The following is a 57,671-nucleotide window of genomic DNA, read 5'->3' as shown; positions in this document are numbered from 1 at the left end:
TGATTATCAGCTAAGATGACTTGGATTAAGTCCTTGGGATAAGTGGAGTCGTGAATTGATTTGATACAGGCAAAGAGTGTATCTTCGGAATTATGGACAGGGATTAGTACAGAAATCATTGGCATCTTCGCTGGCATGGTCATTTTAGGTGGATGAATATTTTGAATCATGATTTTGATACTAGAAATAATCGATGGAATTATTTCGACCAAAATAGGAATCAAAGCCCAAGTTAACCAGAAGCCCATCTTGAAAATTGTTAAATTAAGCCAATAATTCATGATTTAGAACCTCGCTTAAAATGAGACTTGAAATTCTGGTACAAACTGTGGGAAATCTGTGAATAGGTGAAAACATTATAATAGAGAACAATTACTAAAATATAAAAAACAATTCGTCCGATGATTGAATGAGCCAAATAGAATGTTTCAGCACCACCAAAATGAACAATAGTAATGATAAGTGCTAATCTTAAAACATTACTCAAATAAACCCAAATGATGCCGGTAATGCCGAAAAAAGCTTTCTCGTAACGATTGAAAATAGGAAAGAACACTACAATACTAATAAAGGCCATAGTTTCAATAATTCCGGAGCATTCGTAATCGATAGTTAAAGTTAATGGGCTAGTGGGATTGTTGATGCTAATTAATCCATAGTGGTTCATAACAGTACTCATATGTGTCAGATTGCCGAACCATCGGACACCATTGATAACAGAATGAGTGAAAAACCAAACCCAGTAAGGATTACTGAATCCAATGAGAATAAAAAAGAGCCCTGCGGTTCCTACGATGAAAAAGAAAGCGGGAACGTGAGCTCGTTTTAAGACTGAAAGTAAATATAACCAAACTACTATTCCAACAATTAAATAAATACTCATGATTGTCTCCGTTTCTTGAGAATAGGGAGACCGACTACACTGCCTAAAGCAATTACAAAACCGGTACTTGCTAAGAGAACTGGTCCAGTACTACCACCAGATGCTTGAACCGAACCATTCCATAAGTTGGGGTTTTCTATTTTAATATTTTGACCAGCAGTATTTGAAATGTTGTGTAGATCTTTAAACGGAATTTTAGCTTCGAATCGATAACTAGTACCTTTAGTAGGACGAAGAGTACCTTGAACGTAACGATGTTGAGTGATATTTCGACGATTTACGTAGACCAAATCATTCAAAGTTTTATTAGAACCATCTGCACCATAAATACCCAAGGAGACAGCTTTACTTTCATCGACATTCAAATGAACGGTCCTATTGTCATTAAAAGATACATAGAATACTTTTCCACCCACGGTTAAAATATATCCAGATGGCTGAAAGTCAGTGTATCCGTCAACTAATTTAGGTTCCATAGAAATATAGAGATAAATGTTATTGTTGTCAGTTAAAAAGGAAACGTTCTTAATATTATCGTCGTCACCTGAAGCTTTCATGGGATGCTTATCTTTATCAGCCCAGTCATCAAATTTACCATCGATACTAATACCAAGATCTCCGGCTTGATTGTTATCATTAGCCAGAGCTTGAGCATTTGTTATATGAAATGTTAAAAAAGCACAAGCGGTAATAAGAAAAATTAATAATTTAGATTTCATTTTGTTTCCCCCCACAAAGAAGCACTTATGCTATCTATTAATTTAATTATAATTCTATATTATTGTCATGACAAAGTTATTTCCAAACAAATAGAGATTTTACTTGGTGAATCGATGTTTCAAAGTTACATGTTGCCAGAATTAAAAAAGCAGGTAAGAATTGTATTAAATATCGGCTACGTCCGCCTTCGAATATGAGCAAAAAAATAAATCCGCCTACTAATGATAGCCTCATCACTTGAGTGATTTTACGATCATCCTTCCAAGCAAAGAAAATTAAACCTAGCCAAATGCACCACCATATTTGTGTGAGAAAACGGAAGTCACCAACGTTATTTCCATACAGGTAGAAGAAATTCTGTATTTTACCACGGATTCCTTTTTTCTCAGGAGAATGCTTCATAGGAACAAAATCCCCATCTCTCAACCAGGCAAAAGTTCCATCAGAAGTATTATTACCATGTTTTTTCAATAGGAAAGCTAGGTAACCACCAAATCCCATCTTGTGTAGACGTTTATGAATGGAGTTAACTGAATAATTGATACGATCCTTCTTGTGTATTAAGGTGACCATCTTGAAAGAGTCTTTAGCATTATAACCACCGTCGTTAGACAATCCCATGTTGATAAAGTGGATCATCGGTTTAGCACGAAAGGTATAGACGCGGACATAGTTTTGAGTTTTGATAATTTTATTGAATTGATAGTAGCTGCCACCGGTACTACCAATAAAAGTTATACACAATAAAAATAACCATAGCCACTGATGTTGCTTCTTTTTCAACAAGTGGATAAGTTCAATGATGATAATAGCAATCATCGGAATGATGGTAGAAGGTTTGATGAAATATCCAGCACTTAGGCTTATTCCCAAAGGAATAACTAAAATGAATTTAATAAATTTATTCCAATTAGTGTAGGTAATACCACAGTAACAGAAAATATAGATAGCCACGAATTGGATGGCCCATGTATCGGTATAGGGGACCAAAATGGCTGGGAAAGTTGCTAACCAAATTGCATGAATATACATGCCGATGGGGACCTTTGTTTTATCGATAATGGCAATACTGAATAGATTAAAAATGGCCGCTAGATCAACTAAGAACATTGTTATAAATTCAAATAGTTCCCATGATGTACTGTGGAAAATATTTTTAAATAAGGTTTGAAAGAGGAAAATCCCTAAATTGTTGGGATTGACACTAAAATATCCAACGATTTCGACATCATTAGGTCGAGTCATACCTTGATGTACACCACTGACATCAAAGCCAATGGCAGAATGGGTTAAGTAAATAAAGATGATTTGGATTAGTACAGCCAAAAGTAAACAGCAACCACTAGTAATCCAACGGTTATCAATGAAAATCCATTTACAAAATTTACGAAATTTAGAACTTAGGTAAAGTAGTAATCCAATAAGAGCAAATATAAATAGAATAACAGTTGTAAAAGCTGTTGTACCTATTTTGGTAACATTATTATCTCCAAGTATTAGATTGGGGGATGTTAGTGAAAATAAAAATGTTAGTGTAAATAATAAGTAGAAAATGGATTTGATGGCTCGAGTATTGAAATTATAAAGTTTTTTCAAGATATCCCCCACGACAATATAATATGTATTAAGTATAACCCCTGAATAATTAATAAAAATAGCCTCAAACTTCCGGATCATAAGCAATCGAAAGTTTGAGGCTATTATTTTAAATTCATTGGTAATTATAAACTATCAGTCAAATTCCATTTGATTTGTCCCTGATAAGTCCCTGAAGTTAAGGCACCTGTTGGCTTAAGAAAGATTCCCTTGCTGCTGTCATCCCAATCATTCGTAACGTCAAAGGTGGTGTCAGCACCCTGATTGTTGGCGTTGTAGGCAATAACAGGAGATTCTTCCTTTAGGCCATAAGTCTGACCATCTTCAGCGTAAATAATGTCGGCATTCATAGGGGTAGGGGACGTTTCATTAGTTTGAATCATATCACCAGAACTAGCAGTCAATTTCCAGGCCGATTTGAAGCTTCTGACCGTAACGTCCCATTTGCCATTTCGTTTAATCAACGCATCATTGAAAAGGGGCTTCACGTCTTCAAAATAAAAGTCTGGGTTAGCCTGTAACTCTAATAATGTTCTTACCAAAGTTAAATTAAAGGTTAAATTGTTAGTCGTTCTAGCATAGGGATCGGAGTAGAAAAACTTAACAACTTGTGGAGAATCAGTTTGATTCGCATTCAACCCTAAGAGGTTTGGATCCATAGGAATCGTTCCACTGGTACTAGGGTTAGGCTTGTTTTCCTTCGCATAACTATAACCTGAGCCGTTAATAGAAATACCGGAAATTAAATCAAATCCCGTTACCATGTAAGAATCATCGGAATAGGCAAAATCAATTGGTAGCTTTTGTCCATTAATAGAGGTAATAGTGTAATTAGGGTTACTATTTGGTGAAATGCTGGCGGTGATCCTAGGCACATTAACAATATAGGTAACAGTGTTAGAATCACGACTGCCATCATTTACTTTGACGGTGATCTCATTTCTTCCCACCTTTAAACGACTAGACTGTTTAGCAATATAGTCATCTAAAGAGCCACCCAATTTGTTTTTAGCAATTGGATCCAGCGCAACCTTTACCTTATTGCCGGCTATAGAGCCTTTTGAATTTCCCGTAGCTTCGTATCCAATCCTGACAGCATCTTGGATATTCTCATCTTCATTTTTAACTTGGAAAGTACCATAGGAAATAGTTGCGTCACTTCCATCGGAATACTGGGAAGTTCCATTTAATGTAACGGTTAAATTGTCGTTAACAGTTATATTGGTAGTGTCTGCAGTTAAGATTAATTTTTTGTCTGTAACGGTTAGATTGTAAGTAAGGGTATTGGACTGGCGCACACCATCAGAGGCATGAACAGTTATTTTATGAGTACCGATAGTCAAACTGCCTTTGGCAATAGTATGTGAGAAAGTTGTACTGTTTTGTTGAGTATTGTCAGTTAAGACTTGAGAAAGAGGCGTGCCACCGTCAATAGACCATGAGAGTGTAATATCAGATGGTATGAATTGACTATCATCATCATATTTCAAATCACCTTTCAAAACAGTATCGGAATCTTGATCTACAGTTTGATTTAGACTACTAGTAGAAGAGATATTTAGATTTTTATAGTCGGCAACTTTAACAGTATAGGTCAAAGTATTAGAGACTCTATGATTGGAATCGGTAAAGTATAATTTGATAGTATGTGTACCTGGATTTAGGTATTCGCCTGTTAAATCCTTGATGTCAAAACTACTCTGTGTGGTTCCCGGTGTAACAGCAATATCATTTTTAATAAGTTTAGAATCAGAATTATCAATCGTTATAACGGCATTCAAATTACTATCAGTAAAGGTTGACCCTTTAATATACTTCAGAGTTCCTTGAAGTTTAACATAATCGCTGTAGTTGATCGACTGAGAAGCAGCACTAGTACTGGTTGCGGTTAAGTTGTCATTACTTAGAATAAATTTTGGACTCATGACATCCCCAGAATAGTAGTCACTCCTGTAAGATGTGTGTTCAGGATTAATCGTAGTCTTCTTAGGAGTAGCACTTTCAGGCGATTTAGCCGTTCCGTTTAAGGAAACAATTATATTGGTATTATTAGTATCATCAAGGGAAGTCAGATCCAAATTGATAGCATTAATAGTAGTGCCGTTATTATTTGATGCCGTGGTCAATGAAGAAACAGGAATATTTTGTGTGGTAATTGTACCATCGGATTTTTTGTAACTGATCGTACCAATGTTTCCATTATCATCGGCAGCAAAATTAACATTTTGTGGCAATCCAAACTGACTCTTTAAAGTTCCAGTCCCAATAATTCCAGATGTGTAAGTCAAAGAATATTTGAGATTCAATTTGTCGCCATCATTGACCGTTGAATCGGCAGTGGGATTTTTGTCTAAATCTTTAATCTCTCGGTTATCTTGCGTTATATCGGTCAAAGCCACGTTAGTGGCTATGTCAGCAACTGAAGGCATCGATTCCATAACGATAGCAATTGGTTGCAGAGATGATTTAGGAGAGCCGTTGGAAGCCGTGAATCCCCAACGTACTTTGTGGTCAGTAGCCTTGAAAATATTAGTGTTGAACGAAATTAATTTTCCATCCCAAGAAGTGAAGGATTTAAGCGTACCATCGATATACTTTCGATTAACGTAATATTGGATGGTGGCAGTACTGCTTCCTTCAGGTGGTGGAGTGTAGGTAACGATAAAATGACGCCATGAGTATTTAACTGTCAGTGCGTCAGCGTCGGTGTATCCAGATAAATAACTATTTGAAACTATGGAGTTATGTACTAATTCGTAGTAGTATCTGGAACCTACTGAATTTGTCTTATAAGTACCGGCCTCACCAGGATAATTCCAACCGATGTGTTGTCCTTTTATATCAAAAGTATCTCCAGATTTTTTAGAGTCAAAGGAATTATCATTACCGCTATAACGTGTTGGAATATCTTGATTGGGAAGAGTATCTAGTTCTATAGCAAAACTATTCTGAATGGCATTTTTTTCTAGTCCTAAAGGATTAGTTAAAATGCTCGGTGATGCAGATCCTCCCCAGACGCCCAGAGTTTCGCCCGCTTTGGGGGAATTGTTGTATAAAGAAATGGCATTGGCGCCTTTAGAATCGTTTTGGAGAACAAAGGCCATACCGTCAGGAGCACTGGTCTCGGAGTCACCCATATAGAACCAAGCTGAAAGCGTCTGTTTCTTGGTAAGATCGAAGTAGTTGAAACTCTTATCGCTGTTTGAGCCATTAACTTTACCCCAAGTGGATCCCAGCTGGTCTTTGGTACCAGTATCTTTGATAAGTTCAACGATGGCGTTCTTATTTTGGTACGTGGGGTCGCCAGCCGGAATAATGTGGGCACTGCTAGTCATATTAGTATTACCTGAATATGATGTGGGAGTGTCCATCAAGTCGGAAATCTTTGTCATACCAGGAGGTGTATTTTGATAAACCTCTTTGGTTGTGGGCGTTGCTGCCTGAGTAATGTTATTTTGTGTATATATACCAAGTATGAATACTAATATAATAGATATCGTAAGGGAAAAAAGATGATTGTGTGTTTTCATGATATATACCCCGTATAAATAATGGTATTAATATTTGTATAAACAGGATACTATATTTATTAATGAAAACGGATTCAATAAACAAAAATATTTATTGTTAAAAGCGATAATTTATTTTGTAACATAAAACCTAATATTTCAGAACCAGCTCAATATTGTGTACAATGATATACGAGAGGGGGTAATAATATGGCAATGAAACCCCAGAAAATCGTGAAAATACTGCGACAACATGGTTTTGTCAAAAAGTCACAGAATGGATCACATTTAAAAATGTATAATCCCGATACTAATGTGACGCTACCAGTACCAATTCATCATGATAAAGAGCTCGAACATGGAATTGAGAGTAAAATTTTGAAGCAGGCTGGCATTAAGGTTACCGATATTTAAATAAGGTTATGTAATGAACTTTTCATTGAAAGAGTCATTACATAGCCTTATTTTTGTATCGAAATTTAAATTAGTATTGCCATACTTAGTTGTCAACGACGTGAAAGTAAGTCTATTATTGATAGTGTATTTTTTTGTAAGAGAGGTTTATTTATGAAAAGCAAACATAGTATTTTGACGCTGTTTGCGACCAGTTTTATGTCGTTCATGCAACTGCTTGATGCCAGTATCGTTAATGTGGCGATACCTAGTTTAACCAAGGATCTGCATGTACCAATGAATCGGGCCGAGTGGATCGTGTCGGTCTATCTGATTATGATCTGTATGTTATTGCTATTCTGGGGGAGAATGGCAGATCAGATTGGATACATTAAAATTTTTCAAACAGGGACTATTTTCTTTACGATTGGTTCATTTATCTGTGCTGTGAGTCCATCGTTATATATTTTGTTATTTGGTCGAATTGTTCAAGGCCTTGGAGCCAGTATGAGTATGGCCACTAACATTGGTATCATTGCGATGATTTTCCCAATGAGTCAGCGTGGTCGAGCTTACGGTATTAACAGTATTATTGCTCAGTTAGGGAATATTTCTGGACCGGGATTAGGTGGTCTGGTATTGAGCGTGTTGTCCTGGCACTGGATATTTATTATTAATATTCCTATTGGGATTATTGTTTATATTTATGGACGTTTTATGTTTCCTAAGGAAGAACGTCGAGTTGAGAAGGTATCTTATGATTGGATTGGTCTAATCACTTATGCCGTTGCAATAGCTACATTCTTTGTCAGTATCTTCATGGGACAAGACATTGGTTTTGGCAATCGAGCCGTTATATTAACTTTCTTAATCAGCTTGATATTCTGGATTGGTTTTGTTTACGTGGAAAAGCATCTAGAGTCGCCCTTGATCAATTTCAAGATTTTTAAGATATCACGGTTAACATTGAGTTTGGTCAGTGCCCTGATTGTCTTTTCAATTGGTTACTATGCCAACGTTATAATGCCGTTTTATCTAACTGATTTCAGATCATTAAGCACTGCATTGACTGGATTGATTATGATGGCAATTCCATTTGCTAATGTAATTGCAGCACCGATTGCGGGCTATTTCACTGATAAGTATAACGCCGCTAGTGTATCGATTTTTAATTTATTTATCTATGCCATTCCACTGATATTCTTGATGAGAGTGTCAGGAACTGATAATTTGGTATTATTTACTTTTATGCTATTATTCCTCGGTGTTGGTAATGGTGGATTCCAGAATAATCCAATGATTATGGGTTACGCTCCTCGAGAGTATCAGGGAATCGCCGGTAGTTTAGCTGCTTTATTTAGAAATCTAGGTATGGGTATTGGTGTCAGTATGGCAACGACTAGTCTCTATTACGGTATGAGTCTAAAAGCTGGAAAGCAGATTGCTGATTATCCAACTGCTCATCCGAACTGGTTCTTGAGTGGTATGCACTTTGCCTATTTGACGGCACTGATTCTCCTAATTGTCGCTATCGTATTAGTCTATATGATTAATCGAATTGATAAGGATAAAGCCAAGTCGTAAAGATTCGAATAAATTAATGGTTAACTTTGTCGCTCTAACTTCATTTTTAGTATAATGTAGTGAAAAATAGAATGAAGAAAGGCGGTCGGGCAATGGAACCAATTTATAATTTTAGGGAAACTGAGATGAATGGTGGAATTATTAATTTCAGAGATTACCAAGGTAAGGTTCTGTTAATCGTTAATACCGCAAGCAAATGTGGTTTAGCTCCACAACTGGAAAGTATTGAAAAACTTTATAACAAGTACCGAATTCAAGGTTTCGAAGTTTTAGGTTTACCATCCAACCAATTTCGTCAGGAGTTGGGCAGTGAAGAAGAAATCAGTGAATACTGTCAGGTTCACTATGGAGTCACTTTTCCCATGACTCGTAAGATAGTAGTCAATGGTCTTGATGAGGATCCACTTTTTACTTATTTGAAGGATCAATCTGGTAAGGGTAAAATCAAATGGAATTTTACTAAGTTTTTGATTGATAAGGAGGGCAATCTGTTGAAACGTTTTGCTCCCATCACTAAACCAGAAAAAATGGAAAAATTAATTATTGAAGCGCTAAAAAAATAGACCACAGGACTAACGTCCCGCGGTCTATTTTTTTTCTTTAGTGAAATCTAGCATGTATTTTGCGGCTTCATCCAGAGATTTTAGATGATGCTTTTGACGAATTTCTTCTAATTTTTGTTGTGACTTAGGACTTAATTTGGAAACAGAGAACTTATTTTCTTCTTTACTCATATCCATTACCTTTCTAATAAACTACTTTAGTTAATGATTCTAAGCTAAAAATCACTTTCAATGCAAATAAGTTGTTTTTTTCCTGGATTAAATAAATTGTGCGAGAAACCTTGGAGTGGTAGGCTTGCAAATGATATATGCTTATGTTGCAATTTCATTTATCAATCGTTAATTAAGAGGAATGGGTGGTGAAAATATGTTTTTAGCAATAAAAGAGATTCTTCACAATAAAACTAGATATTTTTTAGTTGTCTTTACGGTTTTTCTGATTAGTTATATGGTCTTCTTTCTAACTAGTTTAGCTGTCGGTCTAGCTAGGGGAAATAGAACGGCTGTTGATCAGTGGAATGCTGAATCGGTAGTTGTTTCCAGCTATTCTAACAAGAGTTTAACAGTATCGAATATTCCTGAAAATTCGTATAAGGATTATCAGAATAAAGATGTTGTACCGATGGGCCAAATGACAGTCGTTACTAAGCTAAAGGGGTCAGATAAAAAAGTTAATACTAATATTTTTGGTGTCAACTGGAATAGCTTTATCAGCCCAAAACTAACAGTTGGTCGGATGCCAAAGAATGATAAGGAAGTCATTGCCGACTCGAAGTTAGGTAACGACAATATCAAATTGAATTCCAAAGTGAAGATCAATGGTAGTAAGGATTTCTATAAAGTTGTCGGACTAACGCAGGATAATAGTTTTTTCACTGTACCGATAATTTTCACTGATCTCAATACTTTTAGAACTTTGAAATACGGTTCAGATCAGGTTAAAAATATCAGTGCTTTAGTGGTTCGTGATAAAACGAAAATTAAAAAATCAGGACTATCGCAAATTACGATTCCTGATTTGATTAATCATATTCCGGGCTACACGGCTCAGATTATGGTCTTTGCCTTCATGATTGGCGCAATGATTATCATCACATTTTTAATCATTGGTATTTTTATGTATATTATTACGATTCAGAAAATCAGTCTTTACGGGGTTATGCGGGCACAAGGGATTCGCACGGCCAGAATTGTAACGGCGTTATTCTATCAAATCCTAATTCTAACAGCTTTAGGAGCTGGACTGGCATTAGTAGCGATTGCCTTAACTCAACTGGGATTACCGAAGACGGTACCGTTTTATAGCAATTGGCCAGCCTATGGATTGTTGACCGTGGCGATTATGATTATGGCAGTTTTAGGTGGCACGTTGTCAATGCACAAAGTTTTGAAAATCGATCCGTTATCCGCAATCGAAGGAGGTTAAAATTATGCATTTGATTGAAGTAAAAGATGTGGTGAAACAATATGGTTCTGGCCGTACACTGGTCGAAGCATTGCACAAAACCAATTTTACCCTCGATAAAGGTGAGTTTAACGCAATCATTGGTCCATCTGGCTCAGGTAAAACGACGCTACTGACCATTTTAGGACTTTTGCAGACACCAACGTCCGGTGAAATCTTTGTCGGTGGAAAAGATGTTACTAAGTTGAGTGCCAAGAAAAAAACTGATTTACGTTTTAATAAATTTGGTTTCATCTTGCAAGCATCTAATCTGATTCCCTTTCTAACGGTTAAAGAACAGTTCAAATTGGTTGATAAGTTTACGCCAAGTAACAAGGAGAAAATGAATCAAACTGATTTATTAAAGATGTTAGATCTGACTGATGTAGCGATGAATTATCCTAGCAATCTGTCTGGTGGTGAACGCCAACGAGCTGCAATTGCTAGAGCTTTGTACAATAATCCCGATGTGATTCTAGCTGATGAACCAACGGCTAGTTTGGACTCAGAACGGGCTAAACAGGTTGTGGGGTTACTTGCTAAAATTGCTCATGAATATCATCGTGGTGTGATTATGATTACCCATGATACTCGGTTGTTGGATTCGACGGATCGAGTATTTGTGATGCGGGATGGGACTTTGACTGAAGAGAAGAAATAACCATGGTTCTATGCTTTATAGTGGAAACGAGTTCCACAGGCCAGATTCCTGTGCTTTGCCTGACTTCACGAACTGCCTGCTTCGCAGTCAATTCGCAAAGTCCTGCAAATGCTCAGAATCTATACGGGCCTGTTCCACTCTCTATCTGAAACGAGCTACGCAGACCAATTTCTTCCGGTTTGCTACAGAACTGAAATTATCCGCAAGTTCGGCGGCTAATTCCAGTTCTTAGGCAAATCCTCGGAAATTCCCAGGCCTGCTTCGCTCTCTATTCATTGCACAATGATCGTTCAATTAACTCATGATCAACATGGGTATCGCCCCAGGTGCAGATGGCATCTAAAATTGGAATTAATGATTTACCATTCTCACTTAAATGATACTCAACATGTGGTTCAGCGGTTTTGAAATCGTGTCTGATGATTAATTCATCAGCCTCCAATTCACGTAATTGGTTGGTCAATGTTTTATGTGAAACATTTTGAATGTGGCGTTGTAATTCACCAAAGCGGCTGTGGCCGGTCTCGGCTAGTTCATAAAGAATAATGATTTTCCATTTTCCTTGAATCATCTGCATGGTTGCGTCGAATTCGTTTAAATATTTTGCCATAAGTTTTCCTCTTAGTTTTCCACAGCTAGTAACCTGAAAGTGCGTACTTGTTGTTAACAATACCTGCCATTATACTTTAAAGCGTTGAAAAAATCTTTTGAAGTATTAGGATACAAAATATATGAAAAAACTAGTTGTAATTACAGGTGCAAGTTCAGGTTTTGGTGCTGAAATTGCTAAAATTTTTAATGCGGATGGTTTCCCATTATTGCTACTGGGACGTAGAACTGAGAAGCTCGAACAGGTGGCTGCTGGTATGGAAAATGTCATGACTGAATCAGTTGATGTAACTGATTATGATCAATTCGAAAAAGCTATTCGTAAGGCAGAAGCCAAATATGGTAAGACAGATTTGTTAGTTAATAACGCTGGCGTTATGTTGTTAGGTAACGTTCAAGTCCAAAACCCTAAAGAATGGCAAACAATGTTGGATACTAACGTTATGGGTGTCTTAAACGGTACACAAATTGTCCTAAACGATATGCGTGAACGTGAACATGGTACAATTTTGAATATGTCTTCAATTGCTGGTAAGAAAACTTTTGTTAATCACGCAGCCTATGTAGCTTCTAAGTTTGGAGTACACGGTTTGTCAGAAACTATTCGTGAAGAAAATTCAGCCAAAAATGTTCGTATCATGATGGTGGCACCAGGTGCGGCGGAAACTGAACTATTAACACATGTGACAAGTCAGTCAGCTTTGAAAGACTATGCCGCTTGGGAAGAAACTATGGGTGGAGTGGTACTTGATCCTAAGCACGTTGCTGAAACGGTTAAATTCATGTATGACATGCCTCAAGAAGTTAACATTCGTGAAGTTGATATTGCAACTACACGTCAAGATTCTTAATATTGATTAGTCTCGATTACAAGTCGGGACTTTTTTCATTGCGCGGATGTTGACGATAACGATAGGAGTCTCATCAAAAGTTACTCGTCCTTTTTGAGGTTCGATCTTTTTAAGATAGCCTTTGAGATGTTCGTAATAACCAGATTGATCATTAAAGTAATTAACATCTACCTTTAACGGATGAGTTTTTAAATAGTTAAGTTGTTGCATAATACGTGTTTCTTGTTCAGCACTGGAGTATTTTTTACGAGCATAGTTTTCAGATTTTTCTTTGATCAAAGTACTGAAACCATCTAAAGCTCCAAAGGGAGCAAACTGGGCAGCTCGATCAATTTGTTCCATTGGTAGGTGGCGTTTGGAAGGGCGATAAGGCAGATCCATGATATCTTGATAAGTGGAAGTATCATTAAAAATTTGTTGTTCAATTAACTTTTTCTCATCCATTATGCGTGGTGGCCTCCAATTTGGTTGTTTCGCTCAATAGTTGTAGAACCCTCGACTAAGTCAGAAGCCTTTAGAACGATGTTACGACTCCCAAATTTTTTCTGGAGATCGAGAATAGTTTCCTGAATCTTGCGGTCACGATTACGCTCAATTTGCGAATGTTGGTCTTGGATGATTTCATTTTGAGTATTTGAAAATAAATCAGTCTGCTTAAAAACCTGACGTCTTTGGGCAAGTTGTTCATCGGTTAAATTGTTGGCTGTGAGGGTGACACGACGAATCAACATTTTGCTATTGATATTGTCTTCATATAACTTTTTAAAAATTTGACGGAGCTCGTTTGATGAAGAAGTGAAGGCATCCAGTTTAATGTGATTGTGAGCGGGCTTGGGCGTTTTGCGACCGTAATAGTCATCGACCAGTTCACCATTGAAACTGTTGTCGATCTGCAAACTCTTGATATCGTAATCAACGATAAGACCCACACAGTTAGTTACTACTTTCTTTTGAACCAAATCCAGTGCTAGATTATCACTCATACCGCGAACAATCTTTAATCCATCATCATAGGAAGTAGGTTTCATCAAAACTTGACTCGAGTAGAGACCATGATTGTCGGAACGATAATTCTTGATGTCGGCGAGTGTAGCAGTTTCGTGTCCCCAAGCATGATCGATTAACAATTCTGCGTTCTTTCCGAATTCACGATAGAGTATTTCTTCGTTCATTTCATCAGACAAACTGCCCAAAGAACAGCGGGCAATATCACCCATAGTATTCAAGCCTAATTTTTCTAAGCGTTTTGAGTAGCCACGACCTATGCGCCAAAAGTCAGTCAATGGTTGGTGAGCCCAAAGCAATTGTCGATATTGATGTTCATTCATTTGCGCAATACGGACACCGTCTTGATCTCCAGGGATGTGCTTAGCTACAATATCCATCGCTACTTTTGCTAGATAGAGGTTAGTACCAATACCAGCTGTGGCCGTGATACCAGTTTCCGATTGAATCTCTTGAATGATCGTTTTGGCTAATACATGTGGAGTGACGTGATGAGTCTCTAAATAATCGGTAACGTCCATTAGGACCTCGTCGATTGAATAAACGTGAATATTTTTAGCCTCGATGAATCGTAAATAAATTCCGTAAATTTCAGCACTCTTGTGCATGTAAAAGTTCATTCGTGGTTTGACCACTTTATAGCCAATTTTTAGGGTGGGTGATTTCAATAAATGTTGGCGGTCAATTGAAGAATATCTGGTCAAACGATGGTGGGGAGCACTATTCATTTTTTCCCGATTGAGTTTGTAGACCATCCGTTCGACTTGGAATAATCTTGGCCGCCCGGGAACGCCAAACTTTTTAAGGGCAGGAGACACGGCAAGACAGATCGTTTTATCTGTTCTGGAATTGTCCGCAACGACTAAATTATCATTTAAAGGGTTCAAATTATGGGCAATGCACTCAACTGATGCGTAGAATGATTTCAAGTCGATTGCCATATAAGTTCTTTCTTTAGCCATTTTCGTATCCCTTTCCCAAACGTATGTTCTTTTGAAATTATACCATTACAATTTGTACGTTTAAATGATTAAGTTTATAATTGAAAGATAGATAATTATTTTCAGTAAACATCATGTTTATACGCTGTAAAGATAAGACATTGCACGTCGTGTGGGTCTTATTTTTTATGGAATTTATATAGGGGAAGAAGTAAGGATATGAGTAGGAACAGAAAGATTTTGGTTACTTTCGCATTAGTTTTGTCGAATATGATGGCGGGACTTGATGCGACAATTATTAATACGGCTTTACCGGCAATCATCAGTGATTTGCATGGTATTCAGTATATGGGCTGGATCGTTGCTATTTTCCTTTTAGGAATGGCCGTTTCGACACCGTTATGGAGCAAATTTGGTGAGAAACGTGGTAATAAAGTTGCCTACATTACTGCTACGATTGTCTTCATGATTGGTGCGTTATTTCAGGGGTTAGCGCCGAATATCATCTGGTTTATCACTGCTAGAAGCGTCATGGGAATAGGTGCCGGAGGAATGAATACAATTCCGTTCATTATCTATTCACAAATATTCAAGAATATTAAACGCCGTTCCCAAGTTATCGGTATTGCTTCAGCTGGATTTAGTGGAACTTCAATTATTGGTCCGTTGATTGGTGGCTGGATCGTTGATACCTTCAGTTGGCATTGGGTATTCTACATTAATTTGCCACTAGCACTAATTTCTATCCTTATTATTGCGTTCTTCTTCAAGATCAAAGAAAACTTGAATCACTCTAAAGTCGATTATCACGGTGCCATCTTGATGGTATTAGGTCTATCTTCAATCTTAGTGGGAATCCAGTTATTAGGTGTTTCCTCAATATTTGTAACTTTAGGCTTCATTATCGTTGGACTTTTACTGATCTGGTGGATGTCACGAGTCGAGAATCGTGTCGATGATCCAATTGTTCCTAATCGCTTGTTCAAAAATGAGAAACTAGTGATTGATTTAATCCTGTTTGCCTTATTGTGGGGTTCGTTCGTGGCCTTCAATATCTACATACCAATGTGGGCGCAAGGAATTATGGGGTTGAGTGCCTTGATTGGTGGTATGACACAAATACCAGGTGCCATCGCCAACTTCATCGGTTCTGAATTAGAACCTTTGATTCAAAGAAAAATTAGTCGTTACTCGATCATTGGTATCGGGGCAATTGCTTTTCTGATCTCGTTTGCGGGATTGTATTTTGCAAAACAAACCGCTAGTTACACATTCCTATTGATCATGGGGGTCTTTGAAGGATTTGGTGTCGGTATCTGTTTCAATGCCTTATTGATTGCCGTTCAATTTGATGTTGAAGAACGGGATGTTCCAATCTCAACTTCATTTGCTTATTTAGTTAGAATTTTGAGTCAGACTTTCATGTCCTCAATTTATGGAGTTATTTTGAATATTGCTTTGATACGTGGAGTTAGCCAAAGTCATGGTAATATCACGATGTCAATGATGAACAAGTTGAGTAATGCCGCTGATGCGAAGTATTTGCCACAACATTTGATTCCAGAGATGAGACGAATCTTTTTCCAAGGAATTCACAGCATCATGCTAACGGCGATGATCTTGATCATATTAGTTATTGTTATTTTACTGTATCTATTTAGACGTGAACATTTAGCACACAAGGCTTCGTAAGTTGAAGCCTTTTTTTGTTATAATCAAAGTAATCGTTTTCAAAAAGAGGGTCAAAATGAATAATATTGAGCGTATGCAACAAGGAAAAGTTTACAATCCGGATGAGCCAGAACTAATGCAACAACAAATTGCTGCTCAAGAAAAAAATGACGCCTACAATGCTTTAAAGAGAAGCAATTTTAAAGGCCGTACACGTCTATTGAAAGAGATGTTTGCGCAAATGGGAGATAATTCGATGATTGAGATTCCTTTTTACGCTAACTGGGGCGGTCAGCACGTTCATTTCGGAAGCGGCGTTTATGCCAACTTTAATCTCACTCTGGTTGATGATGGAGAAATCTTTGTCGGCGATAGTACCATGTTTGGCCCCAACGTAACAATTGCAACGGCCGGACATCCAATTTACTCGCCGTTACGAGCAAAGACTCATTATCAATTCAATAAGTCAGTTCACATTGGAAAGAATGTTTGGTTAGGTGCTAATGTGACGGTATTGCCAGGAGTTACAATCGGTGATAATACTGTTGTTGGTGCCGGCAGCGTCGTTACAAAAGATTTACCATCTGATGTTGTAGCCGTGGGAACACCTTGTAAAATTTTAAGACCAATAAACCAGCATGATCACGATTATTTTTATAAAAATGAAAAATTAGATGTTTGGAAATAACAAAGCGTCCTGAATTGCGGAATTTACTTAGATTAATTAAAATGGATTATGATTTGAATTTTGTCGGTACAAAGTGGGAGGTAAATTTTGACAGCACGTACTTTATCGAAAGAGAAAATCGTTAGTATCGCAGTCGAAATTATAAATAATCAAGAGACACTAACTTTTACCAGACTAGGTAAGTTGTTGGGCACACGTCCACAGGCTATTTATAACTATTTTCCAAATGTAATGGCTCTAAAAGTCGCCGTAGCGAATAATTTTTATAAGCAACTAGCCCAGCGTTTAGAGGCTGATCTCTTAGCGCTTTCTGGCAAACAAGCGGTAAAGACCTTTGCTAACGTCAGCGTTCAATATTCCCTAGGTCATTTTCTGGTTGTTAAACAAATTTTGAGTATTCCCAAAGATAAATTAAATTCTGATGACTCGAATAATGGCTATATGATGATTCATAAAATATTGAATGAATTATTAGAATCTTTAGTTGATGATAAAAAATCTCAGTTAATAATTTTGCGAATGTTGAGTAATTTGATTATAGGTGAAATTGTTAATGACAGAAATAATCGTTTTGACAGAAACCTAATGTCTACACGTGATAGCTTTGATAAAATGTTAGATATAACGCTACTTTCACTGTAAAAAAGCAGTAAATAGTGCATGTAGTCTTACATGTACAATGTATTTTTAGTGCTGTGCATTTTTTGATATTTTAATGATGTTAGAAAAAATATCGTTGTAGGAGGGAGTGCATATGCGCAGCAAGTTGAATTATGATATGTTGCATCCAACGTATAAGGCGTTATACGACATTGTTGGAGAAGATAATTTACTGAAGATATATGAGTTATTTCGAGGAACACAGTTACAATTGCCTATGAAAATGTACGATCGGGTTGCTTTGAAAGAGGCCATTCGTGATGGAAAATTAGACAATATGACTAATCAAGAAATCTCATTGGAATTCGGTTATTCGCCACGTTGGATCAAGAGTATCAGGGAAAAGAATATTAACAAGAAATAAAAAAATTCCACTAATTCATTTTCAGAATTAGCGGAATTTTTTATTGGTCATAAATAGTTCTAAGACTTTCTATATCAGATGAAGACAGTGTGGTTACACCTTGGTCGATTGGGTACATGACAGAATTGGTATCTGAACTATGTGCCAAACCTAGAGCGTGTCCTAACTCATGTACAGCAACGGATTCTGAAATAGAAAGGTTTGAATATTCAAGATTTAATCCAGCTTGAGCACTGTTGATAGCATAGTGGTTGATCACTAGTGATGAAGGACCACCATTTCCTAGTTCAACAGTGTTGGAACCAGCGTTTTCTATTTTTTTGTTATAAACAAAGAAAGTGATGCTGTTTTTATTAGTTTCAGCTTCACCTGGAACTAAACGCACAATACCAGTTTTGTTATAGGTATTGATAGCGTAGATAAAAACATTTTGAACTGATTCAGGGACGTTTTTCTTAAAGTGAAAGTAGTACGTATTGGAAATCGTAACATCTTTCAAAGGTCCCTCGATGGGCGTTGCATCTTTGCCCACTTGCTTATCATTGGTGGCTTCTTTAGTGCCACTTAACTTACGATTAACGGAAGCTTCTAGTGAATAAAGGTAAGGTTGTATCTTAGTGTTAGTTTCTCGAACTTGTTCCCGAACTTGTGGTATAAATTTGGGGCTCTTAGTGGCAACTAATACTATTGATGCTAAGATAAGCAGCCATATCCATGATTTTCGTTTCATAATAAGTAATACTCCTTTGAGAACCATTGAATATCCTCATTATGATAAATGTTTGGCTTTTAAAAGTCCAATGATTTAATTACAAGCCTTTTTTCTGTGGCTTTTTGCTAAATACTAATTGGTATAACGAAAGTATGCCCGTCAACCGCAAAAAATCTGTGGGCCACTGGAACGTGGTGGACACGACTTGAAGCTAATAATTCCGCACTTTGTGCGCAATCATGGATCTCCAAGCTCGGTCTTATACTAACCTTGCTACGCAAGCTAAGTATAATGGCACCACTGAGGGCCCACAGACTTTTTGCGGTTGACTATATCCTTGGCTCTAATATTATCGAATAAAATTGCAGTGTTTAGAGATCCTTTGATCCTATCTAATCAAATGGAAATATTAAATTAAAAGAACGACTTCTGTTAGGCATTCAAGATATACGGTAATATACTTAAATGCCTTAATAGAGGCCGTTCTTATTTTTGAAGACTTTTTCGTTTAGGGCTGACCCAAGTTCCAGAGCCAAAGCCGAGAATAGTTTTCATTGCTGGAATGAATGTCATAACGACGGTAATTGGATTTACCATCCAATAAAAAAGGATGTATAGGGGCGAAAAGAATACGTATTTCATTTTGGCACCATGGTGATCTAGCAATAAGGCTGTTAATAGTTGAAGTAAGCCTGCAATTAATTCGAAGGTCACGAAGATAAAGGAGATGGCTAGTGCGTGGAAGATACGTTCATAATTGCCGTGGATTGCAAACCAGATCATTAAAAGAATGAAGGCTATTGAGGTAATGACGAAGAAAAAGGACCAGATGATTGATAAGGTTGAATCGATGAACATCGACATTTGGTATCGTCTCTTAATGGGATGGAAAATAAATTTCTTGAGATTAGTTAACCAGACTTCTGTACCACCTTGAGCCCAACGTTTTCGTTGTTTATAGAGATCACGAATTGTTTCGGGGACATTCATATGAAAAATAATGTTGGGAGCAAATCTTGGTACTGCACCGATTGTTTGGTGATCCCAAGCGATACTGATATCTTCTGTGGCTCGGTTTTGTCGGAATCCACCTACATCAATAAGAAAATCTTTTTTGTACAAAGTATTAGCACCACTATAAGCGTACATTGAATCATTAATGGAACTCTGGCTTCGCTTAATAACTCCGACAATACTGGAGAATTCTACAGTTTGAGATTTACCTAAAAGGGAAGTTCGATTCTGCACATCCATATTGGCAGTGACGGCTGAAGTGTTCATATCCTGTGCATGAATAAAGAAGTTCATATATTTCATCAATGCGTCAGGTTCGGGGATGGTGTCAGCGTCATTACTTAAAATATATTCGCCTTTGGCAAAATGCATACCGATATTGAAAGCATGGGCCTTACCTTTATTTTTAATAATGTTGATAGTTCGTAGTTGTGGATACTTCTCTTGAAGATCTTTAATAATCTCGGCGGTCTTGTCAGTTGATCCGTCATTCATAACTAGAACCTCATAGTTACTGTAATTTAAGTTTTCAAATAAATAAGTGATAGTTTCTTCTATCATTACTTCTTCATTGTGGGCAGGAATCATGATAGTTATCATGGGTTGTCTATTTGGAGGAATATTTTTCCAAGTGTTGTCTTCCTTATCAGTTTTGATGAAACGGTATGAAATAGCACCAAAGAACCACAAAAAGGACCCTGTAATAGGGTAGAGACAAAGAATTAGAAGACAAGTATTGAGAATAGTGCCTAAAGTTGTGGATTCAAATAGATGATCGATAAAAATATTGGACATATTGTTTCCCCTAATCTAAATCGTTAATGTCGTGCGCATCGTAGAGTTTTTGTATTTCGTCAGTATCAAGATTTTGTTCTGGTTGGACATTGTAGGTTCGGACATTTTCACGAAATTCTTTGTTGCCAAAACGTTTATCGATAAAAGTATCAATAGTGTTTTCACGCTTCTTTTGGTTGATGGGATTGAAAGTTGGCCACTGTTGAACAAGACGTTGACGCTTGCGATTTTGGATGATCGTCATACTAATTGAAAATATTCCTGACATAACAAAGGCGAAAAGTAAGATAACGCCGATAAAATGAATTTCCAGAATACCTTCGGAATATGACCAAATATGAGGAATTTTAGGATCAAAACTGGCCCAAAAGGCGGTAACGGTTATTACAATTGGAATAATAACTGCTAACCAACCGATTAGACCTATTAGTGTTTGAAAAATTTTTAATAGCCAGTGGCCTTTTTCAAAATATTCGTCGGTATATAATTGTTGTTTATTCTCTTGTTTCTTTGACATCGGTATTCTCTCGAATTTTCTTAGGATTTTCAGGATGACCAAAAAGGTACCCTTGTCGAGTGTTGATATTCAGGAAGGAGGCTAGATCCTCATCGGCCTTGTTTTCAATTCCCATTAAGATCAATTCAATATTATTTTCTTTGGAGATCTTATTCCAAGATTGCAAATTCAAATCTAGCCATGTATTAGGATCTTCTTTACGAAAGGCACGCATGGAACATTTGATCGTATCGACAAAAGGTAACATCCATTCGATCTGATGCAAGCTTTTCATCTCTGAACCGACGTTATCGATACTGAATTCCATACCATATTCTTTGGCGCTTTTAATTCGGCTCTCGAAGAGATAATGATTGATATGTTTAGGACCATAAGCGGAAGTGTATTCGACTGAAAGTTGCATAGGTTCTATTTTAGAAATAGCCCAGCGAACAAAGTACTGGAAGTCGGAACTGATAATTTGGTTATATTCTAAATTGATTGAAAGACGAATTTTTTCGGTAGGTAATGATTTGAAGGTGTCTTCTAAGAGAAAAATCACTCGTTGTAATGGTAATGAATCTAGTTGTTTTGGAAGAGTCCAAGTATCGTCAGGATTGTGCTGACGTAAAAGACATTCATAGCCGATGGTCTTGCCGGTATGATCGACTTGTTTTTGAATGAAGTATTTTAAATTGAAGTCTTTATTCTCTAAATAGTTGTTACTGGTTTTTCTAGATTTCCAATAATAAATTATGATAGTGATTATAAAAATTATTAATGTTATCACAATTAGTCTTAACAAAAATCTTTCTAAAAAAGCTAGATCCATTCTAAATCTCCTGATTCCTATTTTAAGGATATAAAATGCAAACTAGGGTATTATACACCGTGGTAGGGATGTTTTATATTAAAAATGACACCGTCAATGTAACTATTTATTCCAAAATAATAATCAATTATGAATATATTGTTAATATCTAAAAATAATAAATTTGTTTTTTGATATACAAGTTGGCTTTTGAAAGAATTAAGCACTTTCGATGTACGAGTATACCAATTGTGGATGGCGTTTTGGTAATTCACTGTTATCAGTATAAAATCTATATTACCAATGAATATATAATATAAGCATATGTTCAACATTTACCTTAAAATTTATTCGCATAAATATTGACTATGAAATAAGCCCTCTATATAATGTAAGCGTACTCAAATAATGGAATTATTTCAGAAGGACTGAGCATTATGAATAATCAAATATTGATTTCATTGGTAGCTCCTGTTGATGGGAAGTTGATGCAACTTTCTCAGGTTAAAGACCCGGTCTTTTCTCAAGGACTGATGGGACAAGGATTTGCTATTGAACCGACAGACGGAAACATTGTTTCACCAGTTTCGGGAACGGTGACGTTAGTTTCAGAGACTAAGCATGCTTTCGGTATCAAGACAAAAGATGGTGCAGATATTTTGATTCATCTGGGGATTGATACTGTGGAACTTAAAGGTCAACCATTTACGGTGTCCATTAAGCAAGGCGACCAAGTTACAGCCGGTCAAGAAGTTGTCAAGATGGATTTGAAGATGGTTACTGATGCAGGCAAGCAGAAGACTGTTATTCTCGCCATCACGAATAGTAACGATATATTAAAGCAGTTTATGACGAGCAATTTTGATCAAGATGTAAAGGCCGGAACAACTGTGGCGGCTGCATCTGTTAATCAGGCTCAAGAAAAACAACCTGCCAAAGTAGGCTCGGGTAAGTATGATCAATTAGCCGCCGATATTGTTAAAAACGTTGGTGGTACTGAGAATATCAACAGTTTGATTCACTGTATTACTAGATTACGTTTTTATTTGAAAGATGATAACAAAGCCAATGATCAAGCAATTGAAAATTTGGATGGAGTTATCAGTGTTGCCAAGGCTGGTGGCCAATACCAAGTCGTTATTGGACAAGCCGTTACAGACGTTTATGACGCCGTTATAGCTCAAATTGGTACCCAATATGCAAATAACTCAGCTACAGCCGAGGCGGTGGCTCAAACCACTAAAGAAGCCAATAAAGCTAATGAACCTAAGGATTTTTGGTCAAAAATTAAAAGTGGCCTCAGCAACTTCATTGGTGTTTTGACTGCTTCAATGATTCCTATCATTGGGATTTTAGCCGGTTCAGGTATTTTAAAAGGTATCTTGGCTGCTTTGACAGGATTCAAAGTATTATCCACGACCAGTGGTACTTATGCCATTCTTAATGCGGTCGGAGATGCAACTTTCTATTTCTTACCAGTTATTTTAGGATTTACCGCCGCTAGAAAATTGGGTTCAGATCCAATCGTTTTAGCAATTGTCGGAGGAATTATTATCTATCCTAATCTTGTGGCTTTGGCTGGAAAAGCCAGTACTGCAAGTACCACTTTTTTAGGAATCCCCACAACGTTAGTTTCATACACTTCATCAGTTTTCCCAATTATCGTAGCTGCCTGGTTAGGTAAGTATGTTGAGAAATTCTTGAAGAAAGTCATTCCGCTCTATCTCAGAAGTGTTTTTGTACCTATTATTGAAGCATTGGTTCTTAGTTTAGTTATTATTATTGGTGTTGGGCCAATCATTACCGTTCTAAGTAAAGGTTTATCAAATGGTTTAGTTGCTATTTACAGCTTTAGTCCTACACTTTCTGGATTAGTACTTGGTGGTGTTTATCAGACAATGGTTATTTTCGGCCTACACTGGGGACTTATTCCTATTATTATTAATGATATTGCAACAAATGGTCACAGTTATATCAATGCTATCGTATCAATTACAATGGTTGCTCAAGGTGGAGCAGTTTTGGCTGTCTTCTTGAAGACAAAAGATAAGAAGCTGAAGGAAGTTTCATTAGCAGCCGCTGTTTCAGCATTCTGTGGTGTTACCGAACCTGCACTGTATGGTGTCAATTTGAAGTACAAACGAATCTTTGTTGTTGCAAGTATTGCTAGTGCTTTAGGCGGTGCCTTGACCGGATTCTTAAGAGTTAACAATTATGCATTGTCCGGAGCTTTAATTGGATTCCCAGCCTTTATCACACCAGGTGTTGGTATTGGCAGCAATTTCTATGGATATTTGATTTCACATTATGGTACGCTTTTAATCTCAGTTGTTTTAGTTTATCTATTTGGTTTTACCGACAAAATGTTGGCCAAAAAAGCCGATCCCATGAACATGAATATAAAAACAGCTTAATAAGTTAAGGAGATATGCAGATATGGAGACGAAACAATACAATCTCACTATCTCTGATCACGATTTTAAGGTTAAAGGATATTGGCTCGATCAGGTCGATGACTTTGGACAAGAAGTTGATTTTCCGATAGTGATTATTTGTCCCGGTGGTGGATTTACCTTCCATTCACAAAGAGAAGAAGAACCGATTGCCTTGAGGTTCAATTCGTATGGAATGCATGCGGTGGTCCTAGAGTATCAATTGATTGGTGATGAACCAGTTTATCCCATTGCTTTACAAGAAATGGCGAAAACAATTGATTGGATCACAACGCAGGCAACAGCACATCATATTGATACGAAACGAATAATTCTAGCCGGATTTTCGGCCGGAGGACACGTTGTAGCGACTTATAACGGCGTTGCAACAAGTCCAGAATTAAGCCAGAAATATCATTTAGATCAGTATCAAGGAACTCATGCGGCCGTTATACTCGGATATCCGGTTATAGATATGACCGTAAAAGGCAGTTTCCCAGATGACGATCAAGCGCTTCATCAAATTACTGAAGATAAGAGCTTGTGGAAAGCACAGGAACTGGTAAATTCGCAATCCAAGCCGGCGTTTGTTTGGCAGACGCAGACTGATCAATTAGTTAAAGTCGTCAATACGATTAAGTATGTCGATCAATTGAACGATGTGAACGTGCCAGTTGAATACCATCTATTTGGGTCGGGAATTCATGGACTAGCCTTTGGGACATATGTGACTCAAAAGCCAGGGAAGAAGAAATATTTGAATTCATGGACTGCCAAGTGGATCGAGTTAGCTTTTAACTGGATGCAAATGATGAAATTTCTTGGATAAATAAATATCACAATTAGATGCCAGACGTATCTAGTTGTGATATTTTTTTTCGAAGTTAACTTGACAATTTTTAAGAAAGGGCTTACATTAATAACCGTTAAGAAAATAAATTAGACATGTAACTGGTAAAGCAGGCAGGATCTAAAAGAATCAGAGTAAATTCTGAATTTTTTAGGTGCTGTCTTTTTTTTGCGACTAATATCAATCGACTGTATTTCTGGTTCTAATGTTATTGGTCAAAATTATGCTGAATTTGAACGGAAACATGTCTGAGAGGAGTGAACGTAATGGCTATTCAAGATAGTGCAAGTCAAATTGTTAAATATGTTGGTGGAAAAGATAACATCAATACTTTGATCCACTGTTCTACTAGATTGAGATTTACTTTGAACGATTTCGATAAAGCAGATTTAGATAAGATTAAAGGTGTCGACGGTGTACTCGGTGCCGTTATCGCTGGTGGTCAATGCCAAGTTATCATCGGTAATGATGTTGTAGAAATGTTTGACGCTGTTCAAAATGTTTTGGGAAAAGGTTTTAAAGGCAATGCAACGGCTAAGTCAAAACAATCAATTGGGCACATTGTATTAGACTTTATCATCGGTGTCTTTCAACCATTGGTTCCAGCAATTGCTGGTGGTGGTATTTTAAAGGCACTTCTTATGTTAGTTGCCATGTTTGGCTGGATGAGTGACAAGAGTCAGACTTATCAAGTTCTAAATTTAATTGGTGGAGCACCACTTTATCTATTGCCTCTATTGGTAGCTGTTACGGCAGCTCAAAAATTAAATGTTAATCCGTTAGTCGCCATATCAGTTGTTGGTGTTTTGATATTACCTGATATAGCAACTATGTTAGCAAAGGGTACAGAGATTTTTGGATTACATGTTTTAAATGTTACTTATAGTTCACAAGTATTTCCCGCTATTTTAAGTGTTCTTTTATATGCGGCCATGGAAAAATTCTTTACTAAGTATTCTCCAAAGCCAATCAGAATTTTCTTTGTACCGATGATGTCAATGCTGATCACAGCACCACTTACATTGCTTTTCTTAGGACCTTTAGGTTACGTAGTTGGTCAATATTTTGTAAATATTATTTTATTCTTAAATACTCATTTAGGTTGGGTTGCCACAGCCTTGTTAGCTGGTGTTCTTCCATTCATGGTTGCCACTGGAATGCACAAACCAATGATTCCATACGTTGTTGCAACTTTTAGTTCTATGGGTAAAGAAGCACTTTATCTTCCAGCTTCACTAGCACATAATATTTCTGAGAGTGGTACTTGTTTTGCTGTCGCACTAAGAACTAAAGATTCTACTTTGAGATCTACAGCGATTTCTGCAGGTATTTCAGCTTTCTTCGGTATTACTGAACCCGCTTTGTACGGTGTAACTTTGCAACATAAGAGAGCATTATCCAGTGTTATTATCGGTAGTGTTGTTGGTGGTATTTACATTGGTATTGCCGGAATCAATGCGTTCACGTTAGTTGGACCAGGATTAGCAAGTATGCCAATGTTTGTTGATAAGAGTGATCCAATGAACTTAATTAAAGCCTTTATCGGATTTGGTATTTCATTCGCAGTATCGTTTACTGCTGGCTTATTCCTATGGAAAAATGAAGAATCAACTGTAGATGATAAAGAGGAAAAAGATATCAACGTTTCTGAAGAATTAGACGCTCCCGTATCAGGTAAAGTTGTAGCTTTATCAGAAGTACCAGATGATGTCTTTTCACAAGGATTATTAGGAAAAGGAATTGCTGTAGTACCAAGTGAGGGAAAGCTTTATGCTCCTGCAGATGGTAAGATAGAAATGATTTTTGACACCAAACATGCTTTGGGAATGAAGACTAATTCCGGAGCTGAAGTGTTGTTCCATATTGGTTTAGATACAGTTCAATTAAATGGTAAATATTTCGATGTTAAAGTAGAACCGAATCAAGAAGTTAAAAAAGGTGACTTACTAGAAACCTTTGATTTAGATGCTATTAAGGAAGCTGGATTTAATCCAATAACTATGATGATTGTCACGAATCAAAATGACTATTCAGTTGATGCTGAAATTGAGAATCAAGCTGATAATGAAGGAATTCAACCAGTTTTGAATATTGCTAAGTTAGGAGTTTAATAATGGGATTAAAAAAAGATTTTTTGTGGGGTGGCGCTGTTGCTGCCAATCAAGTTGAGGGTGCTTGGAATGTTGATGGCAAAGGTCCATCAGTTGCCGATGTCGCTACATATAAACCTGAAGTGGATGTAAAAGATTACAGCAAGCAAGTTGGCGTTACGTCTGAAAGCATTCAAGAAGCTTTAAAGACTGACGATACAACTTACTATCCAAAGCGCCGCGGAATTGATTTTTACCATCGCTATCCTGAGGATATGAAATTATTTGGCGAACTAGGCTTCAAGACACTAAGAATTTCGATTGCTTGGACTAGAATTTTTCCAACTGGCGAAGAGACCGAACCTAATCAAAAGGGATTAGATTACTATAAAGATGTTTTCAAGGAAATGCATAAGAATAACATTGAACCTTTAGTGACACTGTCTCACTATGAGATGCCATTGAATTTAGCCATTAAATACAATGGTTGGGTCGATCGTCGTGTGGTCGATATGTTCAGGAGATTTTGCGACGCCTGTTTTAATGAGTTCAAAGATGATGTGAAATATTGGTTAACCTTTAACGAGATTGACAGTGTCACACGTCATCCATTCACCTCAGCCGGCATTATCCCGGACAAATCAGATAACTTGTTGCAAGATGAATATCAAGCTTTCCACAATCAATTTGTTGCGTCAGCGTTAGTTACCAAGGATTGTCACGAAATTATTCCTGGTAGCCAAGTTGGTTGCATGTTGACTAAGTTAACTGATTATCCTAATTCTTCCGATCCAAGAGATGTTTTGGCATCATTCAATAAAAATACGATGAATTATTTCCCTGGTGATGTGCAAGTCTTCGGAGAATATCCGAAATTAGTTTTGGACTACTTTAAGAAAAATAAGATTGAAATTAAAATGGAACCTGACGATTTACAAATATTAAAGGATAATACCGTTGATTTTGTTTCCTTTAGTTATTACATGTCGATGGTTTCTTCATACGATGAAGGAAATCTTGAATTGACTGCTGGCAATACAATTGTTGGTGGGAAGAATCCTCATTTGGAAACGACTGATTGGGGCTGGACTGTTGATCCAATTGGTTTAAGAATTTCCTTGTTACAACTTTATGATCGCTACCACAAGCCATTGTTCATCGTGGAAAATGGTATGGGTGCTAAAGATACTTTGACAGACGATAAAAAAGTTCACGATCAGTATCGAATTGACTACTTTAAAGCACATTTCCGTGAGATGATTAAGGCAGTTGATGCTGGTGTCGATTTGATGGGCTATACTAGCTGGGCTCCAATTGATCTAGTTAGTGCCTCAACGTCACAAATGTCGAAGCGTTATGGCTTTATCTATGTTGATGAGGATGATTTAGGCAATGGAACTTTGAACCGTTACAAGAAGGATTCTTTTGATTGGTATCAACACGTTATCAAGACCAATGGACAAGATTTAGATTAATGATAGGGAGGCGGTTTAGGGATGAAAATTAAGAAAGTTCTGAATTCCAGTGTTGTTTTGGCTGTAAATGATCAAAACCAAGAATTCATTCTCTTAGGTAAGGGAATTGGCTATGGTAAGAAAACTGGAGCAATTCTTGAAAGTGATTCCTACAATCAAGTTTTCGTACCAGTTAGTAATGGCAACGTTGAACAACTTCTAACTTCGATTGCCCAGTCGTCTCCTAAATTAATCGAAATTGCTCAAAAAATTATCAACTATGCCACTGAAAGTTTGAATACCAAATTGAGTGATGCACTCTATGTTTCCTTGTTGGATCACATGAAATTTGCATTGGAACGGGAAGAACATGGCATCGTTATAACGAATAAAGTTTATTGGGAAATTAAGACTTATTATTCTAAAGAATTTTCCGTGGGAACTTATGCCGTGAAACTGCTGAATGAAGAAATGGGAACTAAGTTCTCAGATCAGGAAGCTTCTAATATTGCCGCTCATATTATCAATGCTGAAAATGGCAGCGATGATCGTCGGGATGCATTAAAAGCTAGTCAAATTATTGGAAGAATCGTTAATATCATCAAGTATCAGTTTCAAGGTGGAATCAACGATTCAGCTCCCAATTTTCAACGTTGTGTCGTGCATATAAAATTCTTAGTGGAACGCATAATCGCAGATAATATGTTTGAAGACGCCGATCCAGCCATCTTTGCCATTGTTAAAAGTAAAGATGAACAGGCTTTTCAAATAGCTCAGAAAGTATCAGATTATATAAAAATTAAATTTGGTGAACCATTGACAGATGAAGAACTGATGTTGATGACGATGCAAATTCAAAGAATAGATAAATGAAAAGGATCACTTCTATTGAAGTGATCCTTTTTGAGTTCAGACAATCAAAGTAATGGCTGTTTACAATGATCATCAGATTATTATATTAATGGATTGGATAATTGCGGATGGTATTAATCTACTTAGTAACTTTTTGAATTTTTAAAATAAAGGGTATTTATTTTTATGGTTGTCCACAATTATCGGAAGTCATGTTCCAACAATCACCTATTTATAACGACCATTCCACTGAATTGCTGTAAATTTGGGCTTGTTATGACCTCTTCCTTAGTACATTTATATAGTACGATGTGGGATTGGTCCCAGGTCAAGTATAAATTTAAAAAAGTTAGTAAGCATCGACCCAATGTGGATTTTGCGTTTCATAGGGTAATTGTGCTGAGTTCAGTTCGTTGTATAAATAAATGAACGCATTGTGAGCTTGATTTTTAAAACAGAGGTCGATTGTCGGTATGTTCATTATTTTAGCAATTTCGCTATTGTTGCTGCCGACCACAAGACAATCTTCAGGAACTTTTTGGCCGTTTTTTCTCAATGTGGAAATAAACTCTGCGGCTACGAAATCATCATAAAAAATAACCGTAGTAGGGTGATCAGGATTATCTAACCATTTTTTAGCAACGTCTTCACCAGTTTTCATTTGTGTATGGTAGAACAGTTGAAAACTCTGATTGCTATCGGGATGAGCCGCCACGAAGTCATCTATCGCTCTGACTCGAGCACGTGTATTGGCGTTTCTTAAACCAGATAAGACATGTCCAATATCTTTATGACCAGATTTATAGAGGTGGTTAAGTACCTGAAGGTAAATCGGGTAATGGTCGATAAAGTTGGAATAAATGTTAGGACGGTTAACTCGATGCCAGGTGGAAATAGGGCCGAATTTAGCATAAGAACTGATAGTATCCCATGAGTTGATCCTCGTTAAGATGAAGATAGCGTCTAAAGCGTGAGTTGTCAGTAATCGCAGAGCCTTTAGTTCATTATCCGCTGTTTGTGTGAAGTAAACGTTGACGCTGTAACCATGCTCTGCCGCAATCTTAGTAAAGGAATTGAGAAAATCCCCTACGAAGGGAAAGTATTCACTAACAAGAAAACCAATCGTGTTTGTTCGTTTTTTCCGTAAATCTTTAGCAACTTGATTAGGGACGTAATTCATTTCATGCATCGCATCGAGAATGATTTTACGTTTATCTTCACTCACGTAACCATTGCCGCTCACAACGCGAGAGATGGTGGATTTGGAGATTCCAGTCTTTCTTGCTAGATCATAAATTGTCGTCATTAAGTGTCACCTTTCTGTATCTATAAAGATATACTAATCGTTTTCCGGACATTCTGGGGTTAATTCTACTCTGGAAACGTTTACTACGCCAGGATTGGTTGTTTTATTATTAGTCGTTGTTATACTGGATGATGTTAACCATAAGGAAGGTGAGTATTTATCGTTAGTTGACAGCAGTAATATTTCGGCTATTCGCGAGGGTAGCGTAGCAATGAATTCATAGGAAATCAAAGCGAAGGGAAATATTACTCATGAAGTCTAAAAGGATTTTAGGATCCGTGTTTTTAACCATTGCTTCAATTATTTGGGGAGCAATGTTCGTAGTTGTAAAAATTATTGTAAATGAAGTACATCCAATTCAACTAGTTTGGTTGGAGTATCTGATTGCATTAGTATTCTTAATTGGATTTTCAATAATGAAAAAAGAGAAGTGGCACATCAATTGGTCCGATTTGAAATTAATTTTTTGGATCGGAATCATTGGAAATACCATTTCACTAGTTGCCCAAGAAATGGGTACAGGGTTGTCAAATGCCCAGACAGGATCGGTTATCACATCAACGATACCTGCATTTATGATCATCTTTGGTTGGTTAATTCTCAAAGAAAAGTTGGATAAGGTTAAAGTCTTTTCCGTAATTATTGCTATTCTCGGAGTAGTTATGATTGTTGGATTAAAGATGTCAGGAACCAATGTCATATTAGGAGTTCTGCTTCTAGTACTTGATTCCATCGCCTGGGCTTTAATGTCAGTTCTAGTTAAAAAAGTAAAGACGTACAGTTCTTTACAAATTACTATTATGTCAACCGTAGTAGCTGTTGTTGCTCTGACACCATTTATTTTGAGTGATATGTCATCACTTACAAGCATTAACTTTGCTGACCCAACGATCATTCTTAGTTTACTTTACATCGGTGCCGTTTCAACCGCCGTTGCTTACGTAATGTGGAATCGTGGCCTCCAAATCGTCAGTGCCGGTTCTTCAGGATTGTTCTACTTGATTCAACCAATCGTCGGATCATTTCTAGGTTGGTTACTATTAGGCGAACAAATTTCCGTTGGTTTTATCATTGGTTCGGCCATGATTTTAGCCAGTGTCTGGATCTCAGTTAAATTCGATGGTTCATCCACAGATGAGACTCGTTTAGAGAGAACACGACCAGCAAAACTGAATGCAAAATTAAAATTGAATAATAATTAATAAGGTAAATCCAAAACGGATTTGCCTTTTTTGTACGTAATTTAAAATATCAAGGCAATAATAATAGTGTTCAACTCATGCTATAATTTTTCTAGTTATGGTACTAAAAAATATAATGTATTATGGTGAATGTCCAAATATTAAATATTGAGATGGAGCGAATACGTATGTACTTTCCTATGCTTAAAGGTAAACAACATGAGTTATTAGCATTAAGAGAACTTTTAAATGATGGTATTTTAAGTGAAAACATACTGCCGATTATAGAACCAACAGGTACTTCAGCAACATTAGGAAATCTACTAGAGTCTTTTTCTGACAGTAATAAGAAGATTGCCGTGATTCAAAATTCACCTGCCGCTAATTTTAAGATTTCCGATAATATTGATATGAATAAAATAAAAGCAAAAGATAATTTTATACCGGCCCTAATTCTTGATAATTCAAATGATAATTCTTTTTCTAACTATTCTAATGTTAATAAAATGGCCATTGTGAATGAAAAATCGGATTTTAATGATACATCTATTATTGACGGTAATACTTATTTAGTAATTGAACCAAATAATCGATTGGCAATTAGAAAATTAAAAAATAATACAAATTTTATGGTAGAAATGCATGAACAATTTAATAATGAATGGGATAGAAATATAGATTATTTATCCAAACCAGATGAATTATTTACAGTGGAACATTTATATTACAAGGAAGAAGGCTACTGTGGCTTTAGTGATTATTCAGTAATTGACAGTAGAACAGGTTTCGCAGCAAAAGCCGTAGCAATTCATTTAGTCTACTTTGATGAGAATGATGAATTAAGGATTCATCACTTTGTTTCAGATTCTAATGACGATGTACGAAATCCAGCATTGAAAACCTATGAGGCGTTGGCAAAATTGATTGAATTCGTTTCCAGTTCTGGTTTTGATAGCAAGAAGAATGATTCCAGAGCTTTAAAGGAGTTTAAAGAGTTGTATAAGGCTGAAAAATATTCAGGATTAGGATATATAAAGAAATTGTCTATAAAACATCATTTTGAAATTATGGGAAGATATTTGGATAGAAAGCAATGAAGTATTACATAAGTTAGAATCAAGGTAAATCCAAAACGGATTTGCCTTTTTTTAGTGATATAATATTTGAATTGCAAAAAAGAAGGTGTAAAAATGATTTACTCACCATTAAATGAATGTGATGTTCCTGCTATCCGTTAATCAGCGGATGGCATTTCCGTTGATTAATTTCAGATGAAGTTAAATAACGGAAGGAAATATTATGAATTCAAAGAAGATTTTAGGATCAATTTTACTTAGTGTGTCTGCCTGTATCTGGGGTGGAATGTTTGTTGTTGTAAAGGACGTAGTCAGCGTTATTCATCCTTTGCAGCTGGTGTGGTTAAGGTATTTAGTAGCAATCGTGTTTTTAGTATTATTTTCGATTTTGAAAAAAGAAAAATGGACCATTTATAAAAGAGACATCGGACTGATCGTCATAATAGGTTTGATTGGTAATACTATTTCAATAGTTGCCCAAGAAACTGGTACTTGGTTATCCAGTGCTCAAACTGGGGCAGTGATTACTTCAGCGACACCATCTTTTATGGTGATTTTTGCTTGGTTGATCTTTAAAGAGAAAATAACACATGTCAAAATAATATCCTTAGTCATGGCATCGATTGGTGTAATTATGATAGTCGGTATCCATTTAGTAGGTAATAACATTTTACTTGGGGTATTATCATTGATCATTGCGGCCTTAACATGGGCTTTGATGTCAGTCTTGATACAAAAAGTTAAACATTACAGTTCATTACAGATTACGATCATGTCGACAATGATTGCCATAATTTGTTTAACGCCAGTTGTGTTTACAAATAAGCTTAATTTAACAAATATTGATTTTCTAGAACCCAAAATTGTTCTTAGTCTGCTATATTTAGGCGTTATCTCGACAGCCTTAGCCTTTGTCATGTGGAATAAAGGATTGACGCTAGTTAATTCTAGTTCGTCGGGACTATTCTTTTTATTACAACCAATCGTGGGGACACTACTTGGTTGGATGTTTTTAAAAGAATCGATTTCAATTGGCTTCTTTATTGGTGCAATATTGATTATCGGTAGCGTCTGGGTATCAGTTAGATTTGAAGGTAAATAGTAAGTAGAAGGGTAAATCCAAAACGGATTTGCCTTTTTTTATATTTTCAGTTCCAACTTACTGTGATAATGCTATAATTTTTTACAAAAATAAGATTTCAAAAGAATTTATTTAATTATAAATTTTGTTCCGGAGAGACCAATAGCTAAAAGGACTAAGCATTATGGATTCTAACAAAGTATTAGGTTCTATTCTTTTAGGAGTCGCCGCCAGTATCTGGGGTGGGACTTTTGTGGCAGTGAAAATGGTAGTGGGCGTGATACATCCACTCCAGTTGGTTTGGCTAAGATATTTAGTCGCGTTGATCTTTTTAGTCGGTTTCTCATTGATCAAGCGAGAAAAATGGCATTTGAAAAGGAAAGATTTGAAATGGTTTATCCTCTCAGGATTGACAGGGTACGCACTCTCATTAGTCGCTCAAGAAACCGGAACATGGTTTTCCAGCGCTCAAACAGGAGCTGTGGTAACATCCTCGACCCCAACCTTCATGGTGATTTTTGCATGGCTAATTTTAAAGGAAAAATTAGATCGCGTTAAGATCATTTCTTTAGTGATGGCAACACTCGGGGTAGTGATGATAGTCGGCATCCATTTGAGTGGTAAACATATCTTAATCGGTGTATTGTTCTTAGTATTAGCGGCATTGAGTTGGTCGTTTATGTCAGTAATGATCAAATTATTGTCAGAATACTCAGCGCTACAAATAACGATTATCTCAACCATCGTCGCAATGATCTGTTTGACCCCATTCGTGATGGGAGATTTAGCATCCTTATCCAATGTTAACTTTTTCAATCCTAAGATTTTAGCTTGTTTGTTCTATGTTGGCGCAATCTCGACCGCCATGGCCTTTGTCATGTGGAATAAAGGCTTAACAATGGTCAGTCCCAGTGTTTCCGGATTGATTTATCTGTTACAACCAATCGTCGGCACCTTGTTAGGCTGGCTGATTTTGGGAGAAGGTCTGACTTGGGGTTTTGCGGCTGGCACAGCTTTGATTTTGACTAGTGTTTGGGTTTCGATTAGATTTGCAAAGTAGATATACAAAAAGGTCCTATTCTATTGAAATAGGACTTTTTTTGATCAATTAAACAAGTAATTCTTTCTTTAAAGCAGTTGTCAGTAATTCAGAAAAATTGATGTTATTCTCTTTTTCTAATTTGTTTAGATAGTTAGGGATGGTAAGAGTCTTTTTAATCGTTTTAAAGTCATTCTTGCGACGATACTCATCGATATCGACATCCACCAGAGTGACAATGTTGCAATCCTTTGAGGTGGGAAGTACGTAATTTGATTTGGATACATCTAAATTGTTATCTTGCTTATCAATAATGTTCAGTCCAATGTAGTCGCAAGCCATTTGAATAGCATCATCAACATCTTTACCTTGTGTTATACCGTCAATGTCGGGAATTTTGACAAAGTAGGGGATGTTCTTATCGTCAGTTTTAGAAATTATAATAGGATATACTATTTTCATTTTTAATTCCTCCAAATCCATACACGTGTTTAATACGTATATGGATTTTAACACTTGAAGTATACATGTGTCGCGTGTATATTGAGACTTAAAAAGAGGAGAATATGATGAATAGAATTCCTACCCCTAAAATAAGTGAAATTCTCAAAGAAGAATTCATGGAACCATTAAATTTGTCAGCTTATGCATTGGCTAAACATATTATGGTACCAACATCTCGTATTCAAGACTTATTACATGATCGACGTCAGGTAACAGTTGATACTTCCGTAAGATTGGGGAGGTTCTTTGGCGTTTCGGATCGTTATTTCTTAAATCTTCAAAATGACATCGACATTCGAAATGCGGAAGAAATTAATGGTGAAGAATATAAACGGATTAAGCACTATCAAATAGGGTAAACAAAAAGACGAGTCCATTTGGATTCGTCTTTTTAATACAATAATTAATATAACTTCTTGAGTAACAGTAGTATAATCACATATACAAATAGCCACGCTGCAACCACACCTGTATGCTCGCCCTACAATGATATAATAAAAGTAAAAGGAGTTGTTGTTATGAGATGGGACAGAGATAAATCAGAAAATGAATTAACAAAATGGTTCACACCAAGTAAACCTGCAACGAAGAATTATGTTGGACGTGGAACATTAGATAGAACCATTTTTCGTGAATTCTCGCAACAAGGAAGACAAGTACTTGTTTTTGGCCCCACCGGTGCAGGTAAAACGAGTATGGTACTTGATAATCTTGCAAAATTGAAGGAAAAATATGGGACTAACAGCATACGAGTAACAATGACGAATACAACAAATTTGGAAAGTTTTATTGCAGATATTGCAAATAAACTCCATTTGATGCGTAACGTTAAGACCATTGAAACAAATGAGAAAAGTAATAATGTTGACGGAAGCATAAAGATTTTTAGTTGGTCAGCAAGGGGAAAAGAGTCACAACAAGATATTTCTGAACAATATACTGGTACCGATGATTTTGCCATTCTGGAAGAAGCATTATTTAAAAGCAATACCGTATTGGTTGTTGATGATATGGAGAACCTAAGTGATGAAGCGACAGATTTAAGAGTAAGATTAGCCGAGATAGCTAAAAATATGTCTGACGATGCTGTGAATTATGAAAAATCATACGCAAAAATAATTTTTGTAGGTATCGCTAATACTGCGGAACAATTATGGAGTGATGTTCAATCGTTAAAAAGTAGATTGGCAACAATCTCCGTTCCTTATTTAAACAGAAGTGAAAGTAGTCAAATTGTTGAAACTGGATGGAAAAAGGCAGAACTGAAGAGCAATTCCGAACAGGTTGAAAAAACGGTTTATATTTCAAGTGGTATTGGAAAAGTAGTACATGAACTTGGACAGAAAACCGGATATGCCGCTATAGATGATAATAGCGAGACGATACATGATGATTATATAGAGAAAGCTATACATGAAATATTTGAAGTTAATGAATTGGAATATGAATCAAAATTAAATCAGGCTAAAAATAAAGCAAGTACAAAAACAACTGTAAGAAATTATGTCCTTTACGCAATGGCCAATGACGATAGAATCAATATGACAATGCAAGATATTCTTAAGGCAGTAAATAAATTAAGACATGACGATCATGGGAAAGCAAATTCTATTAGTCCGATACTATCTCAGCTAAAAAGTCCAAAATTCGACATACTAACTAGTGAAGATAGAAATTCTTGGAGGTTTACTGATCCAATGTTTAAAGCTTATGTTAGAGAGCATAAGGATCAATTACTTTTGAAGAATAAGCAAGAATGATACTTAAAATTAGCACTATCAAATAGGGTAAACAAAAAGACGAGTCCAAATGGATTCGTCTTTTTAAGTTAAATAACCATGGTTCTATGTTTTATAGTGGAAACGAGCTGTGCGGCCAGATTCCTGTGCTTTGCTACAGCACTGAAATTGCCCGCAAAATACGCGTGCGATTCCAGTACTTAGGCAAATGCTCAGAATCTAAGCGGGCCTGCTTCGCTCTCTACTCTGCTTTATGTATATCGCCCAAAATGTCTTCTCCAGAAAAGTCAAAGTCCATGTAAGAATGATTTTTAACGGGGAGATGTTGTTCTAAGGTATCGAATTGTTGGAGTTTTACGTCGCCACTTGCGGTACCAAATGATAACAAATGTCCACCGAAGTCGTGTTCATCGGATATAAAGTGATGATGAAAGCCACCTACGGCAGCTCCGTCGAAAATTTCGGGTGAGTAATAGCTCAACAAAGTACCTGTGACGTCTGCTTTTTCAAAGATGCTTTGTTTTTCAGCTGTTTTAGCCAAGGTTTTATATGGCTTATGTGATTTTCTGACGGCACGGGTTCTCACATTGGTAAAGTGGCCGTGTAATTCTATTGAGAAAAATGTGTTGGCACTGGTTAGTGAGAGAATCTTGTCCTCAAGATCTTTCTGGCTGATTTTATCAACGTTAACTAATTGTTGGTAGTCGCCAAAGTGGATGTTAGCGAACGGTAGTGTGAAGCGGTCGTTAACAATATTGACTTCGCCGGTACTGTCGACTTGATAAGGCTTGCCATCTAGAATTATTAATTCACCGTCGAGTCCTTCACCAGTCCCAATACCAGTATCGCCATGGGTCAACAATTCCTTCATAGTAATGGTGCCGTCGAGTAAACCGGGCACTAGTAAAGCTAATGTTCCGTGTTGATAAAGAATATTTGATTTTGGCATGAGATCCTTCTTTCTATACTAATTCAAGACGTCATCGACCAACTTGGATGCTAATTGGATGTTGTCAGAGTAATCGACAGGGATGTGTAGAATAACAGGTCCCTTTGTATCGAAAGCCTTGGCTAGCATTGGTTCAAGATCCTCAGTTCTTTCAACGCGCATACCAGTGGCACCAAAACTTTCAGCATATTTAACAAAATCAACCGGTCCTAATTTAACACCAGCATCGTGGCCGTATTTGGCAATCTCTTGGAAACGAACCATGTCATAATAGCCGTCGTCCCAAATCAATTGTACGATATTAAGGTGCAGGCGGACAGCAGTTTCTAACTCTTGACCAGAAAATAGGAAGCCACCATCACCAGCAACGGAAACAACGGGTTTTTCAGGACGTACCAAAGCGGCAGCAATTGCCCAAGGAAGTGCAACACCTAGCGTTTGCATACCATTACTGAAGAGTAGGTGACGAGGCTTGTAACTTCTGAAGTGACGTGCCATCCAGATGTAAAGACTACCAACATCAACCGTAACAGTCGTGTCATCTTCAACTTGGTTTTGCAAAGCGTGGATGATAGCAAGTGGATGAATTCCGTTCTTGTCAGAGTGGTTAGCAGGAATCGCATCCTTCTTTGTAAATTTCTCTTGTTGATCAGCCAGATGTTTGTGCATATCTTCGCCTAGGTCGATACCATCCGGTAAGTTAGAGCTAACTTCGTTAAGAGTTTTAGCAATATCAGCGTTCACAATCAAGTCAGGTTGATAATCATTGGTGATTTCAGGCTTGATACTATCGAGATTAATAATTTCTCCCGAACGACCAATATTCCAGTTACGAGCCTCATATTCAATTGGATCGTAGCCGACTGCAATGATCAAGTCACTTTCCTTGAGGATCGTGTCACCGATTTGGTTACGGAACAAGCCGACACGGCCGTAGTAGTTTTTCTCCAAATCACGCGATATGACACCAGCACCCTGGAAGGTTTCCACAACTGGAATCGAGAACTTGTGCAAGAATTTGTGGATAGCGTCGGTAACTTCATTGGTAGAAGAACGCATACCTGCTAAAATTACGGGCAACTTAGCCTTTTCGATTTTTTCAATAATTTGGTTGAGAGTCTCAGAATTGACGCCACCTTGTTCAACCTTGTGAAGTGGTTTGATAACTGGACGAGTTACTTCGTCATTTAACACATCTTGAGGGATGGACATGAAAGTTGCCCCAGCCTTAGGTGAAATAGCATTTTGGTAAGCGTTTGCAAAAGTCTCCGACAAATTGTTAGCATCTTGAACTTCAACACTGTCCTTAGTAGTAGTGGAAAGAAGTTCCTTACTGGAAATACTTTGGTGAGTTAAACGGGCAATATCGTTTCGGGGAACTTGACCACCTAAAGCGATTACCGGATCACCTTCAGAAGTAGCGGTGATTAGACCAGTAGCTAAGTTGGAGACACCAGGACCGGATGTTGTAGCCACAACTCCGGGTTTACCAGTCAAACGTCCGATACCGGCGGCGATGAAGGCTGCGTTTTGTTCGTGACGTGTAATAATTAGTTCAGGAGTTCGTGAATCGTCGTTGTGTTCAAGGGATTCAAAGAGTTGATCGATCTTCGCACCAGGTAATCCGAAGACATAATGTACACCTTGGTTGATCATCGATTGGATCAAAGCTTGAGCACCATTAGTTTTTGTCATTGTATCTAACCTCTTTTTTGTGTAGATTTGTTCTATAATTATTTATAGGAAAAAAATAAAGCATTTGTGTTGATTTGTCAACACGTAAATCTTTTCATGGAGTGAAAGTGAATGAAAAATATCGGATACTTAGCACAAGATATTTCTATCTTACACCGTCAATATTACAAGGATACACGGGAAGAATTCAATCAAATTAACTTGAATCCGACCGCAGCTTGTATTTTATTGGCTGTAAGTGATTATGAAAATATTAGCCAGAATCAAGTGGCCCGTTCTTTAGTTATCGACAAGGGCTTAGCCACTAGAGAAATCAATAAAATGAACAAGTTGAATTACCTGACAAAGTCTGATGGGGCAGGGAAAACCAAGGTTCTCAACCTCACTGATGAAGGTAAGCAAATTGTCGACAAAGTTCAGAAGATTCGTAGTCAATGGTGGGAAGACCGCTTTGTGAAAGCCGGAATTCAAAAAGATAGTCCATTAGTTTCTTCCATAGAAGCAGTTGTTTCAACTATTGTCGATCCAATTGAGAAATAAAAGGGAGCTTAATCATACCGTTTGAGTATGGATTGAGCTTCCTTTTTGATATTGTCGATTAAACTTTGTGGCGATAAGACCTTAACGTTTTGTCCCTGACTCAAAAGCCACATCATAATGCCACGCTCACCAAAAGTATCGGCTTCGATAATGACACTGCCGCCCTTTCGAGGCTGATCAGAACTGGTGTCAGGAATAGCGTCACCATTGGGGTTACAGCGTGCAAATACTTTAGCAGTCGGAATACGATCCAGCGCTGCCTCAACGATGCCCCAGTATTGAAATCTGATGTGAGTTAATTTTCCAGGGTACATGAATTGGATTCTTTGACGGAATTTACCTTCTTCAAAACGTTCTTGGTAGCCTAACTCAATTCGACCATTGGGATGATAGTCTTCGATACGGTCAACTCGATAAAGTAAACTGGCCTTATAGTCAGGATTGTAGGAAACCAAATAGAAATAGTACTCTGAGAAAATCAAAGCCTGTGGTAAAACATCACGTGTGACGACTTCAGAATGTTGCCGACGGTATTTAATTTGGACAGAGCGGTTTTGAATAATATATTTGCTCAAATTCCAAATTTTATCGAGTAATGGTTGTTGATTCTGCAAAGGTGTATAGTTAAAAATCTCATTTTGTAGTAGAGGGCTAACTTCGTTACGGGTGCTGCTAGGGGTTAGATTCAAAAGACCACTGATAGTATTGCGAAGGTCATCTTCATTGAGGGCACGACTGGCCAATAAAATTTTGATTAAAGCTAGAATTTCTTGGGCATTAATAACGTGTTGGTCACTGTGCAAGTGATAGCCGCCGTTACTTTTTTCATATTGAATTGTGTAGGGGAGAGCATTGTCAGCAAAAGCCGAATTAATTTGGCTGATATCACGTTGAATTGCTCGAGGCGTTACATCATATTTATTTGCCAAATCGCTTTTATTGAGGATTTGGTTGTCTAATAGTTGGATATATATGGAGAATCGACGTTCGGATGTATTCAAAATTTTTTCCTCCTTCGACGTAAATGGACGTATCCTGTCTACCGGATATTATAAGGTACTTAGTGATAGAAGGTTAATAATAAGATTGTTGAATTAAGGAAAATTAGGTGATAAATATGTCTGAAAAAGTTGACTATGAAATTTTAAACGAATCATACAAAGGGTTAGCGGAAGTTATCGGCGTGGAAGCAATGTTAAAAGTCCGTGACAACTACTGTGGGATGCAATTACAGTTGCCAATGCGTCTCTACGATGCTAATAAATTACGTAAAAAATTACAAAAAATGAATGTACAGTCTGATCAAATTATGGAATTATCGAGAAAATATGGTTACTCGCCACGTTGGATCAGAGAAGCCAGCAAATAAAAAAAAGCGTTTGACAACGCGTGATTTTACTACAATCATGCCTACTCAAACGCTTTTTTGTGTCTCTTTAACTTTTTCGATGTGGATCATCTTCGTAATGTTCTTAGGAAGAATCTGTTTTAAATTGTTACGCAGATTCAAGATGACCATTGAGTGATCGTAATCATTGATGTTGAGGATTCGAATGGAATCAGAGAGTTTTATATCAATGTTACTGAGAATTTTAAATAGATAGGAATCTTCGGTAAAGTTGACGATTTGGAAAGTTGTGTCAGAAATGTTTTGACTCGCTAACAAAGATTCACTGGGAAAAATAGGAATAGCGGAATTAATTGGAATGACGTTGCCGTGTGGACAAGTCTGGGGATATTCCAGATGGATATTTAACCGATCAATCAATAGTAAATCGGGATGATCCGATAAAGTCGTGGCCTTATCGTAGATGTCGCTTAGTGGAATATCCAGTTTTTCGTAAAGCCAAGTTTCTATTAAACGGTGCTGTTGAATTAAAGGGATGACGTCATTCAAACCTTTTTTAGTCAATTTGCTGCCGTAATATTTCGTATACTTAACCAAGCCTAACTTTGACAGATGTTGCGTACGGTCAGAAATGGAAGCCTTACTGACATTAGCTTTGATAGCTAAGTCGATATTGTTGACGTTTTGGAAACTGCCGCCGAGTTCGAAAATGAGTCGTAAAAAATTCAGGTCGTTCAAAGTCGTTCACCACTTTTTCTTAATAAGGTTCTTTCAACCTATTTTCTGCGATTTTTGAAGATCATGTCATCTAATAGTAGGGAATTAGTAAAAATCCTCGAATACATACCAACTAGAACTTCGGAAGTTAGCCAGTTATTGGTTAGAAACTCCTCATTGTTGACCTCGTCGATAACTTCTTGATGTGTTTCTTTTCGCATGATGTTCCTCCATTAATAATAATTGGAGTACTTTATTAGTTTGACCTAATAAAAATAGTTAAACATAAATATAAATGCCATTATATAGAGATACCACTCGAAATTTATATTCATGAGACGCTATAACTCCGTCGGTAACGGCTTTAATATAACATAAAAATTTTATTTAAAATAGTTAAGAGGGGGTTAAGATTAATTTGCTATATCACATTAGGTAGCCTCAAAAGTCTTTATAACGGGCAAGTAATCGTTTTCTGAAATTTTTGCATAAAAATTACCAATTGTACTTTTTTATTAGGCAGCCTTAAAAAATAGTTTACATAGATTTAAAATGCGGTAGAATGGTTTTTGGAAAGGCAAGACGTACTTGTCTGGTAAAAATAAATTGGAGGAAAGAAACCAATGTCAAAGCAAAACAACACATTTGAACGTGTCTTGGTTGGTGTTGATGATTCTGATGATGCACAAATGGCATTTAGATATGCTATGCACCGTTGTATCAAAGACAATTCAACTTTGATTATCACTTCCATATTGGAAAGCGGAGATATGAATGTATATCAAGCCTTAACTAGAGATTATGTTCACGGTGAGCGTAAAGATCTAGAAGAGCATATGCAAGAGTATCGTAAAGTTGCCTTGGATGCTGGAGTCCAAAAGGTCGAACTTATGATTGGTGAAGGGGATCCCGGCGAGACAATCGTGAAAGATATCATTCCTTCCGCAGACGCTGATTTGTTAGTGATCGGTTCGTTATCTAAGAAGGGGATTAAGAAGTACTTCGGTTCTCAAGCCGCATATATGGCGAAATATTCACCTATTTCTGTGATGATCATTCGCTAAAACCAAATTCAAATATAAGGGGAGATTAATATGGCTGAAAAGCGTAAATTAATCCAATATGCCAATGGTCCTTCGCTAGAAGAGATCAATGGTACAGTCGATGTTCCAAAGGACAAAGGCTTTTTCAAAACTTTACTTGCATACTCAGGTCCAGGGGCTTTAGTTGCCGTTGGTTACATGGATCCAGGTAACTGGTCAACATCAATCACCGGTGGTCAAAATTTCCAATACCTATTAATGTCAGTTATTCTTTTGTCTAGTTTAATTGCCATGTTGTTACAATATATGGCTGCTAAACTAGGCATCGTGAGTAAGATGGATCTAGCGCAAGCAATTCGTGCTAGAACAAGTAGATCATTAGGAATTGTTTTATGGATTTTAACTGAGTTCGCTATTATGGCGACAGATATTGCCGAAGTTATCGGTGGTGCGATTGCTTTATACCTATTATTCAATATTCCATTAGTAATCGCCGTATTTATCACCGTTGGTGATGTATTAGTATTGTTATTATTAACTAAGATCGGTTTCAGAAAAATTGAAGCTATCGTTGTATGTTTAATTCTTGTTATTTTATTCGTATTCGTTTATCAAGTTGCATTATCAAATCCTAACTGGAGTGCTGCCTTTGCTGGATTACTTCCAACAGGCAAAACTTTCGCTACACATCCATCAGTTGGTGGACAAACACCTCTTCAAGGTGCATTAGGAATTATTGGTGCCACAGTTATGCCTCATAACTTGTACCTACATTCAGCTATTTCTCAAACAAGAAAAGTTGATCACGCTGATGAAAAATCAGTTGCTCAAAACGTACGTTTCTCAGCATGGGATTCAAATATCCAATTAACAGCCGCATTCTTCGTTAATGCCTTGCTATTGATCATGGGTGTTGCCGTCTTCAAGAGTGGTGCCGTTAAAGATCCATCATTCTTCGGTTTGTACCAAGCATTATCAGATACATCAACTCTAAGTAATGGCGTTTTGATTGCCGTTGCTAAGTCAGGTATTCTTTCAACATTGTTCGCTGTTGCCCTTTTGGCTTCAGGTCAAAATTCAACAATTACCGGAACACTTTCAGGACAAGTTATTATGGAAGGTTTCGTTCACATGAAGATGCCTCTATGGTTACGTCGTTTAGTAACACGTTTGTTATCAGTTATCCCAGTTCTTATCTGTGTTATGTTAACAAGCGGTAAGAGTTCAATCGATGAACACGTGGCTTTGAATGATTTGATGAACAACTCACAAGTATTCCTAGCCTTCGCCTTACCATTCTCAATGTTGCCATTACTATTAATGACCGACAGTGCTACCGAAATGGGTAAGAAATTTAAAAACGCAGCCTGGATCAAAGGATTCGGTTGGTTCTCAGTATTAGCCTTAACATTCTTGAACCTTTACGGATTACCAGATCAAATCAAAGCCTTCTATGGAGACGGAATTACAGCTACACAATCAACACAAGCCGATATTATTGCTTGGGTATTGATTATAGCCGTAGTAGCCTTGTTAGTATGGACCTTGGTTGATATGCATAAAGGTAATGAAAAGTTGAAGACAGAATTAGCAAGTGAACACGTATCATCAACATATGAACACTTAGCTAAGTTATCTAGAGAAGCCGGTTCAGAAGCCGAATTCGATAGAGAAGCAGTGGCAGATCGTTAAAGAAGAGAGCGAAGTAGGCCCGGGAATTTCCGAGGATTTGCCTAAGAACTGGAATTAGCCGCCGAACTTGCGGATGATTTCAGTTCTGTAGCAAACTGGAAGAAATTGGCCTACGTAGCTCGTTTCCACTATATTGCCAAGAACCATGGTTATTAAAAAAAACAAAGAAATCAAAATTATTTCTAAAACAAAACCAAAACAAAAAACTAGAAAATCCAATTAGAGGATTTTCTAGTTTTTTTATTATCTAAATAATCAAGCATATTTAAAAATGTACTTGATAAGTTGAAATTATCAATGATGAAATAAGACGTACTTGATCATTCGAAGTCTTTAAATCAAAATCCCATTACAGTGATCAACTTCATGCTGAATAATCTGCGCAATAAAATCAGAGAACTCCTGTGTATGTTCTTGAAAGTTAACATCCAGATACTTAACCGTAATATTCTTAAAACGTTTAGTAGGACGTTCGCCATCAAGAGAAAGACAACCCTCAGAAGTGTGATAAGGATTCTGCATACTTATAATAGAAGGGTTTATCATTGGAACATTCATAATACCCATAGAAAAGGCGATGATACGCTTGTTGACGCCAATCATGTTAGCCGCCATACCAACACAGTTTTCAGAATGAGATTGCAAAGTATCGAGCAAATCTTGAACGACTTGAGAATCATTTTTAGTAGCCAGCTCAGATTTTTGACTGAGAAGTGCTTGATCGTGGTTTATCGGTTTAATCATTTTTGTATTTCCTTTATTTTTATTGGATTGAGTTTAGGTCAGTAATGACTATAGAGGACTTAAAAAAACTTTGGTTAAAATACATATTAAATAGGTGTAATTCACTAATTTTCATTTGTATCAAATTAAACAATCGAAGTACTCTTTAGTCCGGAACAAGAATTGGGAATGCGTTCAGCTATGAAATTATTGTTATCAGCTTTGCCGATTACAATAAGGTCGACTTTTGAAATCCATTATTTTGCACGAAGTGTAAAATAATTAGTTCAAAATCGCGCCCATAGCGTTCCAACAGCATTCCCAATTTTTGTGGAGGACGGGAATTTAAGTATATCCCCAAAACTACCAAACTTTTGGAAGAACCCTATAGAATGCTCTAATTATAAGCGAAGAAAGATAACAGATTCAACCGGCAAACAGCTATAATGAAGGTAGTTAATCTATTCAGAGGGGGAATCACCAATGAATTTATTATTCGCAATTGATGACAACGTCGTCGATCAAATGTTAACAGTCTTATATTCAATCAAGCGTAACACCACCGCACCAAATTTTTCCGTATACGTAATTCAAGATAAGAAGTTAACCCACACCCAAAGAATTGTCCAAGTCTGCAAGAAACTTGGAATGAATTATCATCCAATCATCGTATCCAACACTCATTTCGACAAGGCACCAGTAACCGACCGCTATCCGAAGACGATTTACTACCGCCTGTTGGCCTACGAATACCTACCTAAGAATTTGAAACGAGTCCTCTATCTCGATACTGATGTCTTAGTAATCAATGATCTGAAAAAGTTATATAACTTGGACTTCAATGGTTACTGGTACGCAGCTGCCAGCCACGTCGCACTGGATGTAACTGATTCATTGAATAAGATCCGTTTAGGTAACTATGATACTGACGGCTATTACAATTCCGGTGTTATTTTGATGAATCTACCCGAAGAACGGGCCCATGTCAAAGCTGAAGATATCTATGGCTATATCAGAATCAAAAATTTGGCATTATTTTTACCAGACCAAGATATCTTAAATGGACTCTACGGACAGCACATCAAGAAGATCCCTGATGAACTCTACAATTATGATGCTCGAATGAATCCACTTTATTACGCTAAGAGTAATGGTGTCTGGGATATCGATTGGGTGATCGAACATACCTCGATTCTGCACTTCTGTGGCCGCGACAAGCCTTGGAAGCCAGACTACAAAGAGCGTTATTCAGGATTATACAAACATTATGCGCATGTTGCCAAAAGCTTACATTAGTAGGCTTTTTTATTTTGTAAAAAAAATCACATCAAAGTGATATCACTTTGACATAAAGGTGCTATAATACAGACATGGCAGATAAAATGATTACATTAAGACTAGACAAAGATTTGTACGAACGGATCGCAGAAGATGCCGGACGTGAAAATCGCAGTGTTAATAATTATATTGTCACCAAATTGAGTGAAGCTGTACCTACAAATAACCTCGAACAGCGCCAAATTGTAGGATCTATCGTCAGAGGGGATAAGATCAATATGGCAAACGACTTGGTCGAGGTTAAAGGTATCTACTATCGCTATGATCTACTGGCAAATGATTCAGTTAACACCCAACGCAATTATCAGGTTATAAAAGCCAACGGCAATATCCTGACAATTCAGGAATTAAAATAGAAAAGTAGGCGGGGAATAATGTTTGGATTTAAGGTAGTGCGTCAAAATCATGTAGGATTGGTTGAAACTTTAGGGAGATACAAGCGTGAAGTTAACGCTGGTTTGAGTTTTTACATACCCATCTTTCAAAAAGTCAGAATAGTAGACTTGGCAATGATACCGTTGTCCTTAAAAGGATATTCCGTTATTACCAAAGATAACGCTGAAGTACAAACCAACGTTACTCTAAATTATCATGTAACCGATGCACGTAAATTTGAATATGAGAACAGCAATTCAGTTGAATCAATGGTGCAATTAGTCCGTGGACACTTACGTGATATTATTGGTAAAATCGACTTGAACGAAGCACTAGGATCAACCTCAAAAATCAACGCAGACTTAGCCGCAGCCATCGGGGACTTGACTAACACCTACGGAATCAAAGTCGACCGTGTAAATATCGATGAATTGAAACCATCAGCCTCCATTACTGAATCAATGGAGAAGCAAATCAGAGCCGATCGTGAGAAGACAGCCGCAATTGCCAAAGCCAATGGTGAAGCTAGAAGTATCGAAATCGAAACCAAAGCTAGAAACGACGCAACCGTTTCAACAGCCAAAGCCGAAGCAGCCGCAACCATCGCCAGAGCCGACGCCAAAGCATACGAAATCAAGAAGTTGAATGATATGTTAGCCTCAGCTGACAATAAATACTTCACAGATCAACAAATCCAAGCCTTCGCAGCCTTGGCACAATCTTCAAGCAATACCGTTGTAATGAGTAAAGAAGATATCGGTCTTACATAAAACCTCAAGCAGACATTTATAACGTTCATCAGGGAAGTAACGGTGAAATCATTTATGTTCCAAAACATTTGAACCCATTTAAAGATAAAAGGGTGATAAAAAAATATCGTAATTCTTTTCAAAAAGAAGAAATGGGCAAGTATCTTTTTGGAAGTGAATCATAGTAGCTGCATTCTCAATAGTCATTATCGTAGAAAATCAAAAATTCCACCAAAATAACCAATTAAGTTATTCAGTGGAATTTTTTTGCATTAAAAATCATTATCGTCCTCAATAATATGTTCCTTAGTCTGTTTGAAGATCGTAATAATATGTTGGTCGCTCAAACGGTAGTGGATATTTCTACCACGTCTGGCATTTGAGACCAAATTTAATTGCTTTAAAATGCTGAGCTGGTGGGAGATGGAGGACTGGCTCATGTCCAATGTATCCGCAATCTCACCAACACTTAGTGGTGTTTCGGCCAAAGCTAGGATGATCTTGACCCTGGTCATATCGCCGAAAGCCTTGAAGATGTTGACCATAGCTTCCAAGTCGGTATCATCGGGTAAATTCTGCTTCAAACTGTGAAGCGCTTGTTGGTGCTTGACCTCAAAATTTTGTTCTGACATTTTTCGTTCCTCTTATCAAAATTGGGTTGCAAACTGTTACCTCATTATATTATAATTCATATATGAATGAATGCTCATATATTCAGATGAACATGTAAACCTTTTCAAGGAGGACAACGTTATGAAATTATATAATGTCCAAACTGATTACAAAGTTAAAAAGAAAGCTAAACAAATAAAAAGTGAAATGAGTTCGGAAACGAAACTGACGATTACGCGACTTTTAGTTGCCTTCATTTTATTGATAGTCGGGTCCAGTTCCTTTGTTCCGGAACCTTTTAATATTGTCTTACTAGTCAGTGCCTATTTAGTAATAGGAGCACGGATCGTTTGGCAAGCTATCAAGAATATTTTTCACGGAGAGATCTTCGATGAAAACTTCTTGATGAGTATTGCGACAATTGGGGCAATTATCCTCAAACAATATCCCGAAGCCATTGCGGTTATGTTGTTCTATGAGTTGGGTAATGTCTTTGAAGATATTGCCGTCAACAAGTCGAAACGTTCCATTTCTGCACTTCTAGAAGTGAAACCAGCCTATGCAACTTTGATTACCGGTCGTCAAAATAAAGTAGTCGATCCTAATCTAGTTCAAATTGGTGAAACGATTTTGGTTAAACCGGGTGAGAAGATTCCACTAGATGGAACGGTTATTCTTGGTAGTTCAGCGGTTGATACATCAGCTCTAACTGGTGAATCAATGCCGCAATCGATCAAGGTGGGTGACACTGCTTTGAGCGGTTCAATCAATCAAACGGGAACACTACAGATCAAGGTGACCAAGCTTTACAATGATTCAACCGTAGCCAAGATTTTGGATTTAGTTGAGAATGCCAGCAATAAAAAGGCCGATACAGAAAAATTTATCACTAAGTTTGCTAAAATTTATACACCAATCGTCGTTTTTCTAGCGGTAGCCTTGGCAATAGTGCCATCATTAGTGACGAGTGATTGGAATACTTGGATCTACCGAGCATTAATTTTTCTAGTAATTTCTTGTCCTTGTGCCTTAGTTATTTCAGTCCCATTGAGTTTCTTCGGCGGTATCGGTGCTGCCTCCAAACAGGGAATTCTCGTTAAGGGTAGTAACTACTTAGAAGCCTTGAATGACGTGGATACGGTGGCTTTTGATAAAACGGGAACGCTGACAAAAGGGCAATTCTCAGTTGTGCAAGTCAATCCGGTCAATATTTCAGAACAAAAATTATTACAGATGGCAGCCAGTGTTGAGAAGAACTCGACCCATCCCATCGCCAAATCAATTTTGCAAGCCTACAAGGGAGACTTGATCCCGATTGTTAAAGCTGACGAACAGGCTGGTCACGGATTAAGCGCTGAAGTCGACGGTCAAACAGTTATCGTGGGTAACGCCAAAGCCCTCAAACAAGCTGGTATCACTTTCACTGAAACAGATGCCGTCGGTACGATCGTTTATGTCGCAGTCGATAACCAGTTCTGGGGCGACATTGTGATTGCGGATGTACCAAAGAATGACGCCCAAAAGGCAATTGAATTGTTGAACAACCGTGGCATTCACAAGAACGTCATGTTGACAGGCGACAATCAAACTGTTGGTCAAGCAATGGCTAAGAAGTTGCAGATGAGTGCTGTTTACACGAACCTTTTGCCAGAAAATAAAGTTGAGATCATCAATGATTTATTGAAAGTATCACATAAGAATAACAAGAAAGTTGCCTTTGTTGGTGACGGAATCAACGACACTCCCGTTTTAGCGACGGCGGATATCGGATTTGCGATGGGTGGTTTGGGTTCAGATGCAGCCGTTGAAGCAGCTGATATTGTCATCATGGGCGACGAACCATCAAAAGTTTCCGAAGCCATGAAGATAGCTAAAAAGACCCGTCGCATCGTAGTTGAGAATATCTCCTTTGCCTTGATCATCAAGATTTTGTTCCTATTATTAGGAGCACTAGGAATGGTCAATATGTGGCAAGCTGTTTTCGCCGACGTTGGTGTAACAATCATTGCCGTACTAAATGCGATCCGTTTGCAATTCATTAATTTTGATAACTAAGATTGTGAGTTATAAGAACAAAAAAAGAGACCAGGAATGGTCTCTTTTCTTTATCTAAAATTTACATGCTGTCGTCTAAGGTCCAAACAATCGTACCCTTGTAAGTACCAGCAGAATTGTCACCACTGGCTTCAAGTAAAATACCACTGCTATCAGACCATTGTTTATTAATATCGGTCACGGAATTATCGTTCAAAGTAGTTCCGGAAGCAATCTGAACATCGTTTCCTTCAATTGAATTGATAGTACCGCCACTCTTGAAGACAACGTCCCCATTGAAATCAGTAGTAGTACCAGTCTTAACCAACTTAGAAGCATTGGCAGTCAATCGCCAACTATTACCGGAACCTCTCGTATCGCTAACAGCTAAGCCCCAGTCGCCAGTCCGACCGAGCAATTGATTCTTTGAAGTACTGCCGTTAACAGACTTGAAGTAGCCATTGATGGGGTATTGAGAAATAGAAACTGTCCCACCAGCAACCGTGATATTGAACGTTAATTCGTTAGACACACCGCCGTTATTGTCAGTGATATAGACCTGCAAAGTGTTATCCGGCAACAAGTCATCCTTAGAAATAGTAGCTTTCAGTTGGCCGACAGGATCACTACTACTCATGGAAAAAGTTTTTTCGGTGCCATTATTTAAAATAGTGTGGACTGTCATGTTAGCATTTGTCACTGTTTTAGAAGTGTCGGCATAAGCGACGTTCCCCACAATATTAGCATCCTGATTTTTCTTGAGTTTCAAAGGATTGTCAGTCGTTGAAGTTAAATTGAGGTCCGGTTGTTTAATAGTGAAGATAGGTGAGTAACCATCACTGATCGAGTTTGTACCAACGTATTTAGCATGCTGTGCAGCAACTGTAGTGTTGGAGGTTACCTTATTTGCGGTCCCGTAAATAGTGATTGTTGCGGAAGGATCAGTACTGCTTAATGACTTTGGCAAAGTGTAGGTCAAAGTTGAGATACCATTAGTCGTCTTAATATCTGAAGCTGGAATTTTAACCGTATCTGAACCGACCGTTAATTGACCGATATTGCCGTCACCGTCAGCTTTATAAGTAACGTTTTGTGGCAAGTTGATCGTGCTTTCGATTGAATCCCAATCTTCATTACCATCATCGTAGTGAAGGTTGTAATTGAGCTTCAAATTATCGCCGGAGTAAGCATAGTCTTTTGCAGATGTGAGAGCCTTATCATTTCTCGAAGTATCAACAAAGTTAAAACTGTTACTAGACTCCACGAAACTAGGAATCTGTTCAAAGATAACCAAACCATTTTCAGCGGATGTACCAGTTGAACCAGTAAAGCCATAAAGCAAGCGGTTATCTTTGATTTTACCAAAACGTCCTGTACCGTTGACATCGGCGTCAGATAACTTGACCACGCCAGCAATATTTTTACTACTAGTAATCGGGCTGCCATCAAGATTCTTATCATTGTAGTGATAAGTAATAAGTTTATTAGGAAAATCGACAGTAATGGTTAAGTGTATCCAATTATTAGTATTCATTATATCGGGAACTAATAAATCATCATCCCCCTTACTTCCAGGGAAGGAATGATTCATAGTGTAGTAATAGGCTTTTTTGGCACTGCTAAATACCGTCGGCTTATAAGAGATGGCAACGGGATTGTACGTGCTGGCCTGTGCCGGAAATCCAGAAGCAATGTGTGAGTACGTATCACCATTATCGCCGTCGTCGAATGAACTGGAAGGATCAGAATTCATAAGCTGGTTGTAAGCGGTCTCGGCATTAGAACTGAATTTAGTAATATTTGGAAAAGGATCAAATTCCAAAGCCCAACTATTTTGAATGGCCTGAGCACTAAGTGTGGAGGCATCTGAGGTGGTGGGATTTACATCTGATCCCCAAACACCAAGCGTTTCACCAACATTAATCGAATCTCTGTAACTAGAGATGGCATTAGTACCTCGACTATCATTTTGCAAAACAAAAGCTAAGCCATCACCCTTATTAGTAGCATCCTTATAATTAGTCATAACCATCCACATAGAGAGAGTTTGTTTTTTATCTGTACTGATGTAATTTTGTTTGTCGGGGTCACCCCAGATACCACCAGCTTGAGAACCACCGTTAACAATTTGGACAATACTAGTCCCATCGCTATTAGGAGCCAAAACTTTACTGGAAACACCCGGATTATAGACGGTACCGTCGGCGGCAGTCACAGGCATAGCAAATCTACCGTTAGACATATTAATTCCCTGTGGAGCAGTGCTGACAGCCTTGTCATAAGCTGAATCGGCGTGTACGGGAATAGTAAATAAAGTACTTATAATTATTATCAAAAAACTTGTTAACAGGATGAATAAAGTCCTCTGCTTCATCATCATGTTGATCACATCCTCAAAATGCCATATTCTGACTCTATAATATATCCATGAAGTCGAAAATGATACAATTTGATTTTTTTATTTATACAATAAATATGATTTAAAAAATAAAAAAGATAACCGATTGGGGTTATCTTTTTATAAACTTTCAGTTAAATTCCAATAGATCGTACCTTGATAATCGCCAGCTTGCGGTAAAGTATCGGCTTTGAGCAGGATACCTTCGTCAGAACTCCATTTGTTACTAATATCGACCGTGTGAGCGTCCAAATTAGTATCTTTGGCAATCATCGGATCAAGGCTCAGAGGAATAGCTAAGCCATCTTTATTGATGTAGGACATTGAAAGATCAGAAGCCTTATTAGTTGAAGCGTAATCTAAGTTACCAGCCTCAGCTTTAAGAACCCAGCCAGCCTTGTAGCTTGTCACATCCAGATCCCAGTCACCGGCACGACTGATATAGCCAGGCTTGAAGGATTTGGGATCAATCGTCTTGAAACGATAATTGTTAAAATCTAGTTCCAAAGCTTTGGCTAAAATTTTCAAGTTAAAGGATTCAGTGTTGGTCTTTCGCCCATAAGGGTCGGTGAAGTAGACGGATACCACAGAAGTATCTTTATCAGTCGGCAATTTTAATTCATCGCCGGTTAAGTCGAAACTCATGTCGAACGCTGAATCCTTAGCTTCAGTGGGATTGGATATTTTAGAATTGATAGGCGTCTGGTCATCAACGGTGAAGACACCAGTTAAATCGTGTTGATTCAAAGTATAATCACTGCCGTAAGTGAAAGTCATTGGGAAATGAACCTTGCCACTAGCACCAAGAACAGTTATATTGCTAGATTGCGCTTTGATAGTTGGCGTTAGTTTAGGAACATTGATGGTTACTGTCGTTTCGGCACTAGCGTACTTGCCATCTTGAATGGTAATTTTTACAATATTTTTACCTTCAGTTAAGACGTTATCGTCAGCGGGATTCTTGAGATAATCCTCTAAACTTTGACTGACTGGTTTGTCGTAGGCGATAGGTTTCAAATCAATATCGATTTTGCCATCATGTGCCATGGTTTTGGTTATCTTGTGAACTGTACCATCAGGATTAGTGATCTCATAAGTTTTAGTGACGTTATCATCTTTAAAGGCTGAGTTGTCAGAATACTTGTAGCTTCCTGATAGCGTGACCGGTTTATTATCATCGACCGTGATATTAATTTTGTCAGGAGAAATCACTAGTTCACTGTCGGTGACGGTGATGTTGTAGGTTACGGTGTTGGAAACCAATCCCTGGCTATCGGTAAGATATACTTTGATTTTATAACTACCTGGATCCAAGGTTTCTTTAGGGATGTCGAGTGAATAGTCACCAGTTGTAGCATCTTTTGCAACGGGTACACTCCAGGAACTCTTCATATTAGTAGTTTTACCGTTGCTATCGAAAACTTCACCATAAGCTGATAGGTCATCGCCACTGAATTTGGAATTGAACAAATAACTGGCAGTTCCCTTGAGTTTTAAGTCGTTAGTTTTCTTGATAGTTTGTGTTTCTGAATCTTTATCTGCGGTAATCTGTAATTTCTGATTAGTGATTTTGAAGCCATAACTCATGACATCAGCATTGTAGTAATCACTCTTATAAGCGGTATGTTCGGGATCGACTGTGGTTGAAGTAACAGTATTACTTACAGGGGCACTGGCAGTCCCGTAAATCTTGATATTCAGTTCGGTACTCTTTTTGGAAAGGGCACCAAGGTCTAAATTAAGGGTCTGGACATCATCGCCATCAGCGTTCTTAGTTGTGGTTAACTGTGAAGCACTAATGTAAGTAACGCTATTAGGGTCGTCAGGATAGGTGATCTCACCAATATGATTGTTACTATCATTTTGATAAGTCACGTGTTGTGGCAACTGCATTTTAGCGGTGATATCACCAGTACCAACGGCACCAGAATCATATTTCAAATTATAGTTGAAGGCCAATTTGTCACCGTCGCCAACGGTATAATCAGAATCGCTGGCTGTTGGATTTTCAGAACGACGGTCAAGATCTTTGATAGCCCGTTTTTGAGTAACATCGTAAAGACTTGATGTATCAATAACATTGGCCACAGCGGGGATTTTTTCAAGGATGACATCGTTGTATCCAGGTGTGGAACCAGGAGAACCTGTAGAACTAGTGAATCCCCAACGAATCTTAGTTTGACCGTCGCTTAGATTAAACTTTCGTAGATCAATTTTAATAGGATCATCAATGTCACGAGGACGTTTGTCCCAAGTACTGTATGGCTTAACAGTTCCGTCTGTTTCACGATCATTGTAGACATAGCTGATGTAACCATAATTACTATCATCTTTATCAGGTTTATAGGTAAAAGTGAAGTGGTGCCAAGCATCCTTACCGGTGTTATTTGTATTGGAATCATAGCCACCGATAGTTGCGTTAAAAATAACATTGTGGTGATGCAAACCATAGAAGTTATTAATGCTTGCCATCTTTAAAGCATAAGAATCGGGATCACCCGGATAAGTCCAAGCAACGTGTTGGCCTTTAGCTTCAAGGGTATTTTTACTATCGTACAAGCCATCGAAGAGGTCGTTGGTAGAGTTGTCGTTATACTGTTGCGTACCATTTTTTAAACCAGCGTTTGAACTTGAATTGTTAAAGGCATCGAATTCGAGTGCAAAACTATTCTGAATAGCGTAACTAGCAATAGTACTGGTGTCAGTGAGACTTTTTGGTGCGACCATTCCTCCGTAAACACCTAATGATTCACCATAGGCTGGATAATTTTTTTCAGGATCCAAAAAAGATATTAGTCCAGCTTTTTTATAATAACGTCCAATGGCGTCGCTTCCTCTGGAATCATTCTGTAATACCAGAGCAACCCCATCACCGGAAACGTTGAACGTTGGTCCTACGTAGATCCAACCGGTAATTGTTTGCTCCTTAGTTAAGTCAAAATAATTGTATGATTCGGAAGAATCGTCTGGATTGGTCATCCTTCCCCAGATAGATCCGACTTCATCTTTGTTACCATCGGTCATTTGAATAACATCGACAGGATTAGAACTCGTTTTATCAGCCTTTAGAATCTGTACAGAATTATTTGTATCAGGAGTTCCAGTATAAGTTGTGGGATATTCAAAAAGATTACCGATCTTTATTCCATTGGGTGCTGCTTTTAAAACGTCAGAATATGACGGAAACTGATCCGCCGCTTGAATCCTAGTTGTGTGCATAAAAAAGATGGTTAACGCAAAAAAGAGCATAACTATAATGGATAGATTATGTCTCTGTTTATAATACATTTTTATTCCCTCTTATATTACATGTTACATATCTTTATAAATATAATACTATTAAAAAATATTTATAACTATATCAAAAAGAGAAAAATTGATTTATTAATACTGATTTTTTTAATAATTATAGTAATGGCGGCGACATTTTATGTCGTAACCACAAACTAAAAAAGATGGAACTTCCTATCATAAGGAGTTTCCATCTTTTCTTGTTTAATTCTAAAATTCAATTTTAACCTGGCAAAATATTAATAAAGTAAAGTAGGATAATGAATACCACGAACAAAATGTACATAATAGGTGTAACTTCCTTACGACGACCTGCGGCCCACATTGTTAATGGGTAGAAGAGGATTCCGAAAGCAAATCCGTAAGAGATGTTGTATGTCAAAGGCATACCTACAATAGTAAGAAAGGCTGGCATAGCAATTTCAAACTTGCTCCAGTCGATTTGTTTCATTGATTCGGCCATTAAGATACCGACAATGATCAATACTGGAGCGGTAACGTTTGAAGTAACGACGGTCAATAGTGGTGAGAAGAACATAGCGATGGCAAACATTACACTGACAACTAACGATGTTAAACCTGTACGTCCACCA

Annotated in this window: 54 protein-coding genes (2 of these 54 only partly in view); 29 read left to right on the top strand and 25 right to left on the bottom strand. The window is 37.4% G+C overall.

All coding sequences use genetic code 11. The annotated features are described in order from the left end of the window. The 5 genes from U8526_RS08320 to U8526_RS08300 all read right to left on the bottom strand — a co-directional run. Positions 1 to 281, bottom strand: partial view of a TIGR03111 family XrtG-associated glycosyltransferase gene (locus U8526_RS08320; RefSeq protein WP_334341487.1) — the beginning only. It extends 1,048 nt beyond the left edge of the window; only the first 281 of its 1,329 coding nucleotides appear in the window; its start codon is at positions 279 to 281; its stop codon lies off the left edge, out of view. Further along, positions 278 to 883, bottom strand: coding sequence for an exosortase family protein XrtG (xrtG, locus tag U8526_RS08315; RefSeq protein ID WP_334341486.1), 606 nt, complete (start codon positions 881 to 883; stop codon positions 278 to 280). The genes U8526_RS08320 and xrtG overlap by 4 nt, the downstream gene beginning before the upstream one ends. Then, positions 880 to 1,602, bottom strand: coding sequence for a Firmicu-CTERM sorting domain-containing protein (locus U8526_RS08310; RefSeq protein WP_334341485.1), 723 nt, complete (start codon positions 1,600 to 1,602; stop codon positions 880 to 882). The genes xrtG and U8526_RS08310 overlap by 4 nt, the downstream gene beginning before the upstream one ends. Positions 1,603 to 1,678: 76 nt before the next feature. Next, complete coding sequence (locus tag U8526_RS08305; RefSeq protein WP_334341484.1) at positions 1,679 to 3,280, bottom strand: TIGR03766 family XrtG-associated glycosyltransferase; 1,602 nt, start codon at positions 3,278 to 3,280, stop codon at positions 1,679 to 1,681. A gap of 44 nt (positions 3,281 to 3,324) precedes the next feature. Continuing rightward, positions 3,325 to 6,729, bottom strand: a complete 3,405-nt coding sequence (locus tag U8526_RS08300) for a lectin-like domain-containing protein (protein ID WP_334341483.1) — start codon at positions 6,727 to 6,729, stop codon at positions 3,325 to 3,327. A gap of 189 nt (positions 6,730 to 6,918) precedes the next feature. On the opposite strand from U8526_RS08300, the gene U8526_RS08295 reads away from it, so the two are divergent. From U8526_RS08295 to U8526_RS08285, 3 genes are all read left to right on the top strand, one after another. Next, entirely contained in the window at positions 6,919 to 7,122 is a 204-nt protein-coding gene (locus U8526_RS08295) for a type II toxin-antitoxin system HicA family toxin (RefSeq protein WP_025086359.1), read from the top strand. Between the two features lie 153 nt (positions 7,123 to 7,275). Then, positions 7,276 to 8,685 carry an MFS transporter gene (locus U8526_RS08290; RefSeq protein ID WP_334341482.1) on the top strand — a complete coding sequence of 470 codons (1,410 nt, stop codon included), beginning with the start codon at positions 7,276 to 7,278 and terminating at the stop codon, positions 8,683 to 8,685. A gap of 92 nt (positions 8,686 to 8,777) precedes the next feature. Continuing rightward, positions 8,778 to 9,248, top strand: coding sequence for a glutathione peroxidase (locus U8526_RS08285; RefSeq protein ID WP_334341481.1), 471 nt, complete (start codon positions 8,778 to 8,780; stop codon positions 9,246 to 9,248). A gap of 24 nt (positions 9,249 to 9,272) precedes the next feature. Here the strand turns inward: U8526_RS08285 and U8526_RS08280 are convergent, their stop codons facing one another. Further along, a complete protein-coding gene (locus tag U8526_RS08280) occupies positions 9,273 to 9,419 on the bottom strand; it encodes a hypothetical protein (protein WP_334341480.1) in 147 nt (48 codons plus the stop codon). A gap of 196 nt (positions 9,420 to 9,615) precedes the next feature. Here U8526_RS08280 and U8526_RS08275 point away from each other — a divergent pair, with 196 nt between their 5' ends. Next, a complete protein-coding gene (locus U8526_RS08275) occupies positions 9,616 to 10,674 on the top strand; it encodes an ABC transporter permease (RefSeq protein ID WP_334341479.1) in 1,059 nt (352 codons plus the stop codon). Between the two features lies 1 nt (position 10,675). Beyond that, positions 10,676 to 11,353: an ABC transporter ATP-binding protein gene (locus U8526_RS08270; protein ID WP_334341543.1), complete on the top strand. Its 678-nt coding sequence runs from the start codon at positions 10,676 to 10,678 to the stop codon at positions 11,351 to 11,353. A gap of 268 nt (positions 11,354 to 11,621) precedes the next feature. Here the strand turns inward: U8526_RS08270 and U8526_RS08265 are convergent, their stop codons facing one another. Further along, the gene (locus U8526_RS08265) at positions 11,622 to 11,963 is read right to left on the bottom strand and encodes a winged helix-turn-helix transcriptional regulator (protein ID WP_334341478.1); all 342 of its coding nucleotides are present in this window, start codon (positions 11,961 to 11,963) and stop codon (positions 11,622 to 11,624) included. Positions 11,964 to 12,084: 121 nt separating this feature from the next. Between U8526_RS08265 and U8526_RS08260 the strand changes: the two genes are divergently transcribed. Continuing rightward, a complete protein-coding gene (locus U8526_RS08260) occupies positions 12,085 to 12,813 on the top strand; it encodes an SDR family oxidoreductase (protein ID WP_334341477.1) in 729 nt (242 codons plus the stop codon). Positions 12,814 to 12,819: 6 nt separating this feature from the next. Here the strand turns inward: U8526_RS08260 and U8526_RS08255 are convergent, their stop codons facing one another. Continuing rightward, positions 12,820 to 13,257 carry a hypothetical protein gene (locus U8526_RS08255; RefSeq protein WP_334341476.1) on the bottom strand — a complete coding sequence of 146 codons (438 nt, stop codon included), beginning with the start codon at positions 13,255 to 13,257 and terminating at the stop codon, positions 12,820 to 12,822. Then, positions 13,257 to 14,780: a Y-family DNA polymerase gene (locus tag U8526_RS08250; protein ID WP_334341475.1), complete on the bottom strand. Its 1,524-nt coding sequence runs from the start codon at positions 14,778 to 14,780 to the stop codon at positions 13,257 to 13,259. Before U8526_RS08250 ends, U8526_RS08255 begins: the two co-directional genes overlap by 1 nt. 198 nt (positions 14,781 to 14,978) lie before the next feature. On the opposite strand from U8526_RS08250, the gene U8526_RS08245 reads away from it, so the two are divergent. The 4 genes from U8526_RS08245 (at position 14,979) to U8526_RS08230 (ending at position 18,142) form a co-directional block, all read left to right on the top strand. Continuing rightward, a complete protein-coding gene (locus U8526_RS08245) occupies positions 14,979 to 16,451 on the top strand; it encodes an MFS transporter (RefSeq protein ID WP_334341474.1) in 1,473 nt (490 codons plus the stop codon). Positions 16,452 to 16,506: 55 nt separating this feature from the next. After that, positions 16,507 to 17,118, top strand: a complete 612-nt coding sequence (locus tag U8526_RS08240; RefSeq protein ID WP_334341473.1) for a sugar O-acetyltransferase — start codon at positions 16,507 to 16,509, stop codon at positions 17,116 to 17,118. Between the two features lie 87 nt (positions 17,119 to 17,205). Further along, the gene (locus tag U8526_RS08235; RefSeq protein WP_334341472.1) at positions 17,206 to 17,760 is read left to right on the top strand and encodes a TetR/AcrR family transcriptional regulator; all 555 of its coding nucleotides are present in this window, start codon (positions 17,206 to 17,208) and stop codon (positions 17,758 to 17,760) included. 112 nt (positions 17,761 to 17,872) lie between these two features. Then, the gene (locus tag U8526_RS08230) at positions 17,873 to 18,142 is read left to right on the top strand and encodes a hypothetical protein (RefSeq protein ID WP_334341471.1); all 270 of its coding nucleotides are present in this window, start codon (positions 17,873 to 17,875) and stop codon (positions 18,140 to 18,142) included. Positions 18,143 to 18,182: 40 nt separating this feature from the next. On the opposite strand, the gene U8526_RS08225 is transcribed toward U8526_RS08230, so the two are convergent. The 4 genes from U8526_RS08225 to U8526_RS08210 all read right to left on the bottom strand — a co-directional run bounded on the left by U8526_RS08225 (position 18,183) and on the right by U8526_RS08210 (position 21,991). After that, positions 18,183 to 18,872, bottom strand: coding sequence for a M57 family metalloprotease (locus U8526_RS08225; RefSeq protein WP_334341470.1), 690 nt, complete (start codon positions 18,870 to 18,872; stop codon positions 18,183 to 18,185). Positions 18,873 to 19,340: 468 nt separating this feature from the next. Beyond that, positions 19,341 to 20,663, bottom strand: coding sequence for a glycosyltransferase (locus U8526_RS08220; protein WP_334341469.1), 1,323 nt, complete (start codon positions 20,661 to 20,663; stop codon positions 19,341 to 19,343). Between the two features lie 10 nt (positions 20,664 to 20,673). Next, complete coding sequence (locus U8526_RS08215; protein WP_334341468.1) at positions 20,674 to 21,180, bottom strand: hypothetical protein; 507 nt, start codon at positions 21,178 to 21,180, stop codon at positions 20,674 to 20,676. Beyond that, positions 21,158 to 21,991: an EAL domain-containing protein gene (locus tag U8526_RS08210; protein ID WP_334341467.1), complete on the bottom strand. Its 834-nt coding sequence runs from the start codon at positions 21,989 to 21,991 to the stop codon at positions 21,158 to 21,160. Before U8526_RS08210 ends, U8526_RS08215 begins: the two co-directional genes overlap by 23 nt. 416 nt (positions 21,992 to 22,407) lie before the next feature. Here U8526_RS08210 and U8526_RS08205 point away from each other — a divergent pair, with 416 nt between their 5' ends. From U8526_RS08205 to U8526_RS08185, 5 genes are all read left to right on the top strand, one after another. Beyond that, on the top strand, positions 22,408 to 24,384 hold the full coding sequence (locus U8526_RS08205; protein ID WP_334341466.1) for a glucose PTS transporter subunit IIA: 1,977 nt from the start codon (positions 22,408 to 22,410) through the stop codon (positions 24,382 to 24,384). 22 nt (positions 24,385 to 24,406) lie between these two features. Further along, on the top strand, positions 24,407 to 25,231 hold the full coding sequence (locus tag U8526_RS08200) for an alpha/beta hydrolase (RefSeq protein WP_334341465.1): 825 nt from the start codon (positions 24,407 to 24,409) through the stop codon (positions 25,229 to 25,231). 287 nt (positions 25,232 to 25,518) lie between these two features. Then, positions 25,519 to 27,363, top strand: coding sequence for a PTS beta-glucoside transporter subunit IIBCA (locus tag U8526_RS08195; protein ID WP_334341464.1), 1,845 nt, complete (start codon positions 25,519 to 25,521; stop codon positions 27,361 to 27,363). Positions 27,364 to 27,365: 2 nt separating this feature from the next. Then, positions 27,366 to 28,817 (top strand): glycoside hydrolase family 1 protein, encoded by a 1,452-nt coding sequence (locus U8526_RS08190; protein ID WP_334341463.1) that lies wholly within the window; start codon positions 27,366 to 27,368, stop codon positions 28,815 to 28,817. A gap of 21 nt (positions 28,818 to 28,838) precedes the next feature. Beyond that, positions 28,839 to 29,669, top strand: a complete 831-nt coding sequence (locus tag U8526_RS08185) for a PRD domain-containing protein (protein WP_334341462.1) — start codon at positions 28,839 to 28,841, stop codon at positions 29,667 to 29,669. Between the two features lie 328 nt (positions 29,670 to 29,997). Here U8526_RS08185 and U8526_RS08180 read toward each other — a convergent pair whose 3' ends face one another. Next, complete coding sequence (locus U8526_RS08180; protein ID WP_334341461.1) at positions 29,998 to 30,954, bottom strand: LacI family DNA-binding transcriptional regulator; 957 nt, start codon at positions 30,952 to 30,954, stop codon at positions 29,998 to 30,000. Between the two features lie 251 nt (positions 30,955 to 31,205). Here U8526_RS08180 and U8526_RS08175 point away from each other — a divergent pair, with 251 nt between their 5' ends. The 4 genes from U8526_RS08175 to U8526_RS08160 all read left to right on the top strand — a co-directional run bounded on the left by U8526_RS08175 (position 31,206) and on the right by U8526_RS08160 (position 35,352). Then, positions 31,206 to 32,156: a DMT family transporter gene (locus tag U8526_RS08175; RefSeq protein ID WP_334341460.1), complete on the top strand. Its 951-nt coding sequence runs from the start codon at positions 31,206 to 31,208 to the stop codon at positions 32,154 to 32,156. 167 nt (positions 32,157 to 32,323) lie between these two features. Beyond that, on the top strand, positions 32,324 to 33,232 hold the full coding sequence (locus tag U8526_RS08170) for a sce7725 family protein (protein ID WP_334341459.1): 909 nt from the start codon (positions 32,324 to 32,326) through the stop codon (positions 33,230 to 33,232). Positions 33,233 to 33,434: 202 nt separating this feature from the next. After that, positions 33,435 to 34,313 carry a DMT family transporter gene (locus U8526_RS08165; RefSeq protein WP_334341458.1) on the top strand — a complete coding sequence of 293 codons (879 nt, stop codon included), beginning with the start codon at positions 33,435 to 33,437 and terminating at the stop codon, positions 34,311 to 34,313. 163 nt (positions 34,314 to 34,476) lie between these two features. Next, positions 34,477 to 35,352, top strand: coding sequence for a DMT family transporter (locus U8526_RS08160; RefSeq protein ID WP_334341457.1), 876 nt, complete (start codon positions 34,477 to 34,479; stop codon positions 35,350 to 35,352). 48 nt (positions 35,353 to 35,400) lie between these two features. Here U8526_RS08160 and U8526_RS08155 read toward each other — a convergent pair whose 3' ends face one another. Continuing rightward, entirely contained in the window at positions 35,401 to 35,793 is a 393-nt protein-coding gene (locus tag U8526_RS08155) for a type II toxin-antitoxin system HicB family antitoxin (protein ID WP_334341456.1), read from the bottom strand. A 107-nt stretch (positions 35,794 to 35,900) separates the two neighbouring features. Here U8526_RS08155 and U8526_RS08150 point away from each other — a divergent pair, with 107 nt between their 5' ends. Then, a complete protein-coding gene (locus U8526_RS08150) occupies positions 35,901 to 36,194 on the top strand; it encodes a HigA family addiction module antitoxin (protein ID WP_334341542.1) in 294 nt (97 codons plus the stop codon). Between the two features lie 159 nt (positions 36,195 to 36,353). After that, the gene (locus tag U8526_RS08145) at positions 36,354 to 37,595 is read left to right on the top strand and encodes an ATP-binding protein (RefSeq protein ID WP_334341455.1); all 1,242 of its coding nucleotides are present in this window, start codon (positions 36,354 to 36,356) and stop codon (positions 37,593 to 37,595) included. Positions 37,596 to 37,815: 220 nt separating this feature from the next. Here U8526_RS08145 and budA read toward each other — a convergent pair whose 3' ends face one another. Continuing rightward, entirely contained in the window at positions 37,816 to 38,523 is a 708-nt protein-coding gene (gene budA / locus U8526_RS08140; RefSeq protein WP_334341454.1) for an acetolactate decarboxylase, read from the bottom strand. Positions 38,524 to 38,541: 18 nt separating this feature from the next. Beyond that, positions 38,542 to 40,218 carry an acetolactate synthase AlsS gene (gene alsS / locus U8526_RS08135; protein WP_334341453.1) on the bottom strand — a complete coding sequence of 559 codons (1,677 nt, stop codon included), beginning with the start codon at positions 40,216 to 40,218 and terminating at the stop codon, positions 38,542 to 38,544. 111 nt (positions 40,219 to 40,329) lie between these two features. Between alsS and U8526_RS08130 the strand changes: the two genes are divergently transcribed. After that, positions 40,330 to 40,758, top strand: coding sequence for a MarR family winged helix-turn-helix transcriptional regulator (locus tag U8526_RS08130; RefSeq protein WP_334341452.1), 429 nt, complete (start codon positions 40,330 to 40,332; stop codon positions 40,756 to 40,758). An 8-nt stretch (positions 40,759 to 40,766) separates the two neighbouring features. On the opposite strand, the gene U8526_RS08125 is transcribed toward U8526_RS08130, so the two are convergent. Next, positions 40,767 to 41,759: a helix-turn-helix transcriptional regulator gene (locus tag U8526_RS08125; RefSeq protein ID WP_334341451.1), complete on the bottom strand. Its 993-nt coding sequence runs from the start codon at positions 41,757 to 41,759 to the stop codon at positions 40,767 to 40,769. Between the two features lie 116 nt (positions 41,760 to 41,875). Here U8526_RS08125 and U8526_RS08120 point away from each other — a divergent pair, with 116 nt between their 5' ends. Then, on the top strand, positions 41,876 to 42,127 hold the full coding sequence (locus tag U8526_RS08120) for a Mor transcription activator family protein (protein ID WP_334341450.1): 252 nt from the start codon (positions 41,876 to 41,878) through the stop codon (positions 42,125 to 42,127). A gap of 45 nt (positions 42,128 to 42,172) precedes the next feature. On the opposite strand, the gene U8526_RS08115 is transcribed toward U8526_RS08120, so the two are convergent. After that, entirely contained in the window at positions 42,173 to 42,844 is a 672-nt protein-coding gene (locus tag U8526_RS08115) for a metal-dependent transcriptional regulator (RefSeq protein ID WP_334341449.1), read from the bottom strand. Between the two features lie 38 nt (positions 42,845 to 42,882). After that, entirely contained in the window at positions 42,883 to 43,044 is a 162-nt protein-coding gene (locus tag U8526_RS08110) for a hypothetical protein (RefSeq protein ID WP_334341448.1), read from the bottom strand. Between the two features lie 402 nt (positions 43,045 to 43,446). Between U8526_RS08110 and U8526_RS08105 the strand changes: the two genes are divergently transcribed. Beyond that, a complete protein-coding gene (locus tag U8526_RS08105; protein WP_334341447.1) occupies positions 43,447 to 43,887 on the top strand; it encodes a universal stress protein in 441 nt (146 codons plus the stop codon). A gap of 30 nt (positions 43,888 to 43,917) precedes the next feature. Then, complete coding sequence (locus U8526_RS08100) at positions 43,918 to 45,558, top strand: Nramp family divalent metal transporter (RefSeq protein ID WP_334341446.1); 1,641 nt, start codon at positions 43,918 to 43,920, stop codon at positions 45,556 to 45,558. Positions 45,559 to 45,891: 333 nt separating this feature from the next. Here U8526_RS08100 and U8526_RS08095 read toward each other — a convergent pair whose 3' ends face one another. Next, the gene (locus U8526_RS08095; protein ID WP_334341445.1) at positions 45,892 to 46,302 is read right to left on the bottom strand and encodes a peptide deformylase; all 411 of its coding nucleotides are present in this window, start codon (positions 46,300 to 46,302) and stop codon (positions 45,892 to 45,894) included. Between the two features lie 462 nt (positions 46,303 to 46,764). Here U8526_RS08095 and U8526_RS08090 point away from each other — a divergent pair, with 462 nt between their 5' ends. The 3 genes from U8526_RS08090 (at position 46,765) to U8526_RS08080 (ending at position 48,764) form a co-directional block, all read left to right on the top strand. Beyond that, entirely contained in the window at positions 46,765 to 47,577 is an 813-nt protein-coding gene (locus tag U8526_RS08090; RefSeq protein ID WP_334341444.1) for a glycosyltransferase family 8 protein, read from the top strand. A gap of 86 nt (positions 47,578 to 47,663) precedes the next feature. Next, on the top strand, positions 47,664 to 47,975 hold the full coding sequence (locus U8526_RS08085) for a toxin-antitoxin system HicB family antitoxin (protein ID WP_334341443.1): 312 nt from the start codon (positions 47,664 to 47,666) through the stop codon (positions 47,973 to 47,975). 18 nt (positions 47,976 to 47,993) lie between these two features. Then, entirely contained in the window at positions 47,994 to 48,764 is a 771-nt protein-coding gene (locus tag U8526_RS08080; protein WP_334341442.1) for an SPFH domain-containing protein, read from the top strand. A 251-nt stretch (positions 48,765 to 49,015) separates the two neighbouring features. Here the strand turns inward: U8526_RS08080 and U8526_RS08075 are convergent, their stop codons facing one another. Next, the gene (locus U8526_RS08075; protein ID WP_334341441.1) at positions 49,016 to 49,375 is read right to left on the bottom strand and encodes an ArsR/SmtB family transcription factor; all 360 of its coding nucleotides are present in this window, start codon (positions 49,373 to 49,375) and stop codon (positions 49,016 to 49,018) included. A gap of 121 nt (positions 49,376 to 49,496) precedes the next feature. Here U8526_RS08075 and U8526_RS08070 point away from each other — a divergent pair, with 121 nt between their 5' ends. Further along, entirely contained in the window at positions 49,497 to 51,410 is a 1,914-nt protein-coding gene (locus U8526_RS08070) for a heavy metal translocating P-type ATPase (protein ID WP_334341440.1), read from the top strand. 61 nt (positions 51,411 to 51,471) lie between these two features. On the opposite strand, the gene U8526_RS08065 is transcribed toward U8526_RS08070, so the two are convergent. The 3 genes from U8526_RS08065 to U8526_RS08055 form a co-directional block, all read right to left on the bottom strand. Next, positions 51,472 to 53,769, bottom strand: coding sequence for a hypothetical protein (locus tag U8526_RS08065; RefSeq protein ID WP_334341439.1), 2,298 nt, complete (start codon positions 53,767 to 53,769; stop codon positions 51,472 to 51,474). Between the two features lie 138 nt (positions 53,770 to 53,907). Beyond that, a complete protein-coding gene (locus U8526_RS08060) occupies positions 53,908 to 57,075 on the bottom strand; it encodes a lectin-like domain-containing protein (protein ID WP_334341438.1) in 3,168 nt (1,055 codons plus the stop codon). 226 nt (positions 57,076 to 57,301) lie between these two features. Continuing rightward, positions 57,302 to 57,671: the 3' portion of an NCS2 family permease gene (locus U8526_RS08055; protein WP_334341437.1), read on the bottom strand. Its footprint extends 971 nt past the window's final position; the window shows 370 of its 1,341 coding nt (coding positions 972-1,341); its start codon lies beyond the right edge, outside the window; its stop codon occupies positions 57,302 to 57,304.

This window comes from Companilactobacillus sp. HBUAS56275 (genome assembly GCF_036913655.1).
In the GTDB taxonomy this organism is placed as follows: Bacteria; Bacillota; Bacilli; order Lactobacillales; family Lactobacillaceae; genus Companilactobacillus; species Companilactobacillus pullicola.
Note: the sequence above shows the minus strand (reverse complement) of the source record. Positions and strands in the feature narration are given on the sequence as shown.

Excerpts from the sequence above, each read along its gene's own strand:
- xrtG (WP_334341486.1), bottom strand. The coding sequence starts at position 883 with ATGAGTATTTATTTAATTGTTGGAATAGTAGTTTGGTTATATTTACTT.
- U8526_RS08310 (WP_334341485.1), bottom strand. The coding sequence starts at position 1,602 with ATGAAATCTAAATTATTAATTTTTCTTATTACCGCTTGTGCTTTTTTA.
- U8526_RS08305 (WP_334341484.1), bottom strand. The coding sequence starts at position 3,280 with ATGATCCGGAAGTTTGAGGCTATTTTTATTAATTATTCAGGGGTTATA.
- U8526_RS08300 (WP_334341483.1), bottom strand. The coding sequence starts at position 6,729 with ATGAAAACACACAATCATCTTTTTTCCCTTACGATATCTATTATATTA.
- U8526_RS08295 (WP_025086359.1), top strand. The coding sequence starts at position 6,919 with ATGGCAATGAAACCCCAGAAAATCGTGAAAATACTGCGACAACATGGT.
- U8526_RS08290 (WP_334341482.1), top strand. The coding sequence starts at position 7,276 with ATGAAAAGCAAACATAGTATTTTGACGCTGTTTGCGACCAGTTTTATG.
- U8526_RS08285 (WP_334341481.1), top strand. The coding sequence starts at position 8,778 with ATGGAACCAATTTATAATTTTAGGGAAACTGAGATGAATGGTGGAATT.
- U8526_RS08280 (WP_334341480.1), bottom strand. The coding sequence starts at position 9,419 with ATGAGTAAAGAAGAAAATAAGTTCTCTGTTTCCAAATTAAGTCCTAAG.
- U8526_RS08275 (WP_334341479.1), top strand. The coding sequence starts at position 9,616 with ATGTTTTTAGCAATAAAAGAGATTCTTCACAATAAAACTAGATATTTT.
- U8526_RS08265 (WP_334341478.1), bottom strand. The coding sequence starts at position 11,963 with ATGGCAAAATATTTAAACGAATTCGACGCAACCATGCAGATGATTCAA.
- U8526_RS08260 (WP_334341477.1), top strand. The coding sequence starts at position 12,085 with ATGAAAAAACTAGTTGTAATTACAGGTGCAAGTTCAGGTTTTGGTGCT.
- U8526_RS08255 (WP_334341476.1), bottom strand. The coding sequence starts at position 13,257 with ATGGATGAGAAAAAGTTAATTGAACAACAAATTTTTAATGATACTTCC.
- U8526_RS08250 (WP_334341475.1), bottom strand. The coding sequence starts at position 14,780 with ATGGCTAAAGAAAGAACTTATATGGCAATCGACTTGAAATCATTCTAC.
- U8526_RS08245 (WP_334341474.1), top strand. The coding sequence starts at position 14,979 with ATGAGTAGGAACAGAAAGATTTTGGTTACTTTCGCATTAGTTTTGTCG.
- U8526_RS08240 (WP_334341473.1), top strand. The coding sequence starts at position 16,507 with ATGAATAATATTGAGCGTATGCAACAAGGAAAAGTTTACAATCCGGAT.
- U8526_RS08230 (WP_334341471.1), top strand. The coding sequence starts at position 17,873 with ATGCGCAGCAAGTTGAATTATGATATGTTGCATCCAACGTATAAGGCG.
- U8526_RS08225 (WP_334341470.1), bottom strand. The coding sequence starts at position 18,872 with ATGAAACGAAAATCATGGATATGGCTGCTTATCTTAGCATCAATAGTA.
- U8526_RS08220 (WP_334341469.1), bottom strand. The coding sequence starts at position 20,663 with ATGTCCAATATTTTTATCGATCATCTATTTGAATCCACAACTTTAGGC.
- U8526_RS08215 (WP_334341468.1), bottom strand. The coding sequence starts at position 21,180 with ATGTCAAAGAAACAAGAGAATAAACAACAATTATATACCGACGAATAT.
- U8526_RS08210 (WP_334341467.1), bottom strand. The coding sequence starts at position 21,991 with ATGGATCTAGCTTTTTTAGAAAGATTTTTGTTAAGACTAATTGTGATA.
- U8526_RS08205 (WP_334341466.1), top strand. The coding sequence starts at position 22,408 with ATGAATAATCAAATATTGATTTCATTGGTAGCTCCTGTTGATGGGAAG.
- U8526_RS08200 (WP_334341465.1), top strand. The coding sequence starts at position 24,407 with ATGGAGACGAAACAATACAATCTCACTATCTCTGATCACGATTTTAAG.
- U8526_RS08195 (WP_334341464.1), top strand. The coding sequence starts at position 25,519 with ATGGCTATTCAAGATAGTGCAAGTCAAATTGTTAAATATGTTGGTGGA.
- U8526_RS08190 (WP_334341463.1), top strand. The coding sequence starts at position 27,366 with ATGGGATTAAAAAAAGATTTTTTGTGGGGTGGCGCTGTTGCTGCCAAT.
- U8526_RS08185 (WP_334341462.1), top strand. The coding sequence starts at position 28,839 with ATGAAAATTAAGAAAGTTCTGAATTCCAGTGTTGTTTTGGCTGTAAAT.
- U8526_RS08180 (WP_334341461.1), bottom strand. The coding sequence starts at position 30,954 with ATGACGACAATTTATGATCTAGCAAGAAAGACTGGAATCTCCAAATCC.
- U8526_RS08175 (WP_334341460.1), top strand. The coding sequence starts at position 31,206 with ATGAAGTCTAAAAGGATTTTAGGATCCGTGTTTTTAACCATTGCTTCA.
- U8526_RS08170 (WP_334341459.1), top strand. The coding sequence starts at position 32,324 with ATGTACTTTCCTATGCTTAAAGGTAAACAACATGAGTTATTAGCATTA.
- U8526_RS08165 (WP_334341458.1), top strand. The coding sequence starts at position 33,435 with ATGAATTCAAAGAAGATTTTAGGATCAATTTTACTTAGTGTGTCTGCC.
- U8526_RS08160 (WP_334341457.1), top strand. The coding sequence starts at position 34,477 with ATGGATTCTAACAAAGTATTAGGTTCTATTCTTTTAGGAGTCGCCGCC.
- U8526_RS08155 (WP_334341456.1), bottom strand. The coding sequence starts at position 35,793 with ATGAAAATAGTATATCCTATTATAATTTCTAAAACTGACGATAAGAAC.
- U8526_RS08150 (WP_334341542.1), top strand. The coding sequence starts at position 35,901 with ATGAATAGAATTCCTACCCCTAAAATAAGTGAAATTCTCAAAGAAGAA.
- U8526_RS08145 (WP_334341455.1), top strand. The coding sequence starts at position 36,354 with ATGAGATGGGACAGAGATAAATCAGAAAATGAATTAACAAAATGGTTC.
- budA (WP_334341454.1), bottom strand. The coding sequence starts at position 38,523 with ATGCCAAAATCAAATATTCTTTATCAACACGGAACATTAGCTTTACTA.
- alsS (WP_334341453.1), bottom strand. The coding sequence starts at position 40,218 with ATGACAAAAACTAATGGTGCTCAAGCTTTGATCCAATCGATGATCAAC.
- U8526_RS08130 (WP_334341452.1), top strand. The coding sequence starts at position 40,330 with ATGAAAAATATCGGATACTTAGCACAAGATATTTCTATCTTACACCGT.
- U8526_RS08120 (WP_334341450.1), top strand. The coding sequence starts at position 41,876 with ATGTCTGAAAAAGTTGACTATGAAATTTTAAACGAATCATACAAAGGG.
- U8526_RS08110 (WP_334341448.1), bottom strand. The coding sequence starts at position 43,044 with ATGCGAAAAGAAACACATCAAGAAGTTATCGACGAGGTCAACAATGAG.
- U8526_RS08105 (WP_334341447.1), top strand. The coding sequence starts at position 43,447 with ATGTCAAAGCAAAACAACACATTTGAACGTGTCTTGGTTGGTGTTGAT.
- U8526_RS08100 (WP_334341446.1), top strand. The coding sequence starts at position 43,918 with ATGGCTGAAAAGCGTAAATTAATCCAATATGCCAATGGTCCTTCGCTA.
- U8526_RS08095 (WP_334341445.1), bottom strand. The coding sequence starts at position 46,302 with ATGATTAAACCGATAAACCACGATCAAGCACTTCTCAGTCAAAAATCT.
- U8526_RS08090 (WP_334341444.1), top strand. The coding sequence starts at position 46,765 with ATGAATTTATTATTCGCAATTGATGACAACGTCGTCGATCAAATGTTA.
- U8526_RS08085 (WP_334341443.1), top strand. The coding sequence starts at position 47,664 with ATGATTACATTAAGACTAGACAAAGATTTGTACGAACGGATCGCAGAA.
- U8526_RS08080 (WP_334341442.1), top strand. The coding sequence starts at position 47,994 with ATGTTTGGATTTAAGGTAGTGCGTCAAAATCATGTAGGATTGGTTGAA.
- U8526_RS08075 (WP_334341441.1), bottom strand. The coding sequence starts at position 49,375 with ATGTCAGAACAAAATTTTGAGGTCAAGCACCAACAAGCGCTTCACAGT.
- U8526_RS08070 (WP_334341440.1), top strand. The coding sequence starts at position 49,497 with ATGAAATTATATAATGTCCAAACTGATTACAAAGTTAAAAAGAAAGCT.
- U8526_RS08065 (WP_334341439.1), bottom strand. The coding sequence starts at position 53,769 with ATGATGATGAAGCAGAGGACTTTATTCATCCTGTTAACAAGTTTTTTG.
- U8526_RS08060 (WP_334341438.1), bottom strand. The coding sequence starts at position 57,075 with ATGTATTATAAACAGAGACATAATCTATCCATTATAGTTATGCTCTTT.